The sequence below is a fragment of the Gordonia sp. BP-119 genome (genome assembly GCF_016924115.1).
GTDB classification, from domain to species: Bacteria; Actinomycetota; Actinomycetes; order Mycobacteriales; family Mycobacteriaceae; genus Gordonia; species Gordonia hongkongensis.
In genome coordinates, this window is sequence record NZ_JAFFZF010000025.1 from 1 (window position 1) to 57671 (window position 57671).

Annotated in this window: 46 protein-coding genes and 1 pseudogene (1 of these 47 running past the window's edge); 20 read left to right on the forward strand and 27 right to left on the reverse strand. The window is 68.3% G+C overall.

Going from position 1 to position 57671, the window contains the following annotated elements; genetic code table 11:
• The first annotated feature begins 236 nt into the window (after nucleotides 1-236).
• The 10 genes from JW364_RS14945 (at nucleotide 237) to JW364_RS14990 (ending at nucleotide 8546) form a co-directional block, all read left to right on the forward strand.
• The gene (locus JW364_RS14945) at nucleotides 237-977 is read left to right on the forward strand and encodes an SDR family oxidoreductase (RefSeq protein WP_205334090.1); all 741 of its coding nucleotides are present in this window, start codon (nucleotides 237-239) and stop codon (nucleotides 975-977) included.
• The gene (locus JW364_RS14950) at nucleotides 974-1855 is read left to right on the forward strand and encodes an NAD(P)-dependent oxidoreductase (RefSeq protein WP_205334091.1); all 882 of its coding nucleotides are present in this window, start codon (nucleotides 974-976) and stop codon (nucleotides 1853-1855) included. Before JW364_RS14945 ends, JW364_RS14950 begins: the two co-directional genes overlap by 4 nt.
• Nucleotides 1852-2241 (forward strand): carboxymuconolactone decarboxylase family protein, encoded by a 390-nt coding sequence (locus JW364_RS14955; protein ID WP_065629690.1) that lies wholly within the window; start codon nucleotides 1852-1854, stop codon nucleotides 2239-2241. The genes JW364_RS14950 and JW364_RS14955 overlap by 4 nt, the downstream gene beginning before the upstream one ends.
• Nucleotides 2242-2249: 8 nt before the next feature.
• Nucleotides 2250-3578 (forward strand): alpha/beta hydrolase domain-containing protein, encoded by a 1329-nt coding sequence (locus tag JW364_RS14960; RefSeq protein WP_205334092.1) that lies wholly within the window; start codon nucleotides 2250-2252, stop codon nucleotides 3576-3578.
• Between the two features lie 124 nt (nucleotides 3579-3702).
• Nucleotides 3703-4578 carry an ABC transporter permease gene (locus JW364_RS14965; protein ID WP_058252405.1) on the forward strand — a complete coding sequence of 292 codons (876 nt, stop codon included), beginning with the start codon at nucleotides 3703-3705 and terminating at the stop codon, nucleotides 4576-4578.
• Nucleotides 4579-4583: 5 nt separating this feature from the next.
• On the forward strand, nucleotides 4584-5357 hold the full coding sequence (locus JW364_RS14970; RefSeq protein ID WP_058252406.1) for an ABC transporter ATP-binding protein: 774 nt from the start codon (nucleotides 4584-4586) through the stop codon (nucleotides 5355-5357).
• On the forward strand, nucleotides 5350-6972 hold the full coding sequence (locus JW364_RS14975; protein WP_205334093.1) for an FAD-binding protein: 1623 nt from the start codon (nucleotides 5350-5352) through the stop codon (nucleotides 6970-6972). The genes JW364_RS14970 and JW364_RS14975 overlap by 8 nt, the downstream gene beginning before the upstream one ends.
• A complete protein-coding gene (locus JW364_RS14980) occupies nucleotides 6969-7319 on the forward strand; it encodes a ferredoxin family protein (protein WP_058252408.1) in 351 nt (116 codons plus the stop codon). Before JW364_RS14975 ends, JW364_RS14980 begins: the two co-directional genes overlap by 4 nt.
• Nucleotides 7320-7365: 46 nt before the next feature.
• Nucleotides 7366-8400, forward strand: a complete 1035-nt coding sequence (locus tag JW364_RS14985; RefSeq protein ID WP_205334094.1) for an ABC transporter substrate-binding protein — start codon at nucleotides 7366-7368, stop codon at nucleotides 8398-8400.
• Entirely contained in the window at nucleotides 8397-8546 is a 150-nt protein-coding gene (locus JW364_RS14990; RefSeq protein WP_231742467.1) for a hypothetical protein, read from the forward strand. The genes JW364_RS14985 and JW364_RS14990 overlap by 4 nt, the downstream gene beginning before the upstream one ends.
• A 109-nt stretch (nucleotides 8547-8655) precedes the next feature.
• On the opposite strand, the gene JW364_RS14995 is transcribed toward JW364_RS14990, so the two are convergent.
• The 4 genes from JW364_RS14995 to JW364_RS15010 are packed head-to-tail and all read right to left on the reverse strand — an operon-like array spanning nucleotide 8656 to nucleotide 13752.
• A complete protein-coding gene (locus JW364_RS14995; RefSeq protein WP_205334095.1) occupies nucleotides 8656-9828 on the reverse strand; it encodes an alpha/beta hydrolase family protein in 1173 nt (390 codons plus the stop codon).
• Complete coding sequence (locus JW364_RS15000) at nucleotides 9825-11282, reverse strand: wax ester/triacylglycerol synthase domain-containing protein (RefSeq protein WP_205334096.1); 1458 nt, start codon at nucleotides 11280-11282, stop codon at nucleotides 9825-9827. The genes JW364_RS14995 and JW364_RS15000 overlap by 4 nt, the downstream gene beginning before the upstream one ends.
• Nucleotides 11283-11285: 3 nt before the next feature.
• Nucleotides 11286-12938 carry an AMP-binding protein gene (locus tag JW364_RS15005; protein WP_205334097.1) on the reverse strand — a complete coding sequence of 551 codons (1653 nt, stop codon included), beginning with the start codon at nucleotides 12936-12938 and terminating at the stop codon, nucleotides 11286-11288.
• 16 nt (nucleotides 12939-12954) lie between these two features.
• Nucleotides 12955-13752 (reverse strand): lysophospholipid acyltransferase family protein, encoded by a 798-nt coding sequence (locus JW364_RS15010; RefSeq protein WP_058252413.1) that lies wholly within the window; start codon nucleotides 13750-13752, stop codon nucleotides 12955-12957.
• A 196-nt stretch (nucleotides 13753-13948) separates the two neighbouring features.
• Between JW364_RS15010 and JW364_RS15015 the strand changes: the two genes are divergently transcribed.
• Genes JW364_RS15015 through JW364_RS15025 form a run of 3 tightly spaced genes read left to right on the forward strand, consistent with a single transcriptional unit; the run spans nucleotide 13949 to nucleotide 16589 of the window.
• Nucleotides 13949-14590 carry a PaaI family thioesterase gene (locus JW364_RS15015; protein ID WP_205334098.1) on the forward strand — a complete coding sequence of 214 codons (642 nt, stop codon included), beginning with the start codon at nucleotides 13949-13951 and terminating at the stop codon, nucleotides 14588-14590.
• Nucleotides 14590-15630, forward strand: a complete 1041-nt coding sequence (locus tag JW364_RS15020) for an alcohol dehydrogenase catalytic domain-containing protein (RefSeq protein ID WP_205334099.1) — start codon at nucleotides 14590-14592, stop codon at nucleotides 15628-15630. The genes JW364_RS15015 and JW364_RS15020 overlap by 1 nt, the downstream gene beginning before the upstream one ends.
• 44 nt (nucleotides 15631-15674) lie before the next feature.
• Complete coding sequence (locus JW364_RS15025) at nucleotides 15675-16589, forward strand: amidohydrolase family protein (RefSeq protein WP_065629700.1); 915 nt, start codon at nucleotides 15675-15677, stop codon at nucleotides 16587-16589.
• A 13-nt stretch (nucleotides 16590-16602) separates the two neighbouring features.
• Here the strand turns inward: JW364_RS15025 and JW364_RS15030 are convergent, their stop codons facing one another.
• The 4 genes from JW364_RS15030 to JW364_RS15045 all read right to left on the reverse strand — a co-directional run bounded on the left by JW364_RS15030 (nucleotide 16603) and on the right by JW364_RS15045 (nucleotide 21143).
• Nucleotides 16603-17412 carry an amino acid ABC transporter ATP-binding protein gene (locus JW364_RS15030; RefSeq protein WP_240199134.1) on the reverse strand — a complete coding sequence of 270 codons (810 nt, stop codon included), beginning with the start codon at nucleotides 17410-17412 and terminating at the stop codon, nucleotides 16603-16605.
• Between the two features lie 4 nt (nucleotides 17413-17416).
• Nucleotides 17417-19246 (reverse strand): ABC transporter substrate-binding protein/permease, encoded by a 1830-nt coding sequence (locus JW364_RS15035; RefSeq protein ID WP_205334100.1) that lies wholly within the window; start codon nucleotides 19244-19246, stop codon nucleotides 17417-17419.
• Nucleotides 19247-19822: 576 nt separating this feature from the next.
• Nucleotides 19823-20092, reverse strand: a complete 270-nt coding sequence (locus tag JW364_RS15040) for a DUF2277 domain-containing protein (protein WP_058252418.1) — start codon at nucleotides 20090-20092, stop codon at nucleotides 19823-19825.
• A 76-nt stretch (nucleotides 20093-20168) separates the two neighbouring features.
• Nucleotides 20169-21143, reverse strand: a complete 975-nt coding sequence (locus JW364_RS15045) for an NADPH:quinone oxidoreductase family protein (RefSeq protein ID WP_078114123.1) — start codon at nucleotides 21141-21143, stop codon at nucleotides 20169-20171.
• Between the two features lie 50 nt (nucleotides 21144-21193).
• Between JW364_RS15045 and JW364_RS15050 the strand changes: the two genes are divergently transcribed.
• Nucleotides 21194-21892 carry a class I SAM-dependent methyltransferase gene (locus JW364_RS15050; RefSeq protein WP_205334101.1) on the forward strand — a complete coding sequence of 233 codons (699 nt, stop codon included), beginning with the start codon at nucleotides 21194-21196 and terminating at the stop codon, nucleotides 21890-21892.
• 21 nt (nucleotides 21893-21913) lie between these two features.
• Here the strand turns inward: JW364_RS15050 and JW364_RS15055 are convergent, their stop codons facing one another.
• The 3 genes from JW364_RS15055 to JW364_RS15065 are packed head-to-tail and all read right to left on the reverse strand — an operon-like array spanning nucleotide 21914 to nucleotide 24992.
• On the reverse strand, nucleotides 21914-22669 hold the full coding sequence (locus JW364_RS15055; RefSeq protein WP_058252421.1) for an SDR family NAD(P)-dependent oxidoreductase: 756 nt from the start codon (nucleotides 22667-22669) through the stop codon (nucleotides 21914-21916).
• Nucleotides 22666-23619, reverse strand: coding sequence for an alpha/beta hydrolase (locus JW364_RS15060; RefSeq protein WP_058252422.1), 954 nt, complete (start codon nucleotides 23617-23619; stop codon nucleotides 22666-22668). Before JW364_RS15060 ends, JW364_RS15055 begins: the two co-directional genes overlap by 4 nt.
• Nucleotides 23616-24992, reverse strand: a complete 1377-nt coding sequence (locus JW364_RS15065; RefSeq protein ID WP_058252423.1) for an NAD(P)/FAD-dependent oxidoreductase — start codon at nucleotides 24990-24992, stop codon at nucleotides 23616-23618. Before JW364_RS15065 ends, JW364_RS15060 begins: the two co-directional genes overlap by 4 nt.
• Nucleotides 24993-25160: 168 nt before the next feature.
• Here JW364_RS15065 and JW364_RS15070 point away from each other — a divergent pair, with 168 nt between their 5' ends.
• Together JW364_RS15070 and JW364_RS15075 are read left to right on the forward strand one after the other, a co-directional pair.
• A complete protein-coding gene (locus JW364_RS15070) occupies nucleotides 25161-25763 on the forward strand; it encodes a TetR/AcrR family transcriptional regulator (protein ID WP_171011674.1) in 603 nt (200 codons plus the stop codon).
• A gap of 112 nt (nucleotides 25764-25875) precedes the next feature.
• Nucleotides 25876-26733: an LLM class F420-dependent oxidoreductase gene (locus tag JW364_RS15075; RefSeq protein WP_205334102.1), complete on the forward strand. Its 858-nt coding sequence runs from the start codon at nucleotides 25876-25878 to the stop codon at nucleotides 26731-26733.
• 231 nt (nucleotides 26734-26964) lie between these two features.
• On the opposite strand, the gene JW364_RS15080 is transcribed toward JW364_RS15075, so the two are convergent.
• Genes JW364_RS15080 through JW364_RS15095 form a run of 4 tightly spaced genes read right to left on the reverse strand, consistent with a single transcriptional unit; the run spans nucleotide 26965 to nucleotide 31717 of the window.
• A complete protein-coding gene (locus JW364_RS15080) occupies nucleotides 26965-28020 on the reverse strand; it encodes a prenyltransferase (RefSeq protein ID WP_068971116.1) in 1056 nt (351 codons plus the stop codon).
• 25 nt (nucleotides 28021-28045) lie between these two features.
• A complete protein-coding gene (locus JW364_RS15085) occupies nucleotides 28046-28777 on the reverse strand; it encodes a class I SAM-dependent methyltransferase (RefSeq protein WP_205334103.1) in 732 nt (243 codons plus the stop codon).
• On the reverse strand, nucleotides 28764-30038 hold the full coding sequence (locus JW364_RS15090; RefSeq protein WP_068971124.1) for a glycosyltransferase family 4 protein: 1275 nt from the start codon (nucleotides 30036-30038) through the stop codon (nucleotides 28764-28766). The genes JW364_RS15085 and JW364_RS15090 overlap by 14 nt, the downstream gene beginning before the upstream one ends.
• A 2-nt stretch (nucleotides 30039-30040) precedes the next feature.
• Entirely contained in the window at nucleotides 30041-31717 is a 1677-nt protein-coding gene (locus JW364_RS15095) for an FAD-dependent oxidoreductase (protein WP_078114127.1), read from the reverse strand.
• Between the two features lie 100 nt (nucleotides 31718-31817).
• Between JW364_RS15095 and JW364_RS15100 the strand changes: the two genes are divergently transcribed.
• Nucleotides 31818-32645 carry an acyl-[acyl-carrier-protein] thioesterase gene (locus tag JW364_RS15100; protein WP_068971118.1) on the forward strand — a complete coding sequence of 276 codons (828 nt, stop codon included), beginning with the start codon at nucleotides 31818-31820 and terminating at the stop codon, nucleotides 32643-32645.
• A gap of 7 nt (nucleotides 32646-32652) precedes the next feature.
• Here JW364_RS15100 and JW364_RS15105 read toward each other — a convergent pair whose 3' ends face one another.
• From JW364_RS15105 to JW364_RS15115, 3 genes are all read right to left on the reverse strand, one after another.
• Nucleotides 32653-33204: a DUF3558 domain-containing protein gene (locus tag JW364_RS15105; RefSeq protein WP_137810297.1), complete on the reverse strand. Its 552-nt coding sequence runs from the start codon at nucleotides 33202-33204 to the stop codon at nucleotides 32653-32655.
• The gene (locus JW364_RS15110) at nucleotides 33201-34088 is read right to left on the reverse strand and encodes a DUF3558 family protein (protein WP_068971125.1); all 888 of its coding nucleotides are present in this window, start codon (nucleotides 34086-34088) and stop codon (nucleotides 33201-33203) included. Before JW364_RS15110 ends, JW364_RS15105 begins: the two co-directional genes overlap by 4 nt.
• 182 nt (nucleotides 34089-34270) lie before the next feature.
• Complete coding sequence (locus JW364_RS15115; protein WP_205334104.1) at nucleotides 34271-34465, reverse strand: hypothetical protein; 195 nt, start codon at nucleotides 34463-34465, stop codon at nucleotides 34271-34273.
• A gap of 525 nt (nucleotides 34466-34990) precedes the next feature.
• On the opposite strand from JW364_RS15115, the gene JW364_RS24195 reads away from it, so the two are divergent.
• On the forward strand, nucleotides 34991-35611 hold the full coding sequence (locus tag JW364_RS24195; protein ID WP_240199135.1) for a hypothetical protein: 621 nt from the start codon (nucleotides 34991-34993) through the stop codon (nucleotides 35609-35611).
• Nucleotides 35612-36073: 462 nt separating this feature from the next.
• Nucleotides 36074-37318: an HNH endonuclease signature motif containing protein gene (locus JW364_RS15125; RefSeq protein ID WP_205334105.1), complete on the forward strand. Its 1245-nt coding sequence runs from the start codon at nucleotides 36074-36076 to the stop codon at nucleotides 37316-37318.
• A 271-nt stretch (nucleotides 37319-37589) separates the two neighbouring features.
• Here JW364_RS15125 and JW364_RS24530 read toward each other — a convergent pair whose 3' ends face one another.
• The 7 genes from JW364_RS24530 to JW364_RS15155 form a co-directional block, all read right to left on the reverse strand.
• Entirely contained in the window at nucleotides 37590-38582 is a 993-nt protein-coding gene (locus tag JW364_RS24530) for a hypothetical protein (protein ID WP_307814795.1), read from the reverse strand.
• Nucleotides 38579-39313 carry a hypothetical protein gene (locus JW364_RS24535; protein ID WP_307814796.1) on the reverse strand — a complete coding sequence of 245 codons (735 nt, stop codon included), beginning with the start codon at nucleotides 39311-39313 and terminating at the stop codon, nucleotides 38579-38581. The genes JW364_RS24530 and JW364_RS24535 overlap by 4 nt, the downstream gene beginning before the upstream one ends.
• Before the next feature lie 111 nt (nucleotides 39314-39424).
• A complete protein-coding gene (gene atzF / locus JW364_RS15135; protein ID WP_205334106.1) occupies nucleotides 39425-41098 on the reverse strand; it encodes an allophanate hydrolase in 1674 nt (557 codons plus the stop codon).
• Nucleotides 41095-43164, reverse strand: a complete 2070-nt coding sequence (locus JW364_RS15140; RefSeq protein ID WP_137810301.1) for a 5-oxoprolinase/urea amidolyase family protein — start codon at nucleotides 43162-43164, stop codon at nucleotides 41095-41097. The genes atzF and JW364_RS15140 overlap by 4 nt, the downstream gene beginning before the upstream one ends.
• 58 nt (nucleotides 43165-43222) lie before the next feature.
• A complete protein-coding gene (locus JW364_RS15145; protein WP_068971122.1) occupies nucleotides 43223-43903 on the reverse strand; it encodes an urea amidolyase associated protein UAAP2 in 681 nt (226 codons plus the stop codon).
• 27 nt (nucleotides 43904-43930) lie between these two features.
• Nucleotides 43931-44782: an urea amidolyase associated protein UAAP1 gene (locus JW364_RS15150; RefSeq protein WP_068971123.1), complete on the reverse strand. Its 852-nt coding sequence runs from the start codon at nucleotides 44780-44782 to the stop codon at nucleotides 43931-43933.
• Nucleotides 44783-44816: 34 nt separating this feature from the next.
• Complete coding sequence (locus JW364_RS15155; RefSeq protein ID WP_205334107.1) at nucleotides 44817-46406, reverse strand: amino acid permease; 1590 nt, start codon at nucleotides 46404-46406, stop codon at nucleotides 44817-44819.
• Nucleotides 46407-46684: 278 nt separating this feature from the next.
• On the opposite strand from JW364_RS15155, the gene JW364_RS15160 reads away from it, so the two are divergent.
• Nucleotides 46685-47314 (forward strand): TetR/AcrR family transcriptional regulator, encoded by a 630-nt coding sequence (locus JW364_RS15160; RefSeq protein ID WP_137810304.1) that lies wholly within the window; start codon nucleotides 46685-46687, stop codon nucleotides 47312-47314.
• Between the two features lie 52 nt (nucleotides 47315-47366).
• On the opposite strand, the gene JW364_RS15165 is transcribed toward JW364_RS15160, so the two are convergent.
• Both JW364_RS15165 and JW364_RS15170 read right to left on the reverse strand, forming a co-directional pair.
• On the reverse strand, nucleotides 47367-48401 hold the full coding sequence (locus tag JW364_RS15165) for a hypothetical protein (RefSeq protein WP_137810305.1): 1035 nt from the start codon (nucleotides 48399-48401) through the stop codon (nucleotides 47367-47369).
• Between the two features lie 8 nt (nucleotides 48402-48409).
• Nucleotides 48410-57671, reverse strand: a pseudogene (locus tag JW364_RS15170) (amino acid adenylation domain-containing protein); its annotated part runs 6983 nt beyond the window's last position; the annotation flags it as partial.

Consider the following 57671-nt stretch of genomic DNA (forward strand, 5'->3'; position numbering starts at 1 on the left):
CAACCCGAACCCCCCACCACGCACCCATCCCGACACGCCAACCGGCCGCCGGGCCGAACACCCACGCCCACACCCACCACAGGACCCTGTTGACACAAACCCTCATAGGCTGCTCAGGGAGCAGATTTGACCGCCCCCTGAGGTGCGAGCAAACCGAGCCGTTACCCCCGCTCCCTGAGGTGCGAGCGAAGCGAGCCACGAAGGGCCAGCACATCATCCACACAGAAAGCAGGACAATGAGTTCCAAGCGTTTCGAGAACAAGACCATCATCGTCACCGGCGCCGCCGGCGGGATCGGCGAGGCCTATGCGCGTGCCCTCGCCGCGGAGGGCGCGAACGTCGTGGTCGCCGACCTCGCCGACGAGAAGGGCAAGCAGGTAGCGGCCGACATCGGCGGACTGTACGTCAGCACCGATGTCGCGGACGAGGATTCGGCGAAGGCGCTCGCCGCCGCCACCGTCGACGCCTACGGTTCGATCGACGGTCTGGTGAACAACGCCGCGATCTACGGCGGGATGAAACTCGACTTCCTCATCACGGTGCCCTGGGACTATTACAAGAAGTTCATGAGCGTGAACCTCGACGGTGCGCTCAACGTGACCCGGGCGGTCTACCCGCACATGACCAACGGCGGCGGCGCCATCGTCAACCAGTCCTCGACCGCCGCATGGCTGTACAGCGGCTTCTACGGGCTGGCCAAGGTCGGCGTCAACGGCCTGACCCAGCAGCTCGCCACCGAACTCGGCGGGCAGAACATCCGCGTCAATGCGATCGCCCCGGGACCCATCGACACCGAGGCGACCCGGAGCACGACGCCCAAGGAGATGGTCGCCGACATCGTGAACCGGCTGCCGCTGAAGCGTTTCGGCACTCCCCAGGATCTCGTCGGAATGTGCCTGTTCCTGCTGTCCGACGAAGCCGGGTGGATCACCGGGCAGATCTTCAACGTCGACGGCGGCCAGGTCATCCGCTCATGAGCGAGTCGTCCCCCATCCGTCTGGGGTATGTCGGACTCGGCAACATCGGTGGGCCGATGGCCGGGAGCCTGGCCGCCTGGGCGGGTGGGCTGACGGTGTTCGACCTGTCGTCCGACGCCGTCGCGAAGGTCGTGGAGAAGGGCGCCACCGCTGCGGAATCGCTCGCCGATCTCGCCGCGTCGGCCGACATCATCGGCATCTGCGTGCTCGACGACGCGCAGGTCCGAACCGTGGTCGCGGGTCCGGACGGCCTGCTGTCGGCAGCTCGCCCGGGCACCGTCATCACCGTCCACTCGACCATCGCGCCGGAGACCGCCGTCGAACTGGCGGATCTGTGCGCGGCGCGCGAGGTGACACTGCTCGACGCACCGATCTCCGGTGGTGCGATGGGCGCGGCGTCGGGCCGCCTCGCCATCATGGTCGGTGGACCGCGGGACGCGTACGAGAAGCTGAAGGAACCGTTCGCGCTCACCGCCGACATGCTGGTCCACGCGGGGCCCGAGGTCGGCGCGGGTACCCGGATGAAGCTGGCGCGCAACCTCCTCCATTTCATCTCGTTCACCGCGACCACCGAGGCCGCGCGACTGGCCGAGGCCGCCGGCATCGACATCACCAAGCTCGGCAAGGTGGTCCGGCACTCCGACGCCGTGACCGGCGGGGCCGGGGCGATCATGTTGCGCGACACCACCGCTCCCGTCGAGCGCGACGATCCCTGGTACGGAATCCTCGCCGGCGTCCGTACCCTGGGCGAGAAGGACCTGACGCTCGCACTCGCACTCGGTGAGGAACTCGGCGTCGACCTGCCCCTCGGGCAGCTCGCGTTGCGGAACCTGGCCACCGGGCTCGGTGTCCCCCACATCGAAGGAGAACCAGCATGACCCGATCCAACATCTCCGACGACGCACCCGACGAGGCACGCAAGCGCGGCCTCGCCAAGATGTCAGAGGTCTACGGCTGGGAGGTGAGCGACGGCCCGGGCGACTACTTCGCACACACCGCCGACCAGGTGTTCGGCAATGTGTGGGCGCGAGACGGTCTGTCCAACCGTGATCGTCGGCTGCTCCTGCTCGGCGCGCTCGCCGCGAGCAACAACATCGACGTCGCCGAGATCCAGGCCGGTGCCGCACTCGGGAACGGAGAGCTCACCCCAGAGCAGCTCGAGGAGATCAGCCTCTTCCTCTGCTACTACGTAGGCTGGCCGCAGGGCACCAAGATGCACTTCATGTTCGGTGAGGTGATCAAGCAGCACCGGAAGAAGAAGTGAGTCGACCCATGCGGTTTCGAGTCCTACAGGGCGGCGACGGGTGTTCGTTGCTCAGCGCCTCTCCCCTCCCCGACCTCGCCGCGGCCGGATACACCGACATCGAGTACGCGGCGTCGGGGGTGGCCGAGAAGATCGTCGGGGACCCGCCCGCGCCCGCCGCCGAGTTCACGACCCGGGTCGTCGTCCGACGCCCAGCGGAGCCCGCGACGTTCAGCGGCTGCGTTGTCGTCGAGTGGCTGAACGTCAGCAGTGGCGCCGACGCCGCCCCCGAATACTCCTATGTGGCTGCTGAACTGGTCCGTTCCGGGCACGCCTGGATCGGGGTCTCGGCCCAGTTCGTCGGAGTGGAGGGCGGCACGGGCTCGGTCGGCGTCGCGACCGGTGCGCCGCAGAGTCTCGCCGCCAAGGACCCGGAACGGTATGCCGGACTCCACCATCCTGGTGATGCGTACTGTTACGACATCTTCAGCTCGATCGGACGGGCCGCCCGGGACACCGCTGGGGCCGACCATCCCCTCGCGGGCCTGACGGTCGCCACCGTGCTCGCGATCGGCGAATCACAGTCGGCGATGGCCCTGACGACCTACGTGAACGCCATCGGCCCGGATGCGGCGCCGTTCGACGGATACCTCATCCACAGCCGCGCGGCCGCCGGGTTGCCCGCAGGCGAGGTCGGTTCGGGCATCGACGTGGCGACCGTCTTCGGGCGCGAGCCCACCACGATCCGCGCCGACCTCGACGCACCGGTGTTCGTGGTGCAGACCGAGACCGACATCCTGACCAACTTCCGTTATCACACTGCGCGGCAACCGGATTCCGACCGGTTACGCGTGTGGGAAATGGCGGGCACGTCCCACGCCGACCTGCACCAGGTCGGCGACTTCGAGGAGTTCCTCGGCTGCCCCGACCCCGTCAACCGGGGTCAGCAGCGTTTCGTCCTGCGGGCTGCGTTGCGGCACCTGCGATCCTGGGCCGACGGTGGCGATCCGCCGCCGGCAGCCGACCCGCTGGCCCTCCGGGACATCGACGGCGCCGACCCCGTGTTCGAGCTGGACGACATCGGCAACGTCCGGGGCGGGGTCCGGACGCCGTGCGTCGACGCACCGACCCAGGTCCTCAGCGGGATCGTCGCCGACCCCGTCTCCCGCATCTGCCTGCTGTTCGGCACGACATTCCCCGTCCCCGCCGAAGCGTTGGCGGCCCGGTACGGAACGCGCGACGAATACGAGAAGCACTACCGGAACGCCGCCGACGCCGCCATCGCGGGCGGATTCGTCCTCGCCGAGGACCGTGACGAGCTGCTCGCCGACGCCAATCCGGACCTGATCCCGAACTGACCGTCCGCCGATTCGTCTCGGCGCGCGGCGGTTTGAAAATCACCATGACTCCAACGGTGCCGGTGGAGTCGAGTTCTCAGTAGCGTCCCAGAAGTCCTGCCAGCCCTCTCCCAGGCGGATTTCGATGACTCTAGAACTCACGACACCGGTCGGTGTCGCCCCCGCCCCGTCCGCGGCCGGGCCCGTCGACGTGCCGTCCGACGGCCCGGCGGCCCGAGTACGTCGGCGACGGCTCTCCCGTCACGCCGCCACACGCACGCTCCGTCAGTCCATCGGCCTGATCCTGGTCGTCGTCATCTGGCAGGTCGGCGCGCGGGGATGGCTCGGCGCGACCACCCCCGCACCCACCGAGGTGGTCGAGGCGGGCTGGGAACTGATCAGCACCGGTGAACTCTGGACCCATCTGGCCGCGTCGGGGCGGCGCGTCGCGATCGGACTGGCGATCGGGATCGCCATCGGCGCGGTGCTCGGCGCGGCCGCCGGCCTCTTCAAGGTCGCCGAAGACCTGGTCAACGCACCGGTCCAGGTGCTGCGGATGATGCCCGCCGTGGCCCTCGTCCCGGTCTTCATCATCTGGTTCGGGATCGGCGACTCGTTCAAGATCGCCCTGATCATCGTCGCCCCGATCTTCCCCATCTATCTCAACTTCCTCGCCGGCATCCGGGGCGTGGACCAGAAGCTCATCGAAGCCGCCGAATCGCTGGAGCTGACGCGTTTCGAACTCGTGCGATACGTGGTCCTGCCGGGCGCACTACCGCAGATCTTCGTCGGGCTACGACAGGCGCTGGGCATCGGTTGGCTCGTCCTGGTCGTCGCGGAGATGCAGACCACCCCGGTCGGTCTGGGCTTCCTGATGAACGACGCCAAGGAGTACCTACGCACCGATCAGATCTTCCTGGTCCTGGTGATCTACGCGGTACTCGGACTGCTCACCGACATCGGCGTGCGAATACTCGAGCGTCGGTTCCTGTCGTGGCGCAACGGATTCGAAGGTAGGTGAGTGGAATGTCCGCAGATCGAGTCGACGGTGTCCGCGTCCTCGGGGCCGGGCGCGAGTTCGACGGCCGGCGGGTTCTCGACCGCGTGGATCTGACCATCGCCCGGGGCGAGTTCGTCGCGCTGCTCGGAGCGAGTGGTTCCGGGAAGAGTACCCTTCTCCGGGGGATCGGCGGGCTCGACCGCGGTTTCACCGGCACGATCGAGGCACCCTCGGCCAAGGCCATCGTGTTCCAGGAGCACCGACTCATGCCCTGGATGTCGGTGTGGCGCAACGTCGCGCTCGGGCTGCGCGGCGGTGACACCGAGGCCCGCGCGCTCCGCGCACTCGACGAGGTGGGGCTGGCGGCCAAGTCCGGCGCCTGGCCGTCCACGCTCTCGGGTGGCGAGGCCCAGCGCACCGCGCTGGCACGCGCACTCGTCCGGGAGCCCGACCTGCTGTTGCTCGACGAACCGTTCGGCGCGCTCGACGCCCTGACCCGGATCAATGCCCAACGCCTGGTGGCCCGGTTGTGGGAAGCGCACCGTCCGGCAACACTGCTGGTGACGCACGACGTCGAGGAAGCCCTTCTGCTCGCGGATCGCGCGCTGATCCTGCGGGCCGGCCGGATCGCACAGGAGATCGTCGTGGATCTACCTCGCCCACGCCAGGTCACCGATCCCGAATTCGTCGCCCTCCGTTCACAACTGCTCGCCGGGCTCGGCGTCGGCGGAACCGACGCCGAATCCACCGGCCCCACAACGACACCGACAACGACACGCCGGGAGTTCACCCATGTCTGACGTACTGACCCTGTCCACGGACGTGCTGGTGATCGGCGGTGGTCCCGCCGCGACCTGGGCCGCCATCCACGCTCGCGACGCCGGAGCCGAGGTGATCATCGTGGACAAGGGTTACTGCGGCTCGTCGGGTACGACGGCCCCGGCCGGGACCGGGGTCTGGTACGTCGTCCCGGACCCGGACAAGCGCTCGGCGGCGAAGGCGAGTCGCGAAGCGCTCGGTGGGTATCTCGCGGACCACGCCTGGATGGACCGGGTTCTCGACAGGACCTACGCGAACATGCACCGGCTGGGCACCGAGGGTCGCTACCCGTTCCCGATCGACGAGCACACCGGGGAGCCCATCCGCACCGGTGTCCAGGGCCCGGAGTACATGCGTCGCATGCGCGCGTGGGTCCGGCGCCGCGGTGTACAGATCCTCGATCACTCCCCTGTCCTGCAACTCCTCACCGACAGCCAGGGCGCCGTGCGGGGCGCCGCCGGACACCAGCGGCAGACAGGCCGGGACTTCCGGATCTCGGCCGGCGCCATCGTCGTGGCGACGGGCGGATGTGCGTTCCTGTCCAAGGCACTGGGCAGCAACGTCGACACCGGCGACGGCGCACTGATGGCGGCGGAGGTGGGTGCCTCGTTCTCCGGGATGGAGTTCGCCAACGCGTACGCGATCGTGCCGAAGGGCTCCACGGTGACCAAGACCGCGTACTACGGCTACGCCACCTTCTTCCACGCCGACGGACGCATCGTCGAGGGTGCGGGATCGACGAAGGGGCGGTCGGTGATCGCACGGACTCTGCTGCAGGAGAAGGTCTACGCACAGCTGGACCGGGCCGATGAGCGAGTGGCGGCACAGATGCGCCAGGGTCAACCCAACTTCTTCCTCCAGTTCGACCGCCGGGGCATCAACCCGTTCACCGACCGGTTCGAGGTCGATCTCCTCGCCGAGGGCACCGTTCGCGGAACCGGTGGCATCGACATCGTCGACGCGGACTGCTGGACCGGCGTCCCGGGTCTCTACGCGGCCGGCGACGCCGCCACCCGCGAGCGGATCTGCGGTGGCTTCACCGGCGGCGGCAGCCACAACTCCGCCTGGGCGATGTCGTCGGGCGGTTTCGCAGGCGCTGCAGCGGCACGAGCGGCCCGCGACGCGGGCGGGGCATCCCCACTCGATCGGCTCTCGGGCGCCGGCACCGTCGGATTGGACTCCGCCCGGAGCGGGATCACACCCGACGAGGTGGTGACCGCCGCACAGGGCGAACTGATCCCCTTCGAGAAGAACTACCTGCGTCACGGCGACCGTATGGGTCCGGCGCTGAACGCCCTGGACTCGCTGTGGGATGAGGTCTCCGGCCCGGCCTACGGCGCCCGCACACCGGCGGGGCGCGTCCGCGCGCGGGAGGCGGCTGCGATCACCGCGGTCGGACGGTGGATCTACCGATCCGCACTCGCCCGCACCGAATCCCGCGGGATGAGCAAGCGCGCCGACCACCCCGAGCTCGACCCGGCACTGGGCGATCACGTCCGCACCGGCGGACTCGGCGATGTCTGGGTCGCCGCACCCGGATCGGCTGTCCGCCGGCCAGACCCGGCCCCTCGGCTCGCCGTCAGGATTCCCGCGTGATCGAGCTCGTCGTCGCGTCGGCGTGTATCGCCTGCGACAAATGCGTGAATGCCTGTCCCACCAACGTCTTCGACACCGGACCCGACGGCGTACCGGTCATCGCACGGCAGTCCGACTGCCAGACCTGCTTCATGTGCGAGGCGTACTGCCCCACCGACGCTCTCTACGTCAGCCCGGAGTCGTCCCCACTCGGCACCCGAGAATCGTTGCCGCTCGAGCTGATCGGCAGCTACCGGGAGCGGCTCGGCTGGGGCAAGGGGCGCGCACCAGGAAGCCTCACCGCGGTCGGGCCCCCGATCCCGCATGGAGACCCGCCACCCCGGCTCGTCGAGCAACACGCCGACTGACCGGCTCACCCCGTTCATCCCTTCAGATCGCCAGAACAGAGAAATCATGCCCACCACATCATCTTTCGGATCACCGCTGCGCCGGATCAGACGCGCCCTCGCCCTCTTGTCGGCGGGCGTGGCAATCGCAGCGGTGGCCGCGTGCGGTTCCGACGACGCGTCGTCGGCGCAGCGCGAGGTCATCGACACACTCCGGATCGGCGTCATCGGCTCGAGCAACGTGATCGCCGGTCCGGTCGGCTTCGCCCACAGTCGCGGGGAACTCCTCGAGGCCTTCGCCCCGCTCGGTGTCAACAACGTCGAGGTCTTCAACTTCCCGAACGGGCCCGATCTCAATCAAGCGCTCATCGGCGGACGCCTCGACGTGGCGAGCTACGGTGACACCCCGGCGCTGGTCGCCCGCGGCTCGGGACTACAAACCCGCCTGCTGTCGATCAACCAGTTCGACAACGATGCCGGCGTGGTGGCCAAAGACCCGTCGATCCGCTCGCTGGCCGACCTGGCGGGCAAGAACATCGGTGTGCCGAAGGGGTCCTACATCGACCGCTATCTGCAAGGCGCACTGGCCGAACAGGGCATCACCGCCAACCTGATCCACCTGTATCCGGCCGATCAGGAGGCACCGTTGAACTCCGGTGAGATCGACGGAGCGGCGCTGCCCGGCGTCATCCCGTCGGTGGCGCTGCAGACCTTCGAAGGCAAGGGATTTCACCTGGTCGACTCGGTCTACCGGGACCATCCCGATCTGGCCGGCACCAGCGTGACGGTCAGCAGTGACCAGTTCCTGGAGAAGAACCCGGACTTCGCCGCGACGTGGCAGCAATTGCACGCGTCGTCGGTCCGCTACGCGAAGGCGAACTGGGAGGAGTACCTCCAGTTCGAGCTCGGCAACTCCAAGGCACCCGAAGCCGCCGTCCGTGCCGCCGCCAACCCCGAGGGCTACTCCGAGGAGCCGTTCCTCGCCCGCGCCGTCGAATTGCTCACCGGCACCAAGGCTTTCCTGGTCGAGCAGGGCAGCATCGAAGAAGACTTCGAACTCGACTCCTGGCTGCAGCGTCCCGCGACGGGAGCGAACTCGTGACCGGGCCCCGGTTCGGGGTGTGGACCAATGTGTACGGCACCTGGGCGTCGGCACACCATCCCGACGACCCGGTCGACGCATCCTGGGAACGCAATCTCGCACTGGTTCGACGCGCGGAGGAACTGGGGTATCACAGCACCCCGTGAGGTGCGAGCGAAACGAACCCACCCCCCTGAGGTGCGAGCCCAACTACTGCTCCCTGAGCAGGGGCAGGGCGTTCTTTCGGATTAGGGAGCAGAAGAGGTCAGCGCTGCCTCACATCAGCGACCGCAGGCCCGGTTCGCTGTCGGACCGCGGGGGCGGGGCGGCGCGGAGGAATTCGTCGGTGGCCTGTCGGATGCTGCCCGAGATGGCATGTCCGACATGGCTACCGGAGTACCAGTGGACTTTCCCACCCCAGTGATTGTGTAGCTGCTGGGCGGCGGTCACGGAGGTCACCCGGTCGTTGAGCGCCGCGACCACCATGCGGCGTTCTGGTGTCGGAACCGGCTCCACGGACAGTGGGTTGATGACCGACGAGACCGCGCGAACCGGCTCGCTGCGCATCAACGACGCGAGATGGCGTCCCTTGGACCCGCCGCGCTCCATGTGATGAGCCAGGGTGGCATGCATCTCCAGCATCGGCACGACGGCGAGCACCGAGCTGATACGGGGGTCCATCGAGGCGACCATCGCGGCGATCGGTCCGCCGAGCGACGTCCCCGCGATAGCGATGTCGGCGGGTTCCTGACTCTCGATCCACGTGATGAGCGAGCGGATCTCGGCAATCGCCCGGATGGTGATGACAGTGTTGACCAATGGGTCGAACCCCGGATAGGCCACCTTCTCGACTCGCCGGGAACCGTGGGCGGGCAGGACGGGGAAGACCACGTCGTAGCCGAGCTTGTTGTACAGGTTGGCCGCGCGGAACGCATACAGGTCGTCGGCCCGCCCCTGGGCCGCCCCGTGGACCCAGATCAACCAGCGGCGACCGGTGCGTCGTCGTGACAGCACCCGCACCGAGGCGATCCCGTCGGCGTAGGGGTCGGCCGCGGCGATCGATTCCGGGAGCGGCACCGCCACCGAGTAGTCGATGTGATCGAACGAGGTGGTCCCGAAGGTCTTCCGGTTGCGGGAGACGATGCCGGGTGGGCCGGGGTCGAGGTGGACTCGCGACGGACCGAGGGCAGCCAGTTCATCTGCGACACCGACACATCGATCGACGCAGTCTTCCACGAAGTCGATCGGCGGGATGTCCCGGATCACCGAGTTGACCGCGATGAACAGCTCGTCGACGGCGGTCTCCCCGACCATCCGCGGACCGCAGTCCGCCGGCGGGACGCCCGTCGCGGGATCCCCGCGGCCGGCCGCACGCGAACTGCCGATCGCACGGGGCAGCACTTTCGCGAACAACCCCAGTCGTGCTGCTCCCGACTCCCAGTCGATCAACTCGCCTCCTGCGCCATCGCGGTACTGTTCTCGTCCTCGTCGGCGGTCGTCCGTCCGAGCGCATCGGCGGCCTCGGCGACCGCGTCGGCCACCCGCCGCAAGAAGCCGGCCGGATCGGGCATCGACTCCGGTGTCGCGATGAGGCCCATGCTGAGCCTGCCGGCGTAGCTGTAGGTGGTGAGGTTGACGTCGGCGGGTGCGATGGCCAGCGCGAACGAGATCCAGTCGATGACCTCGATGTCCCCGACCCACCGCGTGGTGCGCGGACCCGGCATGTTGGCGGTGGTGATGTTGTTCATCACCAGCGGTGCGCGATTCGCGGCCAGACCGCGGAAGGTCGGGCCGAGCCGTCCGGTGTAGGTGGCCAGCGCGTCGGTCAGGTCGAAGCCGACCTCGCGCCGGCATCGCACAGTCGCCGCGCAGCTCTCACCGGTGGCCGCGATCCGCTCGATCGGGTCGGCCAGATCCGACCTGAGATAGGCCATCGCGGTGGCGATCTCGTTGCCGTGCACACGGGTGGAGGCCAGGTCCTTGCATACCCCGAAGATCGAGACCGACACTCCCGGCTCCTCGCCGCGGGCGATGAGTTCCGCCCGGATCGCACCGGCGATGACACCGTGCAGAGCCCCGTTCACGGTGGTTCCGGTGGCCAGCGCGAGTCGCTGGACGGCGGCGAGCGGGATGTCGCCGGACGCACACACGCGTTCGGCGCCGCTGCGGGCGTTGAAACTCGTCCGACGGACCGTCAGGGGTTTCGGGATCAGTTCGGCATCGCCGGCCCGGCGTTTCGCGACAACCGCACGCGCCAGTGCCGACGCTGCCGACGGCAGGCGACGAACCATGTGCCAGGATTCCGAACGGGCTGCGCGCGTGAGCTCCTCGTCGTCGTGCTCGATGCGGGTCGCGCCGATCGGCGTCTGCTCGACCCGCTCATCCGGCCCGGCGGTCGCGGCCATGAACGTGTTGAGTGCGGCGAGACCGTCGGCGACGGCGTGATGGACGCGGACGATGACCGCCTGCCGCCCACCGGCGAGACCGTGCACGAGGGTCAGTCCCCAGAGCGGCCGACTCCGATCGAGTTGCCGGACGGCGAGCTCGGACAGGATCGCGTCCAGCTCAGCACGTCCCCCCGGTGCGGCGGCGGAACACTCGTCCAGGTGCCGGCGTACGTCGAAGTCGTTGTCGTGCACCCAGAAGGGGCGGGCGCCGTGTCCGCGCGCCCACGCGAGCCGCTGAGTCGCGCGCGGGAACATCCCGAGGTAGTCGGGCAGGACGTCGGCGATCTCGGTGAGATCGAGGGTCCGGCCACGACGGGAGGTGTCGAGCACCGCGACCTTCAGTGTGTGCATCGGGGTCGACGCCGATTCCATGTTCAGCATCAGCGCGTCGGGACCGGACATCCGTTCGGCGTCCAGAACTTCGGCGGAGCGGTCGATCTGCTTGACAGCGTTCATGATTCAGCTCACCTTTCGTTCGGTCGACGGGGCGGACGGGAGTTCGCGTTTGAGGATCTTGCCGGTGGCATTGCGCGGCAGTTCGTCGAGGAAGTGGACGTCGCGGGGGACCTTGAACCCGGCGAGCTGTTCTCGCACGTGCCGCTGGATGTCCTCTTCGCCGATCTGGGCCTCCGGTGCTCGCACCACATGGGCGACGAGACGCTGGCCGAACCTGTCGTCGTCGACCCCGGTCACCGCGACCTCGACCACCTCGTCGAGAGCCCCGATGACCAACTCGACCTCGAGGGGATACACGTTCTCCCCGCCGGAGACGATCATCTCGTCGTCGCGGCCGACGACGAACAGCAGCCCGTTCTCGTCGAAGCGGCCGACATCGCCCGACACCATGTGTCCGTCGCTGAATGCCTTGGTGTCCGAGCTGGTGTAACCGTCGAACCCGGAGTTGTTCGCGACCACGATGCGCCCGACCTCGCCGACGGGGACCTCGCGGTCGTCGTCGTCGAGGATGCGAACACTCGTCCCGGCGAGCGGCCGCCCGGCGGTCTCCGGCGCGGTGCGCAGATCGGCTGGGGTGGCGGTGGTGATGAGACCCGCCTCGGTGGCGTTGTAGCTGTTGTAGACCACGTCGCCGTACCGGTCCAGGAATGCGACGAGAGCATCGGAGCGCATCCGCGATCCGCTCGCGGTGGCGAAGCGCAGCGTCGGCATCGGGCGGTCGTCGAGGACGTTGTCGGGGAGGTCCGTGATACGTTCGAGCATCACCGGAACCACGGCGAGGCCGGTGGCCCCGTGGTCGCGGACCATGTCGAGCGTCGCCACGGGATCGAAGCGACGGCGCATGATCATCGTGCACGTCATCGTCGCCGCGATGGCCACCTGCCCGAAACCCCATGCGTGGAAGACCGGGGCCGCGATGACGATGGACTCGCCTGCGCGCCAGGGAATCCGGTCCAGCATCGCGGCGAGGGACGCCACGTCGGTGCTTCCGCCTCGGCGCGCACCCTTCGGCGTTCCGGTGGTTCCCGAGGTCAGCAACACGATCCGGCCGGCACGTTCGGGCCGCGCGGGTCGCGCGCCGCGATTCGCGTCGATCAGTCCGTTGACGGTGACACCCCGCGTTGACTGGTACTCCGTCCATGCCCGGACGCGCCGGAGATCCGGAAGTCGTTGCGTCGCAGCCTCGACGACGGTGTCGAACTCGTCGTCGGCGATGAGCACGTCTGCCTGTTCACGTTCGAGGACGTCGGCGAGCTGGGGTCCGGCGAACCCGGTGTTGAGGAGTACCGCGTCGGCACCGAGCCGGGACGTCGCGGCGAGCGCCTCGATGAGACCGCGGTGGTTGCGGCAGAGGATGGCGACGGTACCGACCGCCGTGCCGGGAAGATCGCGCAGACCGACGGCGAGCGCGTCACAGCGGGCATCGAGCTCGCGCCAGGTGAGTTGTCCTGCCTCGTCGATGAGGGCGAGTCCGTCGGGATCGCGCGCCGCGGCGAGGCCGATCCCGCTCACCGGCGAGGCGCCGCCGTGCCGACGGAGGTTGAGCCCCATGCGGACATAGCGATCGACCCGGAGCGAACCGAGAAAGCCGCTGCGGACGAGGGTGCGAACGAGCCACATCTGCGTGGTGACGCGATCGCGGAGTTGCGAGATCATCGTCGTCTCCTGGTGATCAGCCGATGACCGGGAATCGGCGCTTGCGGGCGAGGTCGTCCAGTGCGTGCTGCATGCGTTTGCGGACCATCTGGTCCACCTCGTCGTGTTCGGGGTTGTTGCCGAACTCGGCGGTGATGTCGATCGGGTCGAGGACCTCGGTGACCAGCTTCGACGGCAACGGGATGTTCGGCGGGAGGTGCGCGGTCAGACCGAACGGGAAGCCGAGCGCGAACGGAGCGGTGTCGGTGCGGATCAGCTTGTCGAGCCGCAGTATCCGGGCCAGCGTGTCACCGCGGTTGAGGAACAGCTGCGTCTCCTGGCCCCCGATGGTGACGATCGGGACGATCGGGACGCCCGCCTCGAGTGCGGTGCGGATGTACCCGGTCCGACCGTGGAAGTCGATCGTCGCGCTCTGGCTGCTCGGCCGCAACGCCTCCCACTCCCCGCCGGGGAACACGATGGTGGCCGCGCCGGACCGCAGGGCGGCGACCGCGTTCTTCGGGTGAGCCGGCAGGAACCCGACCTTCCCGAAGATCTGTTTGCCCGATCCGGTGAAGATGAGGTCGTGGGCCAGGGTGTACAACGGCCGGTCCGCCCCGAACTCGTCGGCGAAGGCCACGCTGATCACCGGGACGTCGAAGGCCATCAGACCGCCCGAGTGGTTGGACACGAGGAGGGCACCGCCGTCGGGCACCTTGTCCATGCCCCGAACCTCGGAGCGGAAGTAGGTCTTGGCCACGAGCTTGAGCACGGGCAGCACCCGCTTCACCCAGGTCTCGTCGCGTGCGGTGAGGTCGAAGGTCTCGGCACTCATCGGTCCATCTCCTGTGGGATCGATTTCGCGGTTCGCGCGGATCACCGCTGGATCGGTCGGAGCCAGATGTCCGACCGGGGTCGATGTCCTCGGAACCGCAAAATGAGAACACGTTCTAGTGTTTAAATTAGAACACGTTCTACTTTGCGTCGCCACACTTCGTTACCTATGCCACAACTGACTGATCGGTAGCCTTATGGACTTCATCCTGGAGGACATCTCCGAAGCGGAGGTCGCGCGTCGCCGCGCGGTCTACACCCCTCTCACCGACACCGTCCGGGACCTCGTCGACGCGGTGATCCGCACCGAGGTCGCCGAGGAGGACCTCGACGAAGCGCGCCGACGGATCGCCGACGTGGTGGCCGATTTGCGGAGAAGCCAGATGGACGGGGCCTTCGGGGTGCGACACACCCGCGAGAACACCGGGATGGCCTGGGGAAATGCGGTCATCGGCGTGCGCAATGCGCTCGCGCCACCGCTCGACGTGGTGCATGTCGCCGACGGGGTCCGCAGTGAGTTCACGCTGGGAGCGGCCTACGAGGGGCCGCCCGGTCAGGTGCACGGCGGGGTGTGCGCGATGGTCCTCGATCACGTCCTCGGCAACGCGGCCAGTGTCGAGGGGCCGTGCTACACCGGCACCCTCACCGTCCGGTACGGGCGACCGACGCCCCTGGGCGCACTGGTCGCGCAGGCGTCGGTGACCGAGCACAACGGACGCAAACGCATCGTCCGCGGCACGATCTCCGACGCCGACGGGGTGACCTGCGAGGCCGAAGGGGTGTTCATCGTGCCCCGCTCCGCGGTCGACGTCCCGTCGGTGCGCTGGTCGGCGGGCTGATGCGAGCCGCGGTGACCGCCCCCGGAGAGTCCGGCCCAGGAGAGTCCGGCGCCGGCGGATTCGTCGTCGAGCACCGTCCGGATCCGACGCCGGGGCCCGGCGAACTCGTTCTGCGGGTCGCGGCGAACGGGATCTGCGGGTCTGACCTGTCGACCGCGCCGCTGCTCCCGGCCGGCACGATCATGGGCCACGAGTTCGCCGGCGAGGTCGTCGGCATCGGGCCCGCGGACCCGGACGTCCCCCACGCCTTCCGGGTCGGCGACGCCGTGGCCGCCATGCCGGTCATCGGGTGCCATCGGTGCCGCGCCTGTCTCACCGGTGACGTCGCCCGCTGCCCGTCTGCGCGCACCCTCGGACTCGGCGTCCTACCCGGCGGACTCGCCGAGTTCGCGGTGGTCGGTGCCGCCGAGAGTGTCCTGCTCGACGACATCGACCCGGTCGACGGCGCGCTGGTCGAGCCGCTGGCGGTGGGTCTGCACGCCGTCACCCGCGCGTCCGTCCGGCCCGGCGACCGGGTGCTGGTCCTCGGCGCCGGTCCCGTCGGCCTCGCGGCGTTGCACTGGGTCTCCAGCGGCGTGGCCACCGAACTAGTGTGTTCGGACCCGTCGCCGGGCAGGCGCTCGGCCGCACTCGATCTCGGCGCGTCCGCGGTGTGCGCTCCGGACGAACTCCCCGCCCAGGTCGAATCGGGCTTCGACGTGGTCGTCGAGTGCGTGGGCAAGCCGGGGATGATCGCGTCCGCCCTCGACGTGGTCGCGACCCACGGCACAGTGGTCATCGCGGGCGTCTGCTTGGGCCCGGACACGTTCATGCCGGTGGCCGGAGTCGTCAAGGAGATCACCATGCACTTCGTCTCCTACTACACCAAGCGCGAGTTCGACACCGCCGCAGCGGAGTTGAACAAGGGCGCGATCGGGTCGTCGACGCTGGTCAGCGGGATCGTGGGGCTCGACGAGACCGATCGCGTCGTCCGCGAGCTCTCGGCGCCCAACGACCACCGCAAGGTGCTGATCGCGCCCGGGGTGTCCACGGTCGGCTGATCGGCACTCGCGGCCGCCCGCGCAACCGGCGTACGGTCACTCGGGTGAACAGTGCCGTCCCCGAAGCCCCCGAGCCGTTCAGCACCGACGAGGCGCGGCAGGTGCGCGCGATCTCTGCCGAGCTGGGCCTGCCGGGCATCGTCGACGTCCACACCCACTTCATGCCGCGACCGGTGATGGACAAGGTGTGGGCCTATTTCGATTCCGTCGGGCCGTTGGTCGGACGGGAGTGGCCGATCACCTACCGCGCCGACGAGGACGTCCGCGTCGCCACCCTGCGCGACTTCGGGGTGCGGGCCTACTCGTCCCTGGTCTATCCACACAAACCGAACATGGCCGAGTGGCTGAACGGCTGGGCGCACGACTTCGCCGCCAACCACGACGACTGCCTGCACACGGCGACGTTCTATCCCGAGGAGTCCGCCCACACCTACGTCTCCCGCGCCATCCAAGCCGGCACGCAGGTCTTCAAATGCCACATCCAGGTCGGCGACTTCGCCCCGACGGATTCGCTGCTCGACGGGGTGTGGTCGCAGATCGCCGACTCCCAGGTTCCGGTCATCATCCACTGCGGTTCCGGGCCCGCCCCGGGGACGTACACCGGACCCGACCCCATCCGCGAACTGCTGCAGCGGTTTCCGTCGTTGCCACTGATCGTCGCGCACATGGGGATGCCCGAGTACACCGCGTTCCTCGACCTCGCGTTGGAGTACCCCAACGTGCGCCTGGACACCACGATGGCGTTCACCGACTTCGCCGAAGAGGACGCCCCGTTCCCGTCGGACTACCTGCCGCGACTGGCCGATGCCGGCGACAAGATCCTGTTCGGCAGCGACTTCCCGAACATCCCCTACGGCTACACCCACGCCCTCGAGGCGATCATCCGCCTCGACCTCGGGGCCGAGTGGCTCCGAGACGTGTTCTACCGCAACGGCTCCAGACTCTTCGGGATCGGCTGACCGGGGCGAGCGCCTACAGCACCTGGGACAGGAAGGCCCGCAGCCGATCCGACGTCGCGTCGTCGAAGACCTGTTCCGGACGCCCGGTCTCCACGACGGCACCGTGATCCATGAACAGCACGTTGTCGGAGACGTTGCGCGCGAAGCCCATCTCGTGGGTGACGACCACCATGGTCATCCCCTCGGTGGCGAGGTCGGCCATGAGCGCGAGGATGCCCTTCACCAGTTCCGGGTCGAGGGCGGAGGTCGCCTCGTCGAAGAACATGACCTCGGGGGTCATGGCGAGCGCACGGGCGATGGCCACCCGCTGCTGCTGGCCGCCGGAGAGGCGTGCCGGGCGCACATCGGCCTTGTTGGTCAGCCCGACGATCTCGAGCTGCCGGAGCGCGACCTCGCGGGCCTCGTCCTTGCTCAGCCCCTTCAGCTTGCGCGGTCCGAGCGCGACGTTGTCGACGACGCTCTTGTGCGGGAACAGGTTGAAGTGCTGGAACACCATGCCGATCCGGCGTCGGAGTTCGTCCGGGTTGTCCTTCAGGACCGACCGGCCGTCGAGCAGGATGTCGCCCTGGTCGGGTTCGTGCAGCCGGTTCAGCACTCGCAGGAGAGTGGACTTGCCCGAGCCCGACGGTCCGATGACCGTCGTCGTGGTGCCGGCGTCGACCTGGATGTCGACGCCCCGCAACACGTGGTGCTTGCCGAATGACAGGTGCAGGTCGGTGCCGGTGAGCGAGACGGCCGTCCGGGTGGCGGTCGCACTCGGCGTCCGGGAGCCCGGCGCCTGGGAGCCCTCGGTGTCGGTCTCGGACTTGTTGAGATCAGGCATGGGCCTATCCCTTCTCGACGACGGTCGGGGGCAGCGGGTCGTCTTGGACGTCGGTGGGACGTCCGGTGCGCAGGCGCCGGTCGATGTGGTTGACCAGGTGCGTCAGCGGGATCGTGAGGATCAGGTACATGATTCCCGCGGCGACGAGGGGCGAGAGGTTGCCCGTCTGCGCGTTCAGGTCGCGGCCGACCGCGAACAGCTCCCGCTGGCTGGCCAACAACCCGAGAAAGTACACCAGCGAGCTGTCCTTGATCAGGCTGATGAACTGGTTCATCAGCGCCGGGAGCACCCGCCGCACGCCCTGCGGCACCACCACCAGACGCATCGACTGCCGATAGCTGAACCCGATGGCCCGCGAGGCCTCGAGTTGCCCGTCGTCGACGCTCTGGATTCCGGACCGGAAGATCTCGCCGATGTAGGCCGCGGCGAGCAGGGCCAGGGCGACCGCCCCGAGCCAGTACGGGTTGTTGCCGGTGATGCCCTTGACCACCGGGCCCACACCGAGTCCGACGATCAGGATGACGACGACGGCGGGCAGTCCGCGGAAGATGTCGGTGTACACACGCGCCGGCCAGCGCAACCACCGCGACCGGGAGATGCCGCAGAGCGCCAGGATCATGCCCAGGATGGTGCCGAGCACCCCGGACACCACGGACAGGATCAAGGTGTTCACGAGCCCGGTCTTGATCAGCTCCGGGAACGACTCCTTGTAGAGATCCCAGTTGAAGAAGGTGTCGCCGAGCTGTTCCAGGGTGCTCTTGGGCGCGGTCTCCTCGGCCGGGCCCGCCTTCTCCGCGTTCTCGGCGGCGATGGCGGCGATGTCGGGGAGTTCGGGCGCGGGCGCGGCCTTGCTGCCCGGCTTCCACCCCTCGGGTAGCTCGCGCGGCACCCAGTCGACGTAGAGGTCGGCATACGTGCCGTCGGCGATGATGGCGTCGAGTCCGGAGTTCAGGGCCTCGGTGAGCCGCGGCTTGTTCTTGCCGACGGCCCACGCGACGAAGTTGTTGACGCTGAAGGTGTTCTCGACGATCGCGGTGCCGTCGCCCTCTCGGACCGCACCCTCCGCCTGCTGCGACGGTGCGACCCAGGCGTCGACCTGACCGCTCCGGAGGTTGGCGTAGGCGGTGGCGTAGTCCGGAAACTTCACCGGGTCGAGGCCCAGGGTGTTGACGACGTAGTCGTCCTGGACGGTGCCCTGGACCACGGCGATGCGCGTCGAGTCGGAGAGGTCGCCGAAGCCCTTGATCGCCCCGTCGGTCGGCGCCACGAGTGAGAAGTAGCCGAAGTCGTAGCCGTTGGTGAAGTCGACGGTCTTGCGCCGGTCGTCGGTGGTGGTGATCGACGACGACCCGACGTCGAAGCGGTTGTTGGCCACCTGGGACAGCAGGCCGGCGAACTCGGTGCCGTTGAACTCGATCTGCAGACCCAGCTTCGCGGCGACGGCCTTGAGGAGTTCGTTGTCGAAGCCGGTGAAGTCGCCCGCGCCGTTGACGCAGATGCTCGGTCCGGCGTCCGACAGCGTGCCGACGGAGATCTTGCCGGGCGACAGCAACTCGAGACGACTCACGTCGATCTGGTCGAGCGGCGTGGTGGACTCGGTGGTGTAGCGGTCCTCACCGCCCTGATCGGCTGCGGCGAGGTTGACCGGCGCGGCCGAGGCCGACGCGAGTCCAGCGGGCGCACAGCTCTCGGCGGGAGCCGCCTGGGCTCGTGGCGCAGGTCCGCCGAGGATGGTCAGCAGGCCGACGATGGCGACCGTCAGTGCCAGCGCGACGACGCGCACGGCGCGCGGCGCGGCCCGTCGGGCGCGATGGGATCGGTGGTTGGACACCATGTCGACACTATCCCCACGCGCAGGAGGTGTCCCAAATTTTTGCTCGCCGGTGGGTTTAACCCGGTTGAGCTGGGGATCGTCGTCGTCACGGGGCGCCTGCGAGGCGCGCTGCGGAGGCCACCGTCGGCCTGGCCATCTCACGCCGATCATCGGGGACACTTGCGTGGGGTCGACGCCGATACTTCTCTATCGGAATTTGCCAATTGCTTGTCGGAAAACGATTCGCGTGCTACCAATGATACAGGGATTCGGGATTTGTAACATCATTTCTTCACCGCGCCAGAAATCAACCCCCTCTTGATCATCTGGCACCCATCCCGCTATCCCACAGGCCGCCGACGTGCGCCTTTGTTGCGGCCTGCGTCCACTGTCGAATTCGAAGTGAAAGCGGGAAATATCATGCTGTCTGCAATCTTCTACGCAATCGAGGCTTTCGACAATCTGTTGTGGGACTTCGCGGAAACGATCTTCACCGGCAGTGACGAAGCCGCCGGCTCGTAGGCTCCACCACCTCAGGACGAGTTCAGCAGTAGGTATCGCCTCGCGGTACCTACTGCTGAACCTGTGTGGGACTCCTCAGCCCCGAGCGGCAATCCGCGCCTGCACCTCGGGGCGCCGGAGCGGGGGCACCGTCTTCGGCGGCTGACGACGCTCGGGCAAGACGTCGAGCAGCGTGCGGGTAGCCGCGGTGACGGCGACCACCGCGGCCTCGAAGGCCTCCGCATTCGCCGGCGACGGATGCCGCACGCCGCTCACCTTGCGCACGTACTGCCGTGCGGCCGCCTCGATCTCGTCCTCGGTGGCCGGCGGTTCGAGCCCGCGGAGTTCGGTGATGTTGCGGCACATGGCAGATCCCTTCGATGACGGATGCGCTGGGCGGAAGGCGATGCGACGTCGCAAACCGGGCCGACCCGCCGAGGGCCTACTCGCCGATCTTGACGACCGCTTTCCCCAGAATCCGCCCTTCGGCGAGATCGGTCAACGCTTCCGGCAGCTGATCGAGCGTGTAGGTGACGTTGACCTGAGGTTCCATCCCGTCGGCGATCATCTGCGTCAGCTCTTCATGCAGCTTCGCGGGCAGATTCAGTTCCGGATGGGTGCGCACGTACTCGCCCCACGCGGCCCCGACGACGGCGATGTTGCGGAACAGGACTCGATTGAGTTTGACGGTCGGGATGCCGCCGGCCGCGAAGCCCACCACGACGTAGCGGCCGTCGGGGGCGACCTGGCGGAGCGCCTCGTCGAACACCTCGCCGCCCGACGGGTCGATCATCACGTCGACGCCCTTGGGGACGATCTCCTTGAGCTTGGTACCCCAGCCCTCCTCGAGCTGGACGATCTCGTCGGCCCCGGCGCTGCGCAGCAGGTCCTCGGCACCCTTCCGGTGGACGATGGCGACGACCTTCGCGCCCATCGCCTTGGCAACCATGATCGACGCGGTTCCGACGCCACCGGCGGCGCCGAGCACGCCGACCACCTCACCGGGCTGGGTGTGCGCGCGGGTCTTCAGCGCGAACAGAGCGGTCTGATAGTTGATGCCCATCGCCGACCCCTGCTCGAAGGTCAGTCCCTCGGGAAGCGGCAGGAGCTGTTCGGGCGCGGCCGCGACCTGTTCGGCGAATCCGCCGACGATCGACGCCACGAGCACCTTGTCCCCGACCTTCACCGACGCCCCGTCGGGAGCCGAGCGCACCACGCCGGCGACCTCGGTGCCCGGCGTGAACGGCGTCGGCACGCGCAGCTGGTACTTGCCCTGACTCATCAGCACGTCGGGGAAGCACACGCCGCACGACTTCACGTCGACGACGACCTGGCCGTCGGCCGGGGTGGGATCGGGAACGTCCTGCAACTCGAGTCCGGACGGGCCTGTCTCTGCGGTGAGTACCTGAGCTTTCATACGGCTCACCCTACGCGGCGACCGTCACACACCCGATAGGATCTGATGCCATGTCACAACCTGCGGCACAGTCGCCGAACGCACCCTCCCCCGACCGCCTCCGCGTCGCGGACGAGGCACCCGGATTCATGCCGCTCGACGAGGCCCAGACGCTCTTCAAGATCGCCGGAGAATATCTGTCCCAACCTGATTCGACGAAGGTCGGCGTGGAGATCGGTACCTACTGCGGGAAATCCACCGTCTTCCTGGGATCGGCCGGCGAAGCGAACGACGCCGTCATCGTGACCGTCGACCATCACCGCGGTTCCGAGGAACACCAGCCCGGTTGGGAGTACCACGACGAATCCCTCGTCGACGCACACACCGGGACGCTCGACACCTCGGCACGCTTCCGCCGCACCATGTTCGACGCCAGGCTCGACAACACCGTCGTCGGGTTGCTCGCCCCGTCGGCCGTCGCCGCTAAGGTCTGGGGCCGACCGGCGGATTTCGTCTTCATCGACGGCGGCCACAGCATGGAGGCGGCGCAGACCGACCTCGACGGCTGGGCGCCGTGGGTGCGCATCGGCGGGGCCCTGCTCATCCACGACGTCTTCCCCGACCCCGCCGACGGCGGCCGCCCGCCGTACGAGATCTATTGCCAGGCACTGGAAACCGGACAGTTCACCGAGGTGCGGGCGGAGGGATCGCTGCGTGTCCTCCGCCGCGACTCGGGCGAGGTGGGCGCACCGCTACCGCGGAAGGCCTGACCGCGTCGGAGGCCGTCAGCGTCAGGCCTCGCCGGCCAGCGCCCGCACCTTGCCGAGCACGTCCGGATAGCGCTTCAGGTGCGCGCCGCCGTTGACGTCGAAGGCGGCACCGGTGATCCAGCGCGCCTTGTCGGAGGCGAGAAAGGCTACGGTGTCGGCGATCTCGGCGGGTTCCCCGCTCCGGCCCAGTGGGGTGTTGTCGAGATAGTCCTCGGTGAGGCCCGGTACGAAGCCGATGCCCTCGGTCAGCGGGGTCATCACAAGCCCCGGCGACACCGCGTTGACCCGCACCCGACGGTCGGCGAGTTCGAGTGCGGCCACCTCGACGAGCATCAGCACACCGGCTTTCGACGCGCAGTACGCCCCCATCCCGGCGCCCGGTTGGCGGCCGTTGAGTGAGGCGATGCAGGTGATCGATCCGCCCTCGGCGATCCGGGCGCCGGCGTGTTTGATCACGAGGAACGTTCCGGTCAGACAGATGTCGACGGTGTTGCGCCAGGCATCGAGTTCGAGTTCGGTCAGCGCACCCGGATTCGACAGTCCGGCACAGTTCACCACCGTGTCGAAGTCGCCGATGCCGGCGAAAGTCGCTGCGACCGAGTCCTCGTCGGTCACGTCCATGTGCACCGCCCGCGCCCCGTCGCGCGTCGCCGCCACCTGCTCGGCACGTTCGACGTCGCGGTCGGCCACCACCACCTGCATCCCCTCGCCGACGAACGCGTCGACGGTGGCCAGTCCGATCCCCGAGGCACCCCCGATCACGACCGCCCGGTTCATCGCGTAGCCGCTTCCACAACGTCGGCGTTCGATGCCAGATGACGGCGCAGGAAACCGATCTCGTGCGTGACGCAGGGCTCGAAGAAGTCGTTGCCCGCGAAGATGTCGAAATGGTCGCACGGGTAGTGGCGCACTTCGGCGTGAGCTTTGAACGCGGTCTTCGACGCCGCGTACGGCGGTGCGGCGGAATCGAAGTCGGCGATCTGGAACAGCACCGGGGCATCGACGCGCGCGGCGTGCTTGTCGACTCGGAACGAGCCGATCTCGAGACCGACCGAGGCGTCGACCTCGTTGCGCCACGACGGCCCCGCGATCGCGCGGTAGCTCTCCAGAAACCCTGGTGCGGTCAGCGCGGCGCCCACGTCGCCGGGTTCGCCGACGACCCGCAACATCTTCGGACCCCGGCCCAGCCGTCGACCCACCGAACTGGCCACTGCCGTGGCGGTCGAGCGGGCGATCGCCGCCCCGCCGACCTGGGCGTAGGCGACGCGACCGGCGGCGAGCCCATTGACCAGTGGCACCACCGCGATCACCGCGGCCACGTCGGTCCGGTCGGCCGCCACGGTCAGCGCATGCCCGCCGGATTGCGACACTCCCCAGAGGATGATCCGTTCCGGGTCCACTCCCGGCTGTTTCTTGGCGGCGCCGATCGCGGCGCGGTAGTCGTCGGCCTGCCGTTCCAGCGAAATCGACTGTCGCGGTTCGCCACCGGACAGCCCGAAGCCGCGGTAGTCGAACGCGAACACGGCCAACCCCGCGTCGGCGAACCGTTGCGCATAGGGCGCCAGACCCGAGTCCTTGGTCCCGGCGAAACCGTGCGCCATCACGACGACGGGGCGCTTGCCGTCGATCTCGAACGGCGAAGACTCCGCGCCCGGAAAGAACCAGGCGTCGCAGTCGGCGTCGGACGATCGGAAGCGTACGGTGGTCGCACCATTTGAAATGGTCATGCGGATGCTCCCTTCGAGACCAGATCGTCGGCCACCCCGGCCCACGTCGGCGGCCCCTGCTGGTGGGCCCGCCGGATCCCCGCCGGAATCTCCTTGGTCCGCATGTTGTGTTCGTAGAGATAGTGATCGAGTTGCTGCGTGTGCCGCGGGCGGTCGAGCATGTGTCCGGTGTAGTACTGCATGTCCGCCTCGATCGTCTGCCGCATCTCCGGTACCGACGGGAGCCGGTAGTGACCCGTGGCGTAGGCCCCGATCAGCCGCGCCTGGCATTCCACGAAGGGAAACAGCGTCGGAACCGCCTGCGCGAAACCGGCGAAGACGAGGTCGTCGATTCCCGGGTAGAACATGCGCTTGTAGAGGTCGATCCGATTGTCGGGCGCACTGATGAAGTTCGGGTCGAAGAACGGGAACGTGATGTTGTAACCCGTTGCGTAGATGATGATGTCGAAGTCGTCGGCGGTCCCGTCGTCGAAGTGGACCGTGGACCCGTCGAACCGGCTGATGTTGGGCTTGGGGGTCACGTCGCCCGAGCCCAGTCGCAGTGGCAGTTCCACCGACTGCGTCGGATGTGCCTCAAAGAACTTGTGATTCGGTGTCGGCAGACCGTAATCCTCCGGCCGGCCGGCGGTCACGGGTTGCATGACCTGGACGAACTTGCGCTGCCACGACGTCGGCAGATACGGCGTCGACCGGTAGTACTTGTCGGCGGGCTTGCCCCCGAAGTATTTCGGCACGATCCACGCTCCCGACCGCGTGGAGAGGGTCAGCTTGTTGTCCAGCGCCTTCGACGACAGTTCGACGGCGATGTCGGCGGCACTGTTACCCAGGCCGACGACGAGGATGCGCTTACCCGTGAAATCGTGCGGGGTACGCGGATCGATGTAGTGGTGGGCGTGCATCTCGATTCCGTCGAACTCGCCCGGGAAATCGGGCCAGCGCGGATCCCAGTGATGGCCGTTCGCCACCACCAGCAGGTCGAACCGCCTGCGCTCACCGCCCTGGGTCTCCAGTTCCCAGCCGCCCCCGTCCAGTCGGGTCGCATGCTCGATTCCGTTGGTGAACTCGATCGAGGAGTAGAGGTCGAAGGCCTCGGCGTAGGAGTCCAGGTAGGCCTTGACCTGGGTGTGGTGCGGGAAGTCGGGATACTCGTCGGGCATCGGGAAGTCGCGGAACGACAACTGGTGTTTCGAGGTGTCGATGTGCAGCGACCGGTAGGCACTGCTGTGACCGTTCGGGTTGCCGAAGGCCCAGTTGCCCCCGACCCGGTCCGAACTCTCGAAGCAGGTGTACGGCACGCCGTAGTCGGTGAGCATCTTGCCGGCGGTCAGCCCGCTGATACCGGCGCCGATGATCGCGGTGGTTGGTAAAGGCACACTGCCCCCTCGGTGGACCCGTTGGATGTAGACACAATCTGATTTGTGTCTACACGATGAGACGTATCGTGTACACAGAATCCGCGAACTGTCTACGCAGCGCCCTCCTGAGCAGACATGTGGATGTGGGGACGCGGCGCGCACCGACCACGACCACAGGAGGAGTCAGTGACCGAGGCCTCGACCACGACGGTCCACGAACGACTACTCGACGCCACGCAGAAGCTGCTCGCCGACAAGGGAATCCGGGCGACCACCATGCAGCAGGTCGCGGAGTCGGCAGGCGTGTCCCGCGCGTGGCTGTATCGGCACTATCCGGACAAACCGTCCATGATCGGCGCGACCATCGTCCGTCTCACCGAGTCGTTCTGGCGCGACGCCCGGGCCGAACTCGACGCCATCCCCGACCTGGTCGGGCAACTCACCGCCGGCGTCCGGATCGGCCGGGGTGCCTACGACGACCCGGGCACGCTGCTGCTCCGACTCCGCACGGAGGAACCCACGGAGTTCGCCGAATGCGCCGGTGTCGGTGTCGTCAAGCTGGTTCCCGACCTGGCAGCGTTCTGGTTTCCGTTCGTCGAACAGGCCGCCGCCCGCGGGGAGATACACCCCGCGCACGATCCGTACGAGGTGTCCGAATGGGTTGCGCGCGTCCTGATCAGCCTCGGCACCTCCCCGGGTGAGGCCCTCGACATCGACGACGCGCGGCAGGTCCGACGCCATCTCGAGCGGTTCGTCATGCCGGGTCTGGCCACCGACCCGCAGGGATGAGTAAATGAGGCCCCCGATGCCCTCTGGCCTGGGTGACGCCGATCACCTAGACTAGTGTCCAGTCAACCGTCCGGAAAACGCGGACGACCGAACGACGCCGTCGGAGGGCCCCATGGATTTCGGGATCGTGCAGTTCACCAGCGACCGCGGGCTCAAGCCCCACGTCCTGGCCCCGCTCATCGAGGACGCAGGTTTCGCGTCGTACTACGTTCCCGAGCACGGCCACATCCCGACTCGACGCGACGCCGCGCATCCCCGCACCGGTGACGAGACCCTGCCCGACGAGCGCTACATGCGCACCCTCGATCCCTGGACGTCACTCGGCGCCGCCGCGGCCGTCACCGAACGCATCCGGCTCGCCACCGCGGTCGCACTGCCGGTGCAGTCCGACCCCATCACGCTCGCCAAGACCATTGCGACGCTCGACCACATCTCGAACGGAAGGGTCACCCTCGGCGTCGGATTCGGTTGGAATCTGGACGAACTCGCCGACCACAACGTCCCGCCGAAGCGCAGGCGGACGATGCTGCGCGAGTACCTCGAGGCGATGACCGCGCTCTGGACTAAGGAAGAGGCCGAGTTCGCGGGCGAGTTCGTGAATTTCGGCCCCAGCTGGGCGTGGCCCAAATCGACGCAGTCGCACATCCCGGTCCAGGTGGGCGCGGCAGGCAACGAGAAGAACTTCAAGTGGATCGCGCGCAGCGCCGACGGCTGGATCACCACACCCGGCGAGGAGGACATCGAGGGGTCGGTGTCGTTGCTCAAGCAGATCTGGTCCGACGCCGGTCGTGCGGGCGACCCCGAGATCGTCGTCCTCGACTTCCGGCCGGTACCCGAGAAGCTCGAGAAGTGGCGCGAGATCGGGGTCACGACAGTGCTGTACGGCCTCCCCGACGACTCGGTCGAGCGCGCGAGCGGCTACCTCGCCAAGCTGGCCGGCAAGCTCGGCATCGCCCCGGCGGTCGTGTAGACCCGTTGGGAGAGGTGTGAGCGAAGCGAGCCACCCCCGCCCCCTGAGGTGCGAGCGAAGCGACCCACGAAGGGTGTAACAACCTGTCTCACCAGGCCCTTCGTGGCTCGTCGACCTCGACGCGCTCCTTCGTCGCTTGCACGGCCCGGCGGCTATCGCTCCTCACACCCCAGGGAGCAAATGGGGGGCGCTCCCCAGGGAGCGGCGATGGGCGCGCCGTCCGCAGTCGGCTCAGGGAGTCGGTGCGACGAGCCGCTGGCGGACGTCCCGGAAGATCCCGTTGGCCACGCTGGTGCGGCTCACCGCATCGGCCGCCAGGATCACAGCCGCTGAGGTCCAGCAACTCTTCTCCACCGGCCAGCGTTTGCCGTCGGCGAAAACCAGTCCGGTCCAATACGATCCGTCCGGGTCGCGCAGATGCTGAATCGACGCGATGAGCTCGATGGCATCGGCGGTGTCACCGAGGGCATCGAGTGCCAGTGCCAGCTCACAGGTCTCGGCGCCGGTGACCCAGGGACGATGGTCGACGCAACGAACGCCCTTGCCGGGGACCACGAACTGTTCCCACCGCCGCGCGATGAGTTCCTGCCCGTCGCGTCCGCGGACGGCGCCGCCGAGGATCGGGTAGTACCAGTCCATGGAGTGTTCGGACGGCGGGGTGAAGGTCTGCCACTCGTCACGCGTGACGTCGGCACGGATCGCGTCGCCGAGCACGCTGTGCGCCGCGATCCAGTCGGCGTCGGGCTGATCCATCTCACCGGCGATCCGGATCGCGCAGTCCAGCGCTTGGAAGATGCTGGCGTTCCCGGTGATCAGCGCTTCACCGAACATCGCTCCGGTCCGGTGGTCGCCGCCCCAGCGGAACGCACCGTCCTCACGCTGGAAGCGCAGCACGCAGTCGATCGCCGACCAGACCACCGGCCACATCTTCTGCAAGAAGGCGTCGTCACCGGTGATCAGATAGTGATGCCAGACCCCGACCGCGATGTAGGCGCAGAAATTGCTGTCTGTGCCGGCGTCCTCCACCTTTCCTACGACGGTGCGGATCGGCCACGACCCGTCGTCGCGCTGTTTACGCCGCGACCACTCGTAAGCCGCCTCTGCCTCGGAGTGAAACCCGGTCACGGACAACGCCATCGCCGATTCGATGTGGTCCCACGGGTCGGTCTGCCCGCCCGGGAACCACGGCAACGCACCGTCGGCCTCCTGCATGCCGACGATCGCGGCACCGGTGGCCCGCATCTGCTCGGCCGTGACCACACCGGGGATCGCCGGGACGGCCGTCATGGGGCTCCCGTCCTGGAGGACCCCGTCATGAAGACGCGGTGGCGGTCTCGGGCTTGCGCAGGTAGAGGGCCACCGACTTGCCGATGAGCGGGTTGAGCACCTGCTCGCCGACCCGGGTCAGCCACGGCTTGCTCATCATGTCCCAGACCAACAGCTGGTGGTAGCCCTTCACCAGGACATTGTCGTTGTTCTCGACTCCCACAGCGCATTTCAGCCACCAGTACGGGGCATGCAGGGCATGGGCGTGGTCGGTGTCGGTGACCTCGAGTCCGGCTCGCTGCAACTTGCCCGCGAGCTCGGATGCCTTGTAGATGCGGACGTGTCCGCCCTCGACCTCGTGGTACTCGTCCGACAGGGCCCAGCACACCTTCTCCGGCCAGTACCGGGGCACGGTGACCGCGGCGACGCCACCCGGCTTCAGCACGCGCACCATCTCACTGATCGCGCCCTCGTCGGTCGGGATGTGCTCGAGGATCTCGCTCATCAGGACGACGTCGAAACTGTTGTCCGCGTACGGGAGTCGAAGCGCATCCCCGACCTCGGCGCGCGCCTTGGCCGACGCGGGCACGTGACCCTCGGCCATCATGGCGTCGAACATCTCACCGACGTCGGACATGTCGCTCTCGGACATGTCGAAGGCGATGACCTCCGCGCCACGACGGAACATCTCGAACGAGTGCCTACCCTGCCCCGCCCCGATGTCGATCGCCTTGGTGCCCGGTCCAACGCCAAGCCGGTCGAAATCAACTGTGAGCACTCGATGTCCCTTCTGTTGCCCGCCGATGTCCGGCGAGCACGGTTTCGTAGTGAGCCGCAGTCTTCGCGGCCACCGCTGCCCAGCTGTAGTTCTCCTCGGCGCGTCGACGACCTCCGTCGCCGAGACGCGTCCGCAGATCGGCATCGTCCAGCAGCCGGCCGATCGCCTGCGCCAGGCGTCCGGAATCCCGCGGCGGCACCAGCAACGCCGCCTCCTCAGCGGTGCCGACGACCTCGGGGATCGCACCGGCCCGGGTTGCCACCAGCGGCGTTCCGCAACTCATGGCCTCGACCGCCGGCAGCGAGAACCCCTCGTACAACGAGGGCACACACGCCACCTCGGCGGAGGCGAGCAGGCCGGCGATCTCGGAGTCCTCGAGGCCGGACACCACCGAGACGCGATCGCCGATCGCCAGATCCTCGATCATCTTGGCGGACGGACCGTTCGGGTCCAACTTGGACACCAGTACCAATTCGACATCCCGCTCGGAGGACAGCTTCGCGACCGCCTCGAGCAGGTACGAGACACCCTTCAGCGGCGCGTCGGCACTGGCGACACACACGATACGTCCGGGAACGCGCGTGGCGGCCGGCGTGAAGATCTCGGTGTCCACCCCCAGCGGGATGGTGGTGATCCGACCCGACGGGATGTCGAAGGCCTTGCGGATGTCGACCTCGCTGCTGCGGGAAACGGTGAGCAGCTCGGGGATACGGCGTGAGACGCGCCCCTGCATGCGCAGGAACGAATGCCACCGCCAGGCACTGATCTTGCGCCACCCCTTGGCCGCCTTCACCGCCAGTGTGCGGTCGCGGGTGATGGGGTGGTGGATCGTCGCGATCAGCGGGAACCCGGCCTTCTGGATGTCGAGCAGTCCGTAACCGAGGCACTGGTTGTCGTGCACGATGTCGAAGTCGTCGCGGCGCTCTTTGAGAAGGCGCGCCACCCGGAGGCTGAACGTGAGCGGTTCGCCGAAGCTCGCCGTCCACATCGAGCCGACCTCGAGCACGTCGATCCAATCGCGGTACTCGCCCGGACGAGGCGTCCGGAACGGGTCCGGCTCGTCGTAGAGACCGAGGCTCGGCACTTTGGTGACGGTGACCCCGGCGTCGATGGCCACCTGGTCCAGTTCGGGGTAGGGCTGCCCCGAGAAGATCTCGACGCTGTGCCCCAGCAGTGCCAGTTCGCGGGAGAGGTGGCGGACGTAGACGCCCTGGCCACCGCAGTGCGGCTTGCTTCGGTACGAGAGCAGTGCGATGCGCACGGTCACTGCGCCCCGGCGGTGGCAGCCGCCTCGAACTCGGAGATTCTGACGAACTTCGTGCGGACCCGGCCGGTGGCCCTGCCCGCGGACTTCTCGGCGGCGTCGATCGCCTTCCAGCCCGTGAGGTCGATGCGGTTGGCGCCGCGGTCGGCCACGAGTGCGGCGACGTCGTCCCGCGAGGTCGAGGGGTCGTCGAACGCGGCGGCGACGAAGTCCGCGATGACCGCCTGCGCGGTCTCCTGACCGCAGATGCGGTTCATGCCGATACCCCCTGTCGCTCCTCGCTTGATCCAACCCGTGACGTACAGGCCGGGCATCACATCGCCGTCGGCCGCGGTCTGGACCCGCCCCTCGGTGTTGGGGACGACGCCGTGCCCCTCGTCGAACGGTAGGTCGGTGACCGGCACGCCCCGGTAACCGATGGCCCGCAGGACCAGTCCGGTCTCGAGGTCGAACCGATCCTCGGTGGGTGTCACCGCGACTGTCCCGGTCGCGTCGGCGTAGGCGTTGCGCACGCACGTAAGCGTAGCCACTTCCCCGTCACCGGCAATTTCGACGGGAGACGTGAGGAACCGGAACACGATGCGCTTGTTGCCCGGCGTCTGCGGACGCTCGGCGAATTCTCGGGCGAGACGCACCTTGGTGGCGATCGTCGAGTCGAGCGTGTCGTCGGACTGCGCCGCCTCCGAGGCCGGGTCGAGGACCAGCTCGTCGGGGTCGATGACGACGTCGACACCGTCGACGTCACCGAGTGCCAGGAACTCGCTGTTGGTGTATGCCGCCTGCGCCACGCCGCGGCGGCCCAGGAGCACCACCTCGGAGATGTTGGATTCACGCAGCTTCGCGAGGGCGTGGTCGGCGATGTCGGTCTTGGCGAGCTCGTCGGGGTCGGTGACGAGGATGCGCGCGACGTCGAGTGCCACGTTGCCGTTGCCGACCACGACGGCCCGCTCGCCCGACAGATCGACGTCGAGGTCGGCGAAGTCCGGGTGACCGTTGTACCAGGCGACGAACTGGGTCGCGGCGACCGAATTGCGCAGATCCTCGCCTTCGATGCCCAGCCGCTTGTCGGTCGCGGCGCCGACCGCGTAGATCACCGCGTGGTAGCGGGCGACCAGCTCGTCGTGGCTGATGTGCTTGCCGACCTCGACATTGAGGTAGTAGCTGAAGTTCTTCTTCGCCGCGACCGAGGCGAAGGTCTTCTCCACGCCCTTGGTGGCGCTGTGGTCCGGTGCGACTCCGGCGCGCACGAGTCCGTAGGGCGTCGGCAGCCGATCGAACATGTCGACCTTGATGGCCGGTTTGCGGACGAGCTCCTCGGCGGCGTAGAAGGCCGCCGGCCCGGCACCCACGATGGCCACGTGCAGTTCCTTCTCGGGCAGCTTGGGTGCCTTGCGCGGTGGCACGAGGCCGCCCTCGACGTCGTGGTCCTTGTAGTAGTCCGCGTTGATCTGGAGGTACGGCTCGTCACGCTCGTCCAGCTGATCGTCGGGGATGATCGCCTCCACCGGGCACTCGTCGATGCAGGCGCCGCAATCGATGCAGGTCTCCGGATCGATGTAGAGGGCCTCCGCCGTGAGGAACTCCGGCTCGTCGGGCGTGGGGTGGATGCAGTTCACCGGACACACGCTGACGCAACTGGCATCGTTGCAACATGGGCGGGTAATCACATGCGCCATCTGCTGTTTCCTCGTGATCCGACACGTAGAACGTGTTCTATTTTTCCGATTGAATGTATCTTAGCCGCAAAGATACCGGCGACCTATCGGAGGGACTCGAGTGAGCCAGGTTACGCCAGCAGTGTCGGTTGCATCACTCCCGGATCGCAAGCCTGGTGCCCAGTTCTACGAGGTGGGCTATCGCGTCCGCACCGGCGACGTCGATCAGGACATGCGTGTGCGCCTCGATGCGGTGGCCCGCTACCTGCAGGACGTCGCCAACGACAACCTCGAGGCAACCGAGTTCAGCGCGACCGACCCGTTCTGGATCGTTCGGCGGACCATCATCGATGTCATCGAGCCCATCACCTGGCCGGGTACGGTGACCGCGCAGCGCTGGTGCGGTGCCCTGTCGACGCGCTGGACCAACATGCGCGTGCGCCTCACCGCCGAGCACGAGACAAACCGGTTCAACCCCCGACCGCGTCCCGCGGGCCTGATCGAGACCGAGGCGTTCTGGATCAACGTCAACGAGCAGGGCGTGCCGTCACGCCTGTCCGACGACGCCTTCGCGATGCTGTCGGCGATGACCGACGAGCACCGCCTTCGCTGGCGGTCGATGAACCCCGAGAAGGCCCCCGACGCCGCCGACATCGACTTCCCCGACCGTGAACACGTTCTCCGGATCACCGACTTCGACCCGTTCAAGCACCTCAACAATGCCGCCTACCTCGAGGCGATCGAGGACGAACTCGTCGAGCATCCCGACCTGGTCGACGCTCCGCACCGGGTGGTCATCGAGTACCTGCGGCCCATCGTGCCGGGCACGCGGCTGGTCCTGCGCCGGGTGCGCGAGGACGACCGGCTCACCGTGTGGTTGATGATGCCGGGCACCGGCGACGAACTCGTGGTCGCGGCCAGCGTCGTCGTCGGGCCGCTCCCGGGGTGAACGACTTCTACTGACCGCCCTGGAGCAGCAACTCCATCAGCTTGATCGGCGCCGCGCACGGATCGCCCTGGGGCGCGCCGCGAGGTTCGACGAACCAGGTGAAGATGCCGCGGCTCGGCGCGCGGGCGGTCACACCGCAGACGCCCGGCCGGTCGGGACTGCGCTGGGTGAACGCCGACTGGCTGGCGACCTTGATGTTCTCGGTCTGGAAACCGAGCTTCTTGGCCGTCTCCTTCTCCACGTTGACGTTGCCCCACTCGAACCAGTTGAACGTCACACTCACCACGTCGGTGGTGCCGGAGACCAGCCATCGGCAGATGGCCCCGCTGAACGACCGTTCGGCGAACCCGCCGCCGGCGACGACATCGGCGATCATCGCGTCGGGTAGCACATCGCATTCGAGCAAGAGCCGGTCGAACTGGTCGGTGTCGATGTCGCTGCTGCCGGACTGGTCCGCGGCCCCCAACGGCACCGCCTCACCGTCGACGGTGCGCGCACACCCGGCCAGGGCGGTCAGTCCCAGCAGCACCGCGGCGATCACGATGAGGGCGCGCTTCACGACGCACGCTCTATCGACAGCGTCGCCAGCTCGCGTGCGGCGTCACAGATCTCTTCGATCGGCCGTGGTGTCGCCGCGTCGCCGCGGATCGACCATTCGAAGAAGTCCGCGCCGAAACCGATGCCGACCTCACAGATCTGACCTGATTGCGTGTAACCGATGAATCCCTCGTGGCCGTCGATCTCGAGTCTGTTGGTGACGTCGCGCGACAACTTCACGTTCGCCTCCTCACGACCGATCGGCGATCCGCGATACCAGTTGAACGAGGCGACGGCACCCGTCCTCGAACCGGTCGTGTCCCATTCGCACACCGAGGTGTTGTTCACGGTCTCGGTGAGTCCACCGAACCCGGTGATGCGGACCACCTCCTCGAGGGACACACCGCCGCATTCGCCGAAGAACGGTCCGGAACCGGCCTGGGCGGGCGCCTCGGGCGTGTTCGGAGTGTTTGGATCCGACGTCGGCTCGTCGTCCGAGCAGGCGCCGACGAGAAGCGTGATCGCTGCCAGTACCGCGATGAGCAAGGTGCCGTCGCGCAGCCGATCCAGTTGACGCCGTTCACGTTTCGTCGGCCGACCGGCACCGCGGTCGCGGCGCGGCTGACTCGCGAGGATCTCCTTCGGCGGCGGCGGCGGAGACCGGTCGATGAAGCACTCGGCGGCCATCGGCGCCGACACCCGCTTACTGATCGTCCGGGTGACCTCGACGATGCGCTCGCGTCCGGCGAGCCGTACGCGGACCTCGTCACCCGGCACCACCGGCTGGGCCGGTTTGGCGGTCACCCCGTTCACGCGGACGTGCCCGCCCCGACATGCGGCGCCCGCCGCCGATCGGGTCTTGGTCAGACGGATGGCCCAGATGTAGGCATCGACGCGGGTGGACATGGTCAGCCGCCCAGCCGACTCGTCCGCAACCCGGGAGTCCATCCGGCGCAGGCGCCCCGACCCGGTTCAGTGCCCACGACGCCGACTCCCTTCACCGCTCTCCTCGACCCTGCCGGGTGCTCGTTGGGCACCACTGTAGCGGGGTCGCCCAGCCCGCCGCGGGTGCTGAACAGGCGACACCGTCAGCGCTTGCGCGTCAGCAGGTATGCGCCCCCGCCGACGGCCAGGACGAGGAACAGGATCGCCAGGAAGGTCTGGTCGAGCAGCAGCAACGTCACGAACACCGCGATGCCCGGTGACACCGCGACCAGGCTCATCGCCGGGTGCTGACGCACGACCTCCGACACCGCTCTGCTCTTGTCCCAATCGATGGCCATGATGCCCTCCCTGGTCGGTTGCACCCGGATCGGTCCGTGAACGGCCCGGGGTCGTGTGCCCAGGGTAGTCGCGTATCGCGACAGGCCCGGACAATCGCCCCCGTTCCGGTCAGGGACTCTGCGGCCTGACCCCTGCTCTCAGCTCATCGAACTGCCCGCGAAGCGAATAGCCATATCGTCAGCCACACGCTCCGATGTCGGCAGATGTTTCTGCCCGAGGAGTCGGCCGGGACGTCCAACGCGAACGTGTGAGGGCTGGCGAGGATGCCGGTGACCGCGGCGGAGCCGGCACCGATGTCGGGTCCACCCGATCATGTCTACTCCGTCTGACATGTCTATGCCGTTCAGCGGCTTCAATTCTGGTGGAATGTGGAGGGCCGCGGTTTCTACTTCTTGCTTCGCTCCGAAGTCTGGTCTGACCTGGTTCACCTGGGAAGTGATCGACTGCATACTGCATCAGATGAGACGCCTCGGCGTTCTCACAAAGGATGGCCGCGGCAACCCCGTCCGGCGCATAGTCGTGGCATGCTGCGTTTCTGTGCTGACGTCTCAGCCGCGGACTGGATCACACGAAGTCGCGACGCGACCGACGACGTCGCGTCGGGCCAGGCTTGGAAAGCTCTAGCGCTGTTCGGCCCTCCTGAGTTCGAGGCCTACGCGCGGGTCCGTTTCATACCGGATCCAGACCGTCCTCACCAGAGCGTTCCGAGCCAGGACTTCACACAGCCCGCCTATGAGGGCTACGAGCACGCCATCGTCGCCAGGACGTGTAGAGCCCTGGCTGCGGCGACGCGCAGCTCCGACGAGTGCTACTTCGCGATCTGGGCCCGCTATTCAGGTGTCGCGTCCCCTCTACCGGGTGGCCCTCGGATGTACATCCCCAACCGCGGCTACCACCTCTACGTCGGCACACTGTCCGACCTCAAGGCGTGGGAGGAGCCCTTGACACACGAAACGCCTGCGCTATTTCACGACCCGCCGGCCTTTGTATGGCCCGCTGACCATGCCTGGTGCCTGGCAAGCGACACCGATCCTCACTGGGCCGGGATCGGGGCGAACACAGCCACCATCCGCGACCTCACATTGCGAGACGACATCGATGTCGTGACCGCAGACCGCTACGGTCGCCAGCCGTTCTACGACTAACGCACAGAACCGAGGATGGATGAAACAAACGTCGCGGATTCCGACTACTGACCGTAGGTGTATCGCAGGTTGGCGTTGATCAGGTGGCCGATCCGTTGGCACAGATGACGGAGCTGGCGGTCTTCCGAGTCGCGACCCGCTTTCGTCTGCCAACGCGTCAACATGATGAAACACCCGATTGATGCGGTGCGACTCGGCTGGGCTCAGGGGACATGCGCGGGCAGTCGGCTGCTCCGTAGCGCATCCTCGGCGTTGGACCCCTCCTGTTGTCAGCTGCGTAGTGATGATCGACAAACCCTGTTCGATCAACGGGCTGTGACTGGTGGGGTTTCTGTTCACCACGGTTCACTGCGGTTCACCGCTGATGTGCGTGTGACATAGAGTGCCGCACAGTGTGATTCGACGCCAGATAGGTTGTGGATAAATCTCGTCGTCGAACGTTTTGGCGAGTACCTTGGTGTCATGACCTCGATCACCGAGCTCCGCGACACCCTCATTGCTCTGCAACCCCCGCCCGACGACGGGAGTGGTCGCGCGGTGTACGAGCAACTCGACGAATTACGAGTGCTGCGCAACGTTCTCGATCACCAGATCGCCGTCCACATCGCCCTGTTGGAAGATTCGGGGGCACCGGCGCGTGCAGGGTCGACGACCCGATCCTGGCTGATCGAGATGGGCATGCCCCCGACGGCCGCGCACCGCGGTGCACGCATCGCCACCGGACTGAAGTCGTTGCCCAAAGTCGCCGACTGCGCCGCCGACGGCTACCTGTCTGCCGAGTGCGTTGACGCCGTGGTTCGCGGCATCGCAGTCATCGCAGTCATCGCAGCGACTGCGTTGTCCGACGACGACCTGGCGGCGTTCGAGAGCGAACTGCTCGCGCAGGCGTTCTCCGGTGCCACCCCCGCCGAGATCATCACTCACGCCCGGAGTATCGCCATGCGGGTCGCCGATGACGATCCGAACGCCGTCGCGGCAGCGGATGATGCGTCGCTGAACACTGTGCACACCAGGGTGACCGACGAGGGCCGGGTCGCGATCAGCGCAGACGTCACCGCAGTGATCGGGGAGAAGTTCTTGTCGATGATCGACGAGCGCTCCTGCCCGCGCCCCGAACCCGACGGCGCCGCCGACCGCCGCGATGCCGGACAACGCCGCGCGGACGGTCTGGAACTCCTTCTGGACCAGGCTGCGATCGGTGCAGCGATGACCACTGCGGGCGCACCGCGAGCGCAGTTGCTCATCACCATTCCTGCTGATGGCGTTGGTCAGGCAAGGTTGCCGTGGGTCGGAGCCGTGTCAGGCTCGACAGCACAACGACTGTCGTGCGACGGCGCGGTGGCCGAGATCGTCCTCGACGGTGAGGGTGTGCCGTTGCGGATGGGAACCACGAAACGACTGTTCCCGCATCACCTGCGGCAAGCAATCACCATCCGCGATATGTGTTGCGTGAAATGTGGTGCGCCAGCGGCACATACGCAAGTTCACCATCTGATCCCCTGGGCTGATGGTGGCGCTACTGATCTGGACAACGGGTGCCTGCTGTGCCAGCGCTGTCACACCCAGGTCCATCACCACGGCTGGCAGGTCGTAATGGGTCCCGACCGTCATCCGTGGCTCATCCCGCCCGCCGACATCGACCCGAAACGCCTACCCCGGCCGGCCTACAACCGGCGCACCATGCGACTCGACGACGCACTCGTGTAGCCGCCCGGCGACCAGATCCTCCGGCGTCGATCCCGACGCCACACGACCTTTGACAAGTCCACAGTGTGAGAACAAACCCCTGCCCACCGGGACCCTGTCGCGGAAGATGATCAGTAGCAATCACTTCGCGAAAGATCCCGGTGGGACGGGGGTCGGATCCTGTACTGCGATCGATCGATATCGCTCTCGACAGCAACAGTCGGCCACGCGGTGAATGAGCCCAGCCCGGTTCCCCTCACCTCAGAGCGCAGCGAGCCTGGAACACTTCGGATCAGGCCGCGGCATCTCCGGAATCACTGCCGGAATCGGAATCGGCGCTCGAGTCCGAGCCGCTACCGGAGTCGTTGCCATCGGAATCAGAGGTGTCGGGATCCGAGGCGGCGGAGTCCGCGGCATCGGAACCGGCTCCGTCGGAATCCGGGCTGTCAGGATCCGGGGTGTCGGAATCCGGGCCGCCGGACTCGGGCGCGTCGGAGTCTCCGGCATCCGAATACTCGACGCCGCTGTCGTCGGAAGCCTCAGGCGCCCGGTGCTTGCCGACGTAGGAATCCTCCGCCGAGCGGTGCTTGCCGACGTAGCTCCCGGCCTCGTCGGCCTCGTCGTCGGTGGCGACCGGCTCCGCAGACGCATCGACGATCGACATGCTCGTGCGCGCCACGGTGTTCGACGCGCCGGTGTCGATCGGTTCGGTCGCGGGCAGACCGAACGGGAACTCGTAACTCGGGATGCGGATCACGGGGACGAGCTCGCCGGTGTCGAGTTGCCCGAACTCGATGACCGGCAGGCCCAGCCGATTCGGCCGGAGCTCGCCGTTGACCTCGACCAGCGGCCGGAAGGTGACGGTTGAACCCAGCCAGTCGACGGTGATCGGAGCCGTGAATCCGTAATCGCTTGTCAGCCGGAGGAAGTTCCCGCTGAACAGGTCGTAATCGCCACCGATGCTCAGGCGGGCGAAATCCTTGGAGAGGGCGAACCACTCGCTGTCGAAGTCGATGTCTTCGCCACCGAGCAGAGCGGACACGAGACCGCTCAGCACTTCACCGCCCACGCCGCCGAGCACACCCCCCGGGTCGGCGAGCAGCGCAGTCGGATCCGTCAGTCCGAATTGGATCTCACCGTTGGTTTCCTTCCATCGGAAGTCAAAGGTACCTGCGACGTTCGCGCACGCGCCGACTCCTTCGGCGTGGGCGGCAGTCAGACCGCCATAGCAACCGACGCCCTTGACCCCGGGGATCTGTCCGACTTCGTTGCCGAGAACCGTCACGTCCAGTGGGTCAGTGTTCCACGCGTGAGCAGTTCCGATGAGAGCGAACGAAAACGCGGCTCGGCGTCACTCGCACCTGCGGTGGCAAGACTGATGGGCAGATAGGAGATCGCCGTGGCGTCTCCGCCGCGATACGCCATGGCGAACTGGAAGCCGTTGCCGCGTACGGTCGACGAGTTTTCCGTCGTGGGCTCATCGGCGATCGAGTCAGGCAGTCCGGACCCGAACAGCGGCACCAGGATAAGGTTCGCACCGTCTTTCACCCAGGAGGGGATAACCGCGTAGGCGTCTTTCACCGTGCCGTAGACGCCGACCGGGACGAGCTCAAGACTCCCCGGCATCACGATGGTGACACCGAAGCCGCCCATGTCCGTGCTCGATTCCGAACAGTCCGCACCTCCGTTGCTCGCACCGGAAGCACACAACTCGATACGCCAAGCTCTGACGATCTCGGCCAGGTCATCATTGCTGAGGTCTGCGAGCACCGTCCCCAGGGGATTGTTGCCGTACATGTTCTGAAGGTTGGTGAAGCTGTTGATGGCGTCAGTTATCGGCGAAGCCTCAGCCACCGCCGGCTCCGCGACCTGCCCCGTTCCGATCGCGGCGACTGTCGCCAGGGCGGCCGCCCCGGCGATCGCGCGGTGCTGCCGCCGCTGCTTCCGGTTCTCACGTCGAGCGACCTTCTCCGATCGCTGAATTCCGCTGCGCCCCAACCTGGTCATCCGTCCCACCCTCTTCTCCCCGACCGCCCGAGCTGAGCAAGTGAATCACCACGCTCGGTGAACAGATGGTCGATCGGAGGAAATGGCACGAATCGGCGGTTCTGGTCAGACGTCCCACTCCTACCAGCGGTCGCGATCGAGACCCTGACCGGTGGCACCGGCGTCGGCGGCGCACCCGAATCCCACGACCCAGCGGGCGGGACCGCTCTCTCCCGCGGCGATCTCGACCTTGCCCAGCATCATCGGCTCGGGCAGGGCGGCCAGGAACTCCCCCAGCGCCGACGGGGCGAGCGTCCACACCTCGCCGCGAATCGCACGGCCGGCCTCGGGATCGCGGATCAGTCCCGGTTTGGGCGGGGTCGTGTCAAGTGCGACCAGACGGTACGACGGGGTCGTGGTGACCTCGCCGGCCCACCGGGCACCCCGTTCGCTCAGCTCGTGCGTCAGAGGCCCACCCCGCATGTGCGCCCCGAAGACCGCGAGTTCGATCGCATCGTCGGGCTCCGCCCAGGAGGACGCCACCGAGTCGTCACCGACGAAGCGACGTGCCACGTCGACGAGCACGGCGTCGGCATGCGCGACGCCCAGGAACGTGACGCCGAACTGTGCTGTGCTGCCGTCGTCTTCGACGACCGTCCCGGCCGGCACCGCGAGTCCGCAGAGGTCGAAGAGGTTGCAGAAGTTGGTGTACGTGCCCATCCGCGAGTTCACGCCCACCGGATCGGCGGCCACCTCGGCGAGCGTCGGGTGCGCCGGCGCGGTCGGGACCATCAGGACCGTCGCATCGCCCCACTGGTCCATCGCCGCCGCACGAAGGTCCGCAAGCCGACGACGGGCGCGCAACAGGTCGACCGCCGAGAAACGGTCCGCCGCACCGATGATGGCCGACACCGTCGGATCGAGGCCGGCGGCGCCGGGATCGGCAACGGAATCGAGGTACTCCCCCACCGCCTCGTATCGCTCGGCGACGAGCGCGTCGTCGTAGAGGAGCCGGGCGGCCTCGAGGAACGGCGACAGGTCGACGGTCTTGATCATGAGCCCCGCCGCCTCGGCACGATGCACCGCGTCGTCGAACGCGGCGCGCCACCTGTCGTCCAGACCGGGCAGCTCGGTGGGCACGGCGACGACCGGGCGTTCGGGCGCGGCGTAGGGCACGGACTTCGGGAAGGGGCGTGTCCCAGCGGCTTTCGCCATCACCGCAACCGATCGGTCCGCCAGCGCGAGGTCGGCGGCGAAGATCGTGAGGACATCGTAGCTCCGACAGGCGGGTACGACTCCGTCGGTGGAGACGACACCGAGGGTCGGCTTGACACCGACGATGCCCTGCAGGCCCGCCGGCACCCGACCCGACCCGGCGGTGTCGGTCCCGATGGCGATGTCGGCGAATCCGAGGGCGACCGCCACCGCCGACCCCGAGCTCGATCCACCCGAGATGCGGTCGGGGCGTCGGGAATCCCGCACCGCACCATAGGGGCTTCGCGTTCCCACCAGTCCGGTCGCGAACTGGTCGAGGTTGGTCTTGCCCAGCACCACCGCGCCGGCCGCACGCAGGGCGGCGACCGCGGGCGCATCGGCCTCGGGGGTGAAAGCGAAACCGGGACACCCGGCGGTGGTCGGCAGACCGCCGACGTCGACGTTGTCCTTGACCGCGAGGAGAATGCCCGCCAGCGGGCCGCCGGTCGCGACGGACCGCTCGTATTCGGCACGCACCTCGGCCTCAGGCCGGAGCGTGATGAACACCTCCGGACGATCCGCCTCGGCGATCCGCGCGTACACCTCGTCGATCCTGCTCACGCCACCCGCTCCTCGTCGTCCGCACTCTTCGACGCTCCGCCGTCGGCCACGCTCACACCGGCCGCTCGCGCAGCGAATTCACCTTGTAACGACCATCTCTCGCGCTCCTCGGCGCGGGCGATCTCCATCGTCTCCCGGCGAGCCGCGATGTCGCCGGCGTGCTCGTCGAGGAAGCGCTGGTGCGCGGCCAGCGAGAACTCACCGTCGACGATCTTCGTGCTGTCGCCGCGCCCGGCGGCGACGTCGGCCCGCATGTCCAGGAGCTCTTCGGCGCTGACCGGATACCAGTGGATTCGATCGAAGAACCGCAGGAGCCACGGGTGTTCGGGATCGAAACCCGGGGCCGGCAACGGATGCCGGTGATTCCACACCTGGGTTGTCCGTCCGACGAACTGATAACCGCCCGGGCCCTCCATGCCGTAGATGCACAGGTAAGCGCCGCCGATACCCACCGCGTTCTCCGGGGTCCAGGTGCGGGCGGGGTTGTACTTGGTCGTGACCAGGCGGTGGCGTGGATCCAGCGGAACGGCCACCGGCGCACCAAGATAGACGTCGCCGAGGCCGAGGACGAGGTAACTGGCGTCGAAGACGGTTCGGTACACGTCGTCGACGGAGTCCAGGCCGTTCATCCGGCGGATGAACTCGATGTTCCACGGACACCACGGGGCGTCGGACCGCACGCCGAGCATGTACCGTTCGATTGCCTCGCGAGTGGCCGGGTCGTCCCATGAGAGCGGCAGGTGCACCGTGCGGCTCGGCACCACGAGGTCTTCGGCGGCCGGCAGTTGGCTCTCGCATTCGGTCAGCCACTCCAGCATCTGCGCCTGCGACCACACGTCCGGGTCCGCCTTCACCTGCAGGGAGCGGATTCCCGGCGTGAGATCGACCAGCCCGCGCGGCTTCTCGGCGGCAATCCGCTCGGCCAGCGCATGCACCCGGGCCCGCAGGGCCAGGTCGAGGTGCATCTCGCCGTACTCGACGAGCACGTTGTCGTCGCCGGACCGGCGATAGGTGACGGTGGTCGACCCGTCGGCGGTCGTCGTGGTGCCCAGGATTCCGTTGTCGGCGTCGCCGCCCGACGACAGGACGTCGACGAAGCACGCCCGCCGGCCCAGCCCGACCTCGGCGGGCGAGGCCGCACGGTCACCGCGCACCGCGACGAACCGGATCGTGTCACCCGGCTTCAGCTGGCCGAGTTTCCAGCGCTGCGCGGTCGTGACCGTCACCGGGCACACGAATCCACCGAGACTCGGGCCGTCCGGGCCGAGCAGGATCGGCGTGTCCCCGGTGAAGTCGAGGGCGCCGACCGAGTACGCGGTGTCGTGGATGTTCGACGGGTGCAGACCGGCCTCGCCACCGTCGTCGCGCGCCCACCGGGGTTTGGGGCCGATCAGCCGGATACCGGTCCGGTCGGAGTTGAAGTGCACCTCGTAGTCGGTCGCGAACAGATCGGCGATGTCGTCCTCGGTGAAGAACTCCGGGGCGCCGTGGGGCCCGACGGTCACCGCCAGTTGCCAGCTGTTGGTGAACGCCGGCTGCTCGTCGGACAGGATGCGCCGGGGCGCGCCGACCGGCGCACCCAGCAACGTGAGATCGTCGCCGGCCACCAGTGCCCGCCCGTCGAGCCCGCCGAACTTGCCCATGGTGAAGGTGGAGCGGCTCCCGAGGTGATCGGCGGCGTCGAACCCGCCCCCCACCGCCAGATACGCCCGCATGCCGAGGGTGCCGATCGATCCGATGTCGAGCACGTCACCTGGTTCGAGTGTCAGCGGAACCCATTGCGGTGCAACCGTTCCGTTGATCGTCACCGGGACCGGCGCCCCGGTGACGGCCACGACCGCGGACCGGTCGAACCGCAGGGCCGGCCCCATCAGCGTGATCTCGAGACCGGCTGCCGTCCCCGGATTGCCGACAGCGATGTTGGCGAGCCGGAAGGACAGGTCGTCCATGGGACCGGAGGGGGGTACGCCGACCTTCCAGTACCCGACCCGGCCGGGCCAGTCCTGGATGGTGGTGAGCGGACCGGACCGCAACACGGTCACCGCGCCCGTGGTGGTGGCAGACATGATGATGGGATCCTCGTCGGAGTCAGGTGACGCCCGGGGGCGTGGAGGTGAACGGATGTCAGGACGGCCGGGTGACGATGACGCGCACCGCCGTCGGATCGAATCCGTTGCAGGGGTTGTTGATCTGCGGGCAATTCGAGATGAGCACCAGGGTGTCGACCTCGGCGCGCAGCGCCAGTCGCTTGCCGGGGGCGGACAACCCGTCGACGATCCCCAGCGAGCCGTCGGGATCGACGGGGACGTTCATGAAGAAGTTGACGTTGCCGACGAGGTCGGCCTTGCCGAGGCCGTGCCGGCTGCCCTCGATGAGGAAGTTCTCGACGCATGCGTGCTGGTGCTTGGTGTGGTGGCCGTAGCGCAGCGTGTTGGACTCCTGCGAGCAGGCGCCGCCGAGGGTGTCGTGGTTGCCGACCTCGTCGGCCACGATCGTCATCAGCGGAGTGGAGTCGTGGTCACGGATCACGCTGCCGGTGGTGAGGAAGATGTTGCCCTGCGCGGCGATCGTCGCCTGGGCCGAATACCGCTGGGCAGTGTCGGCGGCGGCGTAGAACAAAGTGTCGACGGCCTGGTTGCCGTGCAGGTCGACGATGGTCAGCACGTCGCCGGCGGCGACGACGCCCGACCACGGAGCCCGGTCGCCCACATGCGCGTCGTCGACGACGGTGCCGGGGACGAGAGCGAGTTCGGCGGCCGGCGCCGAGGCGAAATCGGTGATGAGTGCGGTGTTTGTCTCGGTCACGATGGGTGGTCCTCTCTGCGGGTCGGCTCAGTGATGAGCCGCGGCCCAGACGTCTTCGGAGTTGGCGACCGCGCGCTGGTACTCGGGGTCGGTGCCGGCGACCTCGGCCAGCAGCGTGTCGAGATCGCTCTTCGCCTGCCACGCCAGCACTTCCAGCGAGGTGGTGTCGAAATGCGGCGACGGGTCGAGCGGATGCGCGGTGTTGGCGATCGCGACCGTGCACGGCAGATGCAGGATCAGATCGACCGAACGCCCGGGGCCCGCGCTGCCCGTCGAGCGCAGTGTCCCGTCGGCGTCGACGGTGACGCCGTGGAAGAACGACAGCGACGGCGCCACATCCGTAGGTGTCAGACCGTGCTTCGCGGCCGCGAGCGTGAACAGCTCACGTCCGGCCGGACTACCCGAATGCACCTCCCCGGCTCCATATCTCGCGGTGTTGCCCGCGAGGGTCGAGGTACCGCACAGGGCGTCGTGGTGACCGGAATCGTCGGCGACCACGGTTGCCAGCACGCGGCCCTGATCGCTGAGGAGCGGATGACCCGCACCCAGGTACGCCTGCCACGGGACCTTCACGGTGTCGGCGACGTTGAGACGCTCCCACGGCGCGTCGGCGCGCCAGAGCAGCAGATGTGCGCAGGCCGCGCCGGCCACATCGGTGAGCCGCAACCGGGTCCCCCGTGCCAGGACCTTGCTGGTGTAGCGGCCACCGGGCACCGCCTCCGCCCAGGTCAGCGAGGTGGCCGGGACGTCGGCGGGCGGGTTGGGCCAGGCCGATGCCGGCACCACCGGCATGCTGTCGGTGATGGCGCCGGCCTGCGCGCGGGCGTGTTCGCGGGCGCCGGTGGTGGTGCCGGTACCCGCCGCGGTGATCGTGCTCATTCGGAACTCCTTGTTGTAGAGGGTCGCAGCGGACTCAGGCGGACGGGGAGGTCGTCACCGGTCGCGGGTGTTCTTTTCCGCGGGGGTAGCAGGCGATGCCGACCAGGACGGTCGCCACGATGCAGATGGGGCCGGCCCAGCGGAGGATCGGCATCTCACCGGACGGGTCGAAGACCTCGGCCCGCGGCCACGCCAGATTGATCACCATCAGGACGCCGTAGAGCACCGCGAGGGCGTTCACCACGATCCCGAATCGGCCTAGGCTGAACAGCTTTCGGCCACCGGCGTCGACGGCCGGCGTGTCCCGGCCGCCGCGATGCGGCCAGCCCTGGAACCGCCGGTAGAGCATCGGGCCGGTGACGGCCAGGTAGGCGAGGTAGATCAGGATGATGCACACGCTGGCGAGGGTCGCGAAGATCGCCGAGTTGCCGACGTTGACGAGCAGGATGCCGATGCAGAGCACACCGATCAGGATCGACGGCAGGATCGGGGTCCCGGTGCGGCTGTTGACATGTGCCAGTTGCGCCGAGAACGGGAGCCGGCCGTCGCGAGCCATGGAGAACATCAGACGCGAGCAGGCGGTCTGGATGGCGAGGGTGCAGATGAAGATGGCCACCGCCACGTCGGCGAGGAGGACCTTGCCCCAGAAGCTGCCGAGCACGGAATCGAGGACGTACGGCAGACCGCCGGTCGCGAGTTGCTCATCGAGGGTGGGTGCCGCCATCAGGGTGCCGAGCAGCATCAATCCGCCGCCGATGGCCGAGACGGTCAGCGCCATCCGGATAGTGCGCGGTGCGACGCGGCGCGGGTCCCTCGTCTCCTCGGCCAACTCACCCGCCGACCCGAAACCGACCATGACGTACGCGGCCATCAGACCGGAGACGATGAACGCCCAGATGTACCCGGGCTGCTGACCGGGAACGCCGGTGTCGAAGACGACATCGGGACCGCGCTGGGCGTGGGTGAACAGTGCCAGGATCACCGCGACGACACCGACGAGTTCGCAGACGACGCCGATGCTGTTGACCCGGCTCATCCACCGGACGCCGACACAGTTGATGGCGGTCACGACCACGAGCAGAACCGAGCCGAGCAGCACCGCGTTGGCCGCACCGCTCGTGGTGGTGAGGGTCGGGTCGTCGCCGATGATCTGAAAGCCGATCCAGATCGACGGCAGGACGACCTGCAGCGCGATCGCGGCCGCGGCGGCGGTGACGACCTGCGCGATCATCATGAACCAGCCGCCGAACCAGCCGACGACCTCGCCGCCCATCCGGCGGGACCACTGGTAGATCGCGCCCGAGATCGGGTATAGCGCCGCGATTTCGGCGAAGCACAGCGCCACCAGGAACTGGCCGGCGTAGACGATCGGCCAGGTCCAGAAGAAGGCCGGGCCGCCGAAACCGAAACCCAGGCCGAACAACTGAAAGATGGTGGTCAGGATCGAGACGAACGAGAACCCGGCGGCGAAGGACGCGAACTTGCCGAGCGAACGATGGAGTTGCTGGTCGTAGCCGAGTGCCGAGAGGTCGTGAGCGTCGGCATCTCCGGCGCCCGGGCCGGACGATGATCCAGCGGCCGAGGAGGGCGATGCCGCGGGAGCCACTTCGGGGGTGGAGGTCATGCGCGGTCTTCCTTTCCGAGAAGAAGCTCCACGTTGAGCACGGTTGAGGCAGGCACTGTTTCCTGTCACCTGATAGGTAAGCCCTCGCTGATTTCTATCGATTGACAGAATTGTTCCGGTCGTGAAAACTCCCGTTACGTCCGCGTAACGCGCCTGGGATTTCCCCGGTCGGCGGGTCCGCGAACGGCCGAAGCACGCGGCCTGTCGGCTAGGGTCGAGAAATCCGGGTCACAAGATGCCCGGGTTGCGAGATCTGTTGACGCAATTGAGGAGACGACATGCCGTCCGGCTCGAGTACGGCCCCGACGCCGACCGGCCGCGGCCGCCCGCGCCTGGTACAGGCCCGACGCCGCGGGCAGACCGCGCGCGAGGAGATCCTCGACGCCGCTGCCGAATTGTTCACCCGCCACGGGTACACCGGGACGTCGACACGCATGATCGCCGAGGCGGTCGGCATCAGACAGGCGTCGATGTACCACTACTTCGGCACCAAAGACGACATTCTCGCGACCCTGCTGGAGACGACAGTCGTCGCCTCACTCGACCGCGCGCGGGTACTCCTCGACGGGGATGGACCCGCGCTGGCGCGGCTGCTGGAGCTCGCACGCTTCGACGTCGATCAGCTGGCGCAGTCGCGCTGGAACCTCGGTGCCCTGTACCTGCTGCCCGAGGTCGCTGACCAGCGGTTCGTCGAATTCCGTTCGGCGCGCCAGGAATTGGCCGACTCGTATGCCGCCCTGGCGGCCGCGGCACTCGGCGACGCCACCGACAAGCGGACGCTGCTCCCCTTCCGGCTGGTGGAGTCGGTCATCATGATGCGCGCCGACGAACAGCGCGGCGAGCTCGGCGAGCACACGGCTGCCGGTCTCGCCGCCACCGTCGTCGACGCGATCTCGCGAATCCTGTAGCAACAGAGCGCACATGGCCCACGTCGCTACGGGATTCCCGCGAGCGTGACGGCTAGCAGGTTCCGATCACGCCACCCTGCAGCGCCACCTCCATCTTGCGCACGATGGAGCAGTCCGCCGGACCACTCCCGACACTCCGCATGGGTTCGACCTGCTTCACCGCGGGGGTCGGGGCGAGCTGCCGGCCGACCGGCCCGGTGACCTGCGGTACGACCGGCTCCGGGGCGGCATGCCGCGGCTGATGCGGGACGACGACCCGCTCGGCCGACACCTCGGTGGCGTCCGCGCGCAGGTGTCGCGGCTTGTCGACCGGCACCTTCCAGCCCTTGTCATAGCCGTGCGCGGCGCCGATCGCGACACCGGCGGCGACCGCGGGCAGCGCGACGAGGGTGGCGACCACAGCCGTCCCGACCACGGGTCCGACGACGAGTCCCGTGGGCCACAACGGCAACGTGAGTATCAGACCCAAGGGGGCACCCACCACACCGCCGACCGCGAGGGCGAGGGGTGCTGCCACCCCGGCTCCGATGACGCCACCGACCGCGGCATCACCGACCATCTGCTCGGCCACCCGGTCGGCCCGCGCGACCGGTACCCCGTTGCTCTGCAACACATCCGAGATTCCTTGGACGATCTCACCGGCTCCCGCCGAGATCTGCGCGGCCAGTTGCGGAGACACCGCTCGCGGACGGGTCAGGTCCAGGTTTCCGACCCGAACCCGGTCCCCTGCATCGGCGACCGGCACCGCCACCGAACCGAGTGGCCGTAGGTGCCGCGACCCCGGTGTCGGGACGACCGACGTCACGTCCGGCCATGACCCGACCACCACCGGCGCCGCATCCGAGACCAGCGCGGCGTCGATCTGCGCGATGCGGAAAGCGTTGCCGGGCAGCGTTTGTGCTCCCGGCGTCGATGAGGAGGGAACCACCGGGACGGGCAGGGCCACCCCGGGTGAGGCCGCCTGGGCCACGGCCGGGGCCGTCACCGTGAGCGACGCGGCCAACGCGCAGCCGAGCAGGGCACCCGCCGGGCGGCGACCGCGCGGACGTGGGCAACGGTGTGCGCCGGATTTGCCGTTCTTGTCCATGGACGACCTCATCTCTTGTTGGTGAACCGATCATCGTGAGAAAACGCTAACCCCGAAGCGGCTTTCCGCGAGGCACTTTCGCGCGTCAGATGATCGTCGAGGACGGCCGCGATCTGTCTGATCGCCTCGTCCTCGGTCATCCCGAGGTGGTGGGTGTCGATGTCGACATTCGTGATGCTCCCCCGGACGTACCGCCCCCATCCGTTGGCGCCCAACGCATCCGGCCGTCGATCGCGCACGGCGGTGAAGTAGAGCACGTCGGTGTCGACGACCGGCGGGTCCCAGTCGCCGGTGGCCCGGATCAGCAGGTTGTAGGCGTCGGTCAGCCGCTCGATCGTCGCGGCGTCGATGCCGAACCCGGCGCCGAGGCGCTCGGCGATCTGCTCGGCGGCTTGTTCGGCGGTCGCGTCCGCACTGACGTAGTCGATGCCGAGGACCGGACCGAGGTTGCTGATCAGCTCGCCGGGGGTGACGGTGGTGATCGCCGACGAGTCGACACCGTCGGCCTCGGTGTCGAGCATGGCGAGCAGCGCGACCTCGGAACCGGCGGCCCGCATCTCGGCGGCGATCGCGTGCGCGATCACCCCGCCCAGCGACCATCCGAGCAGGTGATACGGGCCCTCGGGCTGGACCGTCCGGATCTCGTCGGCGTACCTGCGTGCGATCTCGTCGATCGTGGTGGGGCCGGGTGTCTCGCCCCCGATCTGTGGCGCCTGCAGGCCGTACACCGGACGGCCGGGCGGCACCTGCCGGCTCAGGGTCTGGTAGCTCCAGGCCAGGCCGGAGGCCGGGTGGATGCAGAACAGCGGCGGCAGTTCGCCTTCCGGCCGGATCGGGAGCAGGACGTCGAAGCCCACCCCGCCCGGCGCCTCGTCTCCCGGTCCGCGCGCGGCGTCGAACCCGTTGCGCATCCCGTCCTCGATCCGCCTTGCCAGGTCGGCCGGGCTCGAATCGGACAGCATCCACCGGACCGGGATCTCGACGTGCAACTCGGTCTCGAGGTCGTTGACGACCTGTACCGACCGCAGCGAATTGCCGCCGAGCGCGTAGAAGTCGTCGTCGGCGCCGACGCGCGGGACACCGAGCACGTGCTCGAAGGTCCGCGCGATCTCGGTCTCCAGCCACGACGACGGTGCGCGGAACGCCGAGGCGTCACGTGTCGGCTGCGGCAGCCTCGCCCGGTCGAGTTTGCCTGACGCGGTGATCGGCAGCGAGTCGATCACCATCACCGCCGTCGGCATCATGTATCCCGGGAGCGCCGCCGACGCGAACGCGGTGACCTCGGCGGTGTTCACCGACCTGCCCCCGCCGTCCCCCACGCCGGCCCCCGCCGGCACCAGGTAGACGGTGAGATAGTCGACCGCGTCGGTCGAGGTGACCGCGGCCGCCGCGCGGGCGATGTCCGGGTGCGCGGCGAAGACCGCCTCGATCTCACCGAGTTCGATGCGCAGCCCGCGGAGCTTGACCTGGAAGTCGCTGCGTCCCAGATACTCGAGCGCACCGCTTCGGCGACGCCGCACCAGATCACCGGTGCGGTACATCCGGGCGCCGGCCGCGAAGGGATCGGCCACGAAGCGATCGGCGGTCAGACCCGGTCGTCCGTGATAGCCCCGCGCCACCTGAGTCCCGGACAGGTAGAGGTCGCCGGTCACCCCCGCGGGCACCGGACGCAGCCGCGAGTCCAGCACGTACGCACGGGCGTTCCACACCGGCACCCCCATCGGCACCGCGCCGTCGGCGGCCGTCCCCACCGTGGAGGAGGTCGCGTGCACCGTGAACTCCGTCGGCCCGTACAGGTTGTACAACTCCACGTCCGGCAACGCACGGCGGGCGGCGTCCACCACGTCGGGCCCGAAGGCCTCACCCGCGACGAGCAGGGCCCGCAACGACAGCGCCGCGCCGGTGGGCAAGGCGTCGGCGAACACCGCCAGCATCGACGGCACGAACGAGGTGATGGTGACCCGATGTGTGGACATGACCTCGGTCAGGTAGCGCGGATCGGTGTGGCCGTCCGGTCGCGCGATCACCAGTCGGGCACCGACGGCCAGTGTCGCGAACAGTTCCCACACCGACACGTCGAAGGTCGCGGGAGTCTTCTGCAGCACCACGTCCGATCGGCTCAGCCCGTACTCGGCGCTGATCCAGCGAAGCTGGTTGACCACCGAACGATGCGACACGGCAACGCCTTTGGGTCGACCCGTGGAGCCGGAGGTGAACAGCACGTACGCGAGGGCGTCCGGGTTCAGCGGCGTGATCCGGTCATCGTCGGTCAGCGGCGAGTCGTCGAACCCGGAGAGATCGACGGAGTCGAGCGCGGACAGCACCAGCACCGGCTCGGCGCACTCGACCATGTAGTCGATCCGCTCGGCCGGATGGTCCGGGTCGATCGGCACGTAACCACCGCCGGCGGCGTGCACCGCGTACATCGCCGTGAGCTGGTCGAGCGAGCGTCGTATACGGAGCGCGACCAGCGAGTCCGGCCCCACCCCCTGTGCGACCATCCAGCGGGCCAGCCGGTTCACCCGACCGGAGAACTCGGCGTAGGTCTGCGAGACCGCCCCGGAGATCACCGCGGTGTCCTCGGCGTACGCGACCGCGGCCGCGGCGAACATCGAGGCGAGGGTCTCGGCGGAGTCCACCTCGTGCGACGTCGCGTTCGGACCCTGGAGGGCGGCAGACCGTTCGGCGTCGTCGAGCAGGTCCACGTCGTGGACAGGGCGGTCGGCGTCGATCGTCATCGCCTCGAGCATCGCCACCAACCGTTCGACGAACCGCTCCACGGTCGACGCGTCGAAGAGGTCGGACGCGAACGTGACACCACCGGTGATGCCGGCCGGCGCCCCGTGCGCGTCGTAGGAGTCGGCGACCGTCACCTGCAGATCGAACAGGGCGAGTCCGGTGTCCGGTTCGACGGCCCGCACCGACAGATCAGGCAGTTCGATGTCGGTGCTCGAGATGTTCTGGAACGCCAGCATCACCTGGAACAGCGGGTTGTGGGCGTCGGAGCGGACCGGGTTGAGTTCGGAGACGAGCCGTTCGAACGGGACGTCGGCGTGACCGAACGCCGCGAGGTCGGTGGCGCGCACGTCATCGATCAACTCGGCGAACGACATCCCGCTCCGCACCCGGGTGCGCAGGACCAGCGTGTTGACGAACATCCCGACCAGATCGTCGAGGGCACGTTCCCCGCGTCCGGCGTACGGGGTCCCGACGGCGACGTCGTCGGTCGCGGCGAGCCGCGCGAGCAGGGCGGCCAGCGCGGCATGGAAGACCATGAACAGGGTCGTGTTGTGGGCGCGGGCGACCCGTTGCAACCCGGCGTGCAGATCGGCGTCGACGGTCAGGCCGACGGACTCCCCGGCGTAGGACTGGGTGGCCGGGCGCGGCCGATCGGTGGGCAGTTCGAGCAGCGGCGGTGTGTCGGCCAGTTGCTCGGCCCAGTAGTCGATCTGCGCTCGCAGCAACGAGTTCGGGTCCGATTCGGAGCCCAGGACCGCCCGCTGCCAGATCGCGTAGTCGGCGTACTGCACCGGCAACGGCACCCATCCGGGCGCCTCGCCCTGCAGACGCGCGACGTAGGCCGTCATGATGTCCCGCGCGAGGGGCCCCAACGAGGAGCCGTCACCGCCGATGTGATGCAGGATCACGGCGAGCACCCACTCGTCGCCGCTGAGCTCGAAGAGCACGATCCGGGTCGACGCCCCGGCGGTGAGGTCGAACGGTGCCGCGATCAGTTCCGTGATCGCCTGATCGACATCGGATTCCGCGACCTGGACGACCTCCATCGGGACGGAGTCCGCGGGCAGGATCACCTGAGCCGGTTCGCCTTCGACGAAGGGGTAGACGGTGCGCAGGATCTCGTGGCGCGCGACGACATCACCGATCGCACGGTGGAGGGCGTCGACATCGAGACTTCCGGACAACCGCACCACGACCGGGATGCTGTACGCCGGCGACTCGGGTTCGATCCGGTTGAGGAACCACATGCGTTGCTGCGCATAGGACAGCGGGATCCGCTCCGGGCGTTCGTGTGCCACCAGGTCGACACGCCCGGTGTCCGTGTGCGACTCGGCGCGGGCGGCCAGCCGCGTCACCGTGGACGCCTCGAAGATCACCGACACCGGGATCGTGGTGTCAAGCGCCGCACCGATTCTCGCCACCACCCGCGTTGCGGCGAGACTGTTGCCGCCGAGGTCGAAGAAGTCGTCGTCGGCACCGACCGCGGCATCGACGGACAGGATGTCGGCGAACACCCCCGCGACGATCTCCTCGACCGGCGTGGCCGGGGCTCGGAAACTCCGGGTGGTGACGACCGGCGCGGGAAGGGCACGCCGGTCGAGCTTCCCACTGGGTGTCAGGGGGATCTCGTCAAGGACCACGACCGCCGCCGGGACCATGTACGTCGGCAACACCTCGCCGAGTTCGGCACGAAGTTTCTCACCGACGAGGGCGACGCCCGGCGCGGGCACCACGTAGGACACCAGGCGCACACCGATGCCGGAGTCGTGCCGCGGGACGGTGACGGCGTAGGCCACCCGAGCGAGTTCTGCCAGCGCGGCGTCGATCTCCCCGAGCTCGACCCGGAAGCCGTGGACCTTCACCTGGAAGTCGTTGCGTCCGATGAACTCCAGGTCGCCCGAGTGGTTGCGGCGCACGATGTCCCCCGTGCGGTACGCGCGTTCTCCGGCATCGCCGAAGGGGTGGGCGACGAACCGGGCCGCGGACACCCCGGACCTGTTCAGGTAGCCGCGCGCGAGCGCGGGTCCGGACAGATACAGCTCCCCCGCGACCCCGTCCGGCACGGGCTGCAGACGGGTGTCGAGCACGAGCGTCTGCATCCCGGCGAGCGCCGTGCCGATCGTCGACCGTTCTCCCACCCGCAGCGGAGTAGTGGCGGTGGCGACGATGGTGGTCTCGGTGGGGCCGTACAGCACCCGGAATTCCCGGCCAGTAGCCGGATCGGCACCCACCCACCGGCTCACCAGGTCGGTCGGTACCTCGTCACCGCCCGACATGACGACCCGCAGGTCGTCGAGCCCGTCCGGGTCCACCGAGGCCAGCGCGGCCGGGGTGACGAACGCATGGGAGATGCGGTGATCGCGGAGGAAGTCGGCCAGCTCGCGACCACCCCGCATCCCGGTGGGCGCCACGACGAGGGTGGCCGCGGCGCTCACGGCGAGCAGGATCTCCAGCAGCGACGCGTCGAACGAGGGAGAGGCGAAATGCAGTACCCGCGGGCTGGTTCCGGGCTCACGGTCGACGTGCAGCGTGGCGAGGTAATCGGCGACGCCGGCATGCGTGACGGCGACGCCCTTCGGCACGCCGGTGGAGCCAGAGGTGAAGACCACCCAGGCGGTGTTCGCGGGCCGGACCGGGCACACCCGATCGGTCTGTCGGATCGGCGACGGCGACAGTTCGGCGACCTCGGCGACGGTGGCGGGGTCGTCGAGCACGATCCACTCAAGCGCCCCGGACAGTGCCGGCCGCGAGCCAATAGTCGTGATCCCGAGTGGCGCAGCCGAATCGGACACCATCTGGTCGATGCGCGCGGCCGGGTAGTGCGGGTCCACCGGGACATAGGGGGCACCCGATTTCACGACGGCCCACCACGCGACCAGCGATTGCGCCGACCGCTCCACGGCCACCGCCACCGGCCGCTCCGGTGCCGCCCCGTTGTCGATGAGATACCGCGCCAGCCGATTCGCTCGGCGATCGAGCTCGCCGTAGGACAGCTCGACGTCGCCGCTGATCACCGCCGCACCGTCCGGGTCGGCCACGACGGCCGCCGCGAAGATCTCCGGCAGCAGCACGGGCTCCGCGACCGCACCCGGTCCCACCACCGACACCAGTTCGGCGCGCTCGGCTCCGCCGAGCCAGTCGATGTCACCGACGGGGGTTGTCGCGTCGTCGACGATCGCATCGAGCACACGGTGCAACCGACTGGCGATGCCGGCCACCGTCTCCGGATCGAACAGGTCGCGGGCGAACATCATGGTTCCCGAAAGACCCTGCGGCGTGCCCTCTTCGGTGTAGGACTCGGCGAAGACCACCTGGAGGTCGAACTGGCAGATGCCGGTGTCGGCCTGCGCGCGGGAGACGCGCAGGTCCGGCAGGTCGAGATGGACGTCGGACAGATTCTGAAAAGCCAGCGCGACCTGGAACAGCGGATGATGCGCGGTGGACCGTTCCGGGTTGAGTTCGGAGACGATCCGCTCGAACGGGACGTCGGAGTGCCCGAAGGCGTCCAGGTCGACCTCGCGCACGCGGTCGAGCAATCCGGCGAACGACTCCGCGGCGTCGAGGTCGGTCCGGAGCGCGAGGGTGTTGACGAACATGCCCACGAGCGGTTCCAGGCCCGGTTCGCCGCGCCCGGCGACCGGGGTGCCGATCACGACGTCGTCGGCGCCGCTCAACCGGCCGAGCACCGCGGCGAGCGCGGCGTGCACGACCATGAACAACGACGCTCCGTGTGCGCGCGCGAGGGCCAGGAGTTGCCCGTGCAGGCGGGCGTCGATCGCCACCGGCACCTGCCCGCCCGCCAGGGTCGCCACCGGCGGTCGCGGGCGGTCGGTGGGCAGATCGAGGACGTCCGGGGCACCCGACATGGTCGACCGCCAGAAATCAAGCTGGGCGTGCATCAGCGAGGTCTGATCGTCCGCGCTCCCCAACATGGTTCGCTGCCACAGCGCGTAATCGGCGTACTGGACCGCGAGCGGTTCCCAGGTCGGTTCCGCGCCGGCGATGCGGGCGGCGTACGACGTCATCACATCGCGGGCGAGCGGCGCCATGGACTGGCCGTCACCGGCGATGTGATGGACCACGAGGACGAGCAGGAAACGCCCGTCGGTCCCCTCCCGGTCGTCGTGTGCGTCGCGGTTGTCCGGGCCATGGGGATCGTCCACGCCGTCCGGGTCGATCGCGACCACGGCCACACGCATCGGCACCGACGCGGTCACGTCGAAGCCGAGGCGCACGAACCCGGCGACGACGTCGCCGACCTCGGTGGCCGATGCCCGCATCGACTCCAGGAGCACCGGGGCGTGGTCGAGGACGAGTTGCCAGGGCTCGCCGTCGGTGTCGGGGTAGATCGTCCGCAGCACCTCGTGCCGCCCGACCACGTCGTCGAGGGCCCGCCCGAGTGCCGCGAGGTCCAGGTGCCCCGTGAGTTCGAGGACCACCGGGATGTTGTAGGCCGGTGACTCCGGCTCCATCCGATTGAGGAACCACATCCGCTGCTGCGCCAGCGACAACGGGATGCGCTCCGGGCGAACGGTTGCCGTCAGCGCGGTGCGCCGGTCGTCGCCCAGCGACCCGACCAGCTCCGCCAGTGCCGCGACGCCGGGCGCGTCGAACACCGACCGCAGCGGAACCCGTACCCCCAGCTCCGCACCCAGCCGCGCCGTCACCACCGAGGCGGTCAGCGAGTCGCCACCCAGGGCGAAGAAGTCATCGTCGGCGCCCACGCGCGGCACGCCGAGGACGTCCTGGAAGACATACGCCACGGCGGACTCGGCCGGGCCGGACGGTGCACGGAACCCACGCGGGGCGATCACCGGTTCGGGCAGGCGACTCCGATCCAGCTTGCCGGTCGGCGTGAGGGGTATCTCGTCCAGCACGACCACCGCGGCCGGGACCATGTACGCGGGCAGCGATCGCTCCAGCGACGCACGTAGTTCGTCACCGGAGAGCGACGCCCCCGCGGTGGCGGTCACGTAGGAGACCAGACAGTGCGGCGTTCCGTTCCCGCCACGCGGGACGGTCACGGCGTAGGCGACGTCGGCGCGCGATCCGAGGCGCGCGTCGATCTCGCCCACCTCTACCCGGGTGCCGCGCACCTTCACCTGGAAATCGTTGCGTCCCATATACTCCAGTGCACCGGACCGGGAGACCCGGACGAGGTCGCCCGTCCGGTACATCCGGGTTCCGGGCGCATCGGCGGGGCAGGCCACGAACCGCGCCGCCGTCGTCGCGGGCCGGCCGACATAACCGTCGGCCAGGCCGGGGCCGACGAGGTACAACTCGCCGACGACGCCCTGCGGAACCGGACGCATCCACGTGTCGAGCACCATCGTGCCCACCGGTCCCACCGCCGTCCCGATCGTGATCGGATCACCCGCCCGCAGCGGCGTGCCGGCGGTGGCCCAGATGGTCGATTCGGTCGGCCCGTACAGGTTGATCATGTTCCGGCCGTCGGCCCACCGTGAGACCAACTCGGGCCCGACCGGTTCACCTGCGGTCGCCAGTACGCGCAGCGTGTCGAGACCGTCGGCCGGCACGGTGGCCAGTGCCGACGGCGTCAGGACGGCATGCGAGACCTGCTCGCGCCGAATCAGATTCGCGAGCTCGGGGCCGCCGTAGACATCGGGTGGCGCCACCACGAGACGTCCCCCGGAGCCGTGAGCCATCAGGAGTTCGAACACGAAGGCGTCGAAGCTCGGTGAGGCCACCTGCAACACAGTCGACGACTGGTCGACGCCGAGTACCGCGCGCTGCGCCGCGACCACCGGCGCGAGTCCGCGGTGGGAGACGACGACGCCCTTGGGCGTGCCGGTGGAACCGGATGTGTAGATCACGTAGGCGGTGTCCCCGAGCCGGATCGGGCCGCCGGCTTCGTTCGACTGGGGGCCGTCCGTCCGCGGTTCGTCGACGACGAGCCAATCGATGCTGTCGGGCAGTGCGGCCCGGCGCGTCCCGACGGTGATCCCCAACCCGGCGCCGGCGTCGGCCAGCACGAACTCGATGCGTTCGGCGGGCAGGTTCGGATCCAGCGGCAGGAACGGCACTCCCGCCTTGGCCGCCGCCCAGATCGCGATCGCCGCCTCGACGGACCGCGGCAGTGCGCACGCCACGACGCCGGACCGCGCCCGCCGCGAGATCTGCCGCGCCAGGCGATCGGACTCGGCGTCCAGCTGCCGGTACGACAGCGACCGCTCGCCGCAGGTCACCGCGATCGCATCGGGCGCCTGACCGGCTGCGGCGGTGAGGATGTCGAGCAGGGTGGCCGGTTCCGGCATGTCGTCGATCCGACCGGCATCTGCCTCGAGCCCGATGTGACGAAGTGCGCCGAGGCGCGAACCCGGCTCGTCGGCGATGCGGGCGAGACATTCCACGAAGTGGTCGACGATCTCCCGTGCGCGACTCTCGTCGAACTCGTCCCGATGGAACCGCACGGTGATGCCGAGTCCCGGTTCCCCCTCACCGCCGTCGATCTTCGGCGCCACGACGACGCTCAACGGGTAGGGCGTGGCGTCGAGCCCGGTGACGCTGTCG

Coding starts and splice junctions, on each gene's coding strand:
- JW364_RS15035 (WP_205334100.1), bottom strand. CDS start 19,246: ATGGTGTCCAACCACCGATCCCATCGCGCCCGACGGGCCGCGCCGCGC.
- JW364_RS14960 (WP_205334092.1), top strand. CDS start 2,250: ATGCGGTTTCGAGTCCTACAGGGCGGCGACGGGTGTTCGTTGCTCAGC.
- JW364_RS24195 (WP_240199135.1), top strand. CDS start 34,991: ATGCTGCGTTTCTGTGCTGACGTCTCAGCCGCGGACTGGATCACACGA.
- JW364_RS14945 (WP_205334090.1), top strand. CDS start 237: ATGAGTTCCAAGCGTTTCGAGAACAAGACCATCATCGTCACCGGCGCC.
- JW364_RS15030 (WP_240199134.1), bottom strand. CDS start 17,412: ATGCCTGATCTCAACAAGTCCGAGACCGACACCGAGGGCTCCCAGGCG.
- JW364_RS15055 (WP_058252421.1), bottom strand. CDS start 22,669: ATGAACCGGGCGGTCGTGATCGGGGGTGCCTCGGGGATCGGACTGGCC.
- JW364_RS15080 (WP_068971116.1), bottom strand. CDS start 28,020: ATGACGGCCGTCCCGGCGATCCCCGGTGTGGTCACGGCCGAGCAGATG.
- JW364_RS15110 (WP_068971125.1), bottom strand. CDS start 34,088: ATGTCCACCCGCGTCGATGCCTACATCTGGGCCATCCGTCTGACCAAG.
- JW364_RS15075 (WP_205334102.1), top strand. CDS start 25,876: ATGGATTTCGGGATCGTGCAGTTCACCAGCGACCGCGGGCTCAAGCCC.
- JW364_RS14985 (WP_205334094.1), top strand. CDS start 7,366: ATGCCCACCACATCATCTTTCGGATCACCGCTGCGCCGGATCAGACGC.
- JW364_RS14965 (WP_058252405.1), top strand. CDS start 3,703: ATGACTCTAGAACTCACGACACCGGTCGGTGTCGCCCCCGCCCCGTCC.
- JW364_RS15045 (WP_078114123.1), bottom strand. CDS start 21,143: ATGAAAGCTCAGGTACTCACCGCAGAGACAGGCCCGTCCGGACTCGAG.
- JW364_RS15020 (WP_205334099.1), top strand. CDS start 14,590: ATGCGAGCCGCGGTGACCGCCCCCGGAGAGTCCGGCCCAGGAGAGTCC.
- JW364_RS15040 (WP_058252418.1), bottom strand. CDS start 20,092: ATGTGCCGCAACATCACCGAACTCCGCGGGCTCGAACCGCCGGCCACC.
- JW364_RS15155 (WP_205334107.1), bottom strand. CDS start 46,406: ATGACCTCCACCCCCGAAGTGGCTCCCGCGGCATCGCCCTCCTCGGCC.
- JW364_RS14975 (WP_205334093.1), top strand. CDS start 5,350: ATGTCTGACGTACTGACCCTGTCCACGGACGTGCTGGTGATCGGCGGT.
- JW364_RS15125 (WP_205334105.1), top strand. CDS start 36,074: ATGACCTCGATCACCGAGCTCCGCGACACCCTCATTGCTCTGCAACCC.
- JW364_RS15060 (WP_058252422.1), bottom strand. CDS start 23,619: ATGACCATTTCAAATGGTGCGACCACCGTACGCTTCCGATCGTCCGAC.
- JW364_RS15140 (WP_137810301.1), bottom strand. CDS start 43,164: ATGTCTGCCACCACCACGGGCGCGGTGACCGTGTTGCGGTCCGGTCCG.
- JW364_RS15150 (WP_068971123.1), bottom strand. CDS start 44,782: ATGAGCACGATCACCGCGGCGGGTACCGGCACCACCACCGGCGCCCGC.
- JW364_RS15005 (WP_205334097.1), bottom strand. CDS start 12,938: ATGATCTCGCAACTCCGCGATCGCGTCACCACGCAGATGTGGCTCGTT.
- JW364_RS15165 (WP_137810305.1), bottom strand. CDS start 48,401: ATGGACAAGAACGGCAAATCCGGCGCACACCGTTGCCCACGTCCGCGC.
- JW364_RS15000 (WP_205334096.1), bottom strand. CDS start 11,282: ATGAACGCTGTCAAGCAGATCGACCGCTCCGCCGAAGTTCTGGACGCC.
- JW364_RS14950 (WP_205334091.1), top strand. CDS start 974: ATGAGCGAGTCGTCCCCCATCCGTCTGGGGTATGTCGGACTCGGCAAC.
- JW364_RS15015 (WP_205334098.1), top strand. CDS start 13,949: ATGGACTTCATCCTGGAGGACATCTCCGAAGCGGAGGTCGCGCGTCGC.
- JW364_RS15050 (WP_205334101.1), top strand. CDS start 21,194: ATGTCACAACCTGCGGCACAGTCGCCGAACGCACCCTCCCCCGACCGC.
- JW364_RS15095 (WP_078114127.1), bottom strand. CDS start 31,717: ATGGCGCATGTGATTACCCGCCCATGTTGCAACGATGCCAGTTGCGTC.
- JW364_RS15160 (WP_137810304.1), top strand. CDS start 46,685: ATGCCGTCCGGCTCGAGTACGGCCCCGACGCCGACCGGCCGCGGCCGC.
- JW364_RS15115 (WP_205334104.1), bottom strand. CDS start 34,465: ATGGCCATCGATTGGGACAAGAGCAGAGCGGTGTCGGAGGTCGTGCGT.
- JW364_RS14970 (WP_058252406.1), top strand. CDS start 4,584: ATGTCCGCAGATCGAGTCGACGGTGTCCGCGTCCTCGGGGCCGGGCGC.
- JW364_RS15010 (WP_058252413.1), bottom strand. CDS start 13,752: ATGAGTGCCGAGACCTTCGACCTCACCGCACGCGACGAGACCTGGGTG.
- JW364_RS14955 (WP_065629690.1), top strand. CDS start 1,852: ATGACCCGATCCAACATCTCCGACGACGCACCCGACGAGGCACGCAAG.